General features: G+C 62.3%; 51 protein-coding genes, 1 tRNA gene and 1 pseudogene (1 of these 53 running past the window's edge). 21 read left to right on the top strand and 32 right to left on the bottom strand.

Going from position 1 to position 56,770, the window contains the following annotated elements; genetic code table 11:
- Positions 1-433: 433 nt before the first annotated feature.
- Together AAC640_RS00825 and fghA are read left to right on the top strand one after the other, a co-directional pair.
- Positions 434-1,543, top strand: a complete 1,110-nt coding sequence (locus tag AAC640_RS00825) for an S-(hydroxymethyl)glutathione dehydrogenase/class III alcohol dehydrogenase (RefSeq protein WP_340264175.1) — start codon at positions 434-436, stop codon at positions 1,541-1,543.
- The gene (gene fghA / locus AAC640_RS00820) at positions 1,543-2,376 is read left to right on the top strand and encodes an S-formylglutathione hydrolase (RefSeq protein ID WP_340264174.1); all 834 of its coding nucleotides are present in this window, start codon (positions 1,543-1,545) and stop codon (positions 2,374-2,376) included. Before AAC640_RS00825 ends, fghA begins: the two co-directional genes overlap by 1 nt.
- A 354-nt stretch (positions 2,377-2,730) precedes the next feature.
- Here fghA and purU read toward each other — a convergent pair whose 3' ends face one another.
- Together purU and AAC640_RS00810 are read right to left on the bottom strand one after the other, a co-directional pair.
- On the bottom strand, positions 2,731-3,612 hold the full coding sequence (gene purU / locus AAC640_RS00815) for a formyltetrahydrofolate deformylase (protein WP_422794937.1): 882 nt from the start codon (positions 3,610-3,612) through the stop codon (positions 2,731-2,733).
- A 142-nt stretch (positions 3,613-3,754) separates the two neighbouring features.
- Complete coding sequence (locus AAC640_RS00810) at positions 3,755-4,816, bottom strand: SPOR domain-containing protein (RefSeq protein ID WP_340264172.1); 1,062 nt, start codon at positions 4,814-4,816, stop codon at positions 3,755-3,757.
- Between the two features lie 192 nt (positions 4,817-5,008).
- On the opposite strand from AAC640_RS00810, the gene AAC640_RS00805 reads away from it, so the two are divergent.
- Genes AAC640_RS00805 through AAC640_RS00795 form a run of 3 tightly spaced genes read left to right on the top strand, consistent with a single transcriptional unit; the run spans position 5,009 to position 7,569 of the window.
- Positions 5,009-5,731 (top strand): AAA family ATPase, encoded by a 723-nt coding sequence (locus AAC640_RS00805; protein ID WP_340264171.1) that lies wholly within the window; start codon positions 5,009-5,011, stop codon positions 5,729-5,731.
- Positions 5,732-5,747: 16 nt separating this feature from the next.
- Positions 5,748-6,263: a hypothetical protein gene (locus AAC640_RS00800; protein WP_340264170.1), complete on the top strand. Its 516-nt coding sequence runs from the start codon at positions 5,748-5,750 to the stop codon at positions 6,261-6,263.
- A 16-nt stretch (positions 6,264-6,279) separates the two neighbouring features.
- Positions 6,280-7,569, top strand: a complete 1,290-nt coding sequence (locus tag AAC640_RS00795; protein WP_340264169.1) for an SPOR domain-containing protein — start codon at positions 6,280-6,282, stop codon at positions 7,567-7,569.
- A gap of 379 nt (positions 7,570-7,948) precedes the next feature.
- On the opposite strand, the gene AAC640_RS00790 is transcribed toward AAC640_RS00795, so the two are convergent.
- The 3 genes from AAC640_RS00790 to moaA form a co-directional block, all read right to left on the bottom strand.
- A tRNA-Asn gene (locus tag AAC640_RS00790) sits at positions 7,949-8,023 on the bottom strand.
- Between the two features lie 79 nt (positions 8,024-8,102).
- Complete coding sequence (locus AAC640_RS00785) at positions 8,103-8,879, bottom strand: NAD kinase (RefSeq protein WP_340264168.1); 777 nt, start codon at positions 8,877-8,879, stop codon at positions 8,103-8,105.
- Positions 8,876-9,889 (bottom strand): GTP 3',8-cyclase MoaA, encoded by a 1,014-nt coding sequence (gene moaA / locus AAC640_RS00780; protein WP_422794946.1) that lies wholly within the window; start codon positions 9,887-9,889, stop codon positions 8,876-8,878. The genes AAC640_RS00785 and moaA overlap by 4 nt, the downstream gene beginning before the upstream one ends.
- Before the next feature lie 118 nt (positions 9,890-10,007).
- On the opposite strand from moaA, the gene AAC640_RS00775 reads away from it, so the two are divergent.
- Positions 10,008-12,023 carry a putative bifunctional diguanylate cyclase/phosphodiesterase gene (locus AAC640_RS00775; protein ID WP_340264166.1) on the top strand — a complete coding sequence of 672 codons (2,016 nt, stop codon included), beginning with the start codon at positions 10,008-10,010 and terminating at the stop codon, positions 12,021-12,023.
- A 19-nt stretch (positions 12,024-12,042) separates the two neighbouring features.
- Here AAC640_RS00775 and mfd read toward each other — a convergent pair whose 3' ends face one another.
- Positions 12,043-15,504, bottom strand: coding sequence for a transcription-repair coupling factor (mfd, locus tag AAC640_RS00770; protein WP_340264165.1), 3,462 nt, complete (start codon positions 15,502-15,504; stop codon positions 12,043-12,045).
- A 45-nt stretch (positions 15,505-15,549) separates the two neighbouring features.
- A complete protein-coding gene (locus AAC640_RS00765; protein ID WP_340264164.1) occupies positions 15,550-15,819 on the bottom strand; it encodes an FAD assembly factor SdhE in 270 nt (89 codons plus the stop codon).
- Between the two features lie 85 nt (positions 15,820-15,904).
- On the opposite strand from AAC640_RS00765, the gene recG reads away from it, so the two are divergent.
- Positions 15,905-17,968, top strand: coding sequence for an ATP-dependent DNA helicase RecG (gene recG, locus AAC640_RS00760; RefSeq protein ID WP_340264163.1), 2,064 nt, complete (start codon positions 15,905-15,907; stop codon positions 17,966-17,968).
- 251 nt (positions 17,969-18,219) lie between these two features.
- Here the strand turns inward: recG and AAC640_RS00755 are convergent, their stop codons facing one another.
- Together AAC640_RS00755 and tyrS are read right to left on the bottom strand one after the other, a co-directional pair.
- Positions 18,220-18,573, bottom strand: a complete 354-nt coding sequence (locus AAC640_RS00755) for a PilZ domain-containing protein (RefSeq protein ID WP_340264162.1) — start codon at positions 18,571-18,573, stop codon at positions 18,220-18,222.
- Positions 18,574-18,648: 75 nt separating this feature from the next.
- On the bottom strand, positions 18,649-19,866 hold the full coding sequence (gene tyrS, locus AAC640_RS00750; RefSeq protein WP_340264161.1) for a tyrosine--tRNA ligase: 1,218 nt from the start codon (positions 19,864-19,866) through the stop codon (positions 18,649-18,651).
- 132 nt (positions 19,867-19,998) lie between these two features.
- On the opposite strand from tyrS, the gene AAC640_RS00745 reads away from it, so the two are divergent.
- On the top strand, positions 19,999-21,096 hold the full coding sequence (locus AAC640_RS00745) for an anhydro-N-acetylmuramic acid kinase (RefSeq protein WP_340264855.1): 1,098 nt from the start codon (positions 19,999-20,001) through the stop codon (positions 21,094-21,096).
- 24 nt (positions 21,097-21,120) lie between these two features.
- Here the strand turns inward: AAC640_RS00745 and AAC640_RS00740 are convergent.
- Positions 21,121-21,302 (bottom strand): annotated as a pseudogene (locus AAC640_RS00740) (DUF1003 domain-containing protein); the annotation flags it as partial.
- 95 nt (positions 21,303-21,397) lie between these two features.
- Entirely contained in the window at positions 21,398-22,573 is a 1,176-nt protein-coding gene (locus tag AAC640_RS00735) for a vWA domain-containing protein (protein ID WP_340264160.1), read from the bottom strand.
- Positions 22,574-22,715: 142 nt separating this feature from the next.
- On the opposite strand from AAC640_RS00735, the gene AAC640_RS00730 reads away from it, so the two are divergent.
- Complete coding sequence (locus tag AAC640_RS00730) at positions 22,716-24,080, top strand: methyl-accepting chemotaxis protein (RefSeq protein WP_340264159.1); 1,365 nt, start codon at positions 22,716-22,718, stop codon at positions 24,078-24,080.
- Between the two features lie 13 nt (positions 24,081-24,093).
- Here AAC640_RS00730 and AAC640_RS00725 read toward each other — a convergent pair whose 3' ends face one another.
- The 7 genes from AAC640_RS00725 to AAC640_RS00695 all read right to left on the bottom strand — a co-directional run bounded on the left by AAC640_RS00725 (position 24,094) and on the right by AAC640_RS00695 (position 31,824).
- Positions 24,094-25,113: a hypothetical protein gene (locus AAC640_RS00725; protein ID WP_340264158.1), complete on the bottom strand. Its 1,020-nt coding sequence runs from the start codon at positions 25,111-25,113 to the stop codon at positions 24,094-24,096.
- Between the two features lie 95 nt (positions 25,114-25,208).
- Complete coding sequence (locus tag AAC640_RS00720; RefSeq protein WP_340264157.1) at positions 25,209-25,622, bottom strand: GFA family protein; 414 nt, start codon at positions 25,620-25,622, stop codon at positions 25,209-25,211.
- A gap of 10 nt (positions 25,623-25,632) precedes the next feature.
- Positions 25,633-26,478, bottom strand: coding sequence for an AAA family ATPase (locus AAC640_RS00715; RefSeq protein WP_340264155.1), 846 nt, complete (start codon positions 26,476-26,478; stop codon positions 25,633-25,635).
- A 71-nt stretch (positions 26,479-26,549) separates the two neighbouring features.
- Positions 26,550-27,230, bottom strand: a complete 681-nt coding sequence (locus AAC640_RS00710; RefSeq protein WP_340264154.1) for a DUF6975 family protein — start codon at positions 27,228-27,230, stop codon at positions 26,550-26,552.
- Between the two features lie 141 nt (positions 27,231-27,371).
- The gene (gene rpoD / locus AAC640_RS00705; protein ID WP_340264153.1) at positions 27,372-29,417 is read right to left on the bottom strand and encodes an RNA polymerase sigma factor RpoD; all 2,046 of its coding nucleotides are present in this window, start codon (positions 29,415-29,417) and stop codon (positions 27,372-27,374) included.
- A gap of 37 nt (positions 29,418-29,454) precedes the next feature.
- On the bottom strand, positions 29,455-31,359 hold the full coding sequence (dnaG, locus tag AAC640_RS00700) for a DNA primase (RefSeq protein WP_340264152.1): 1,905 nt from the start codon (positions 31,357-31,359) through the stop codon (positions 29,455-29,457).
- 12 nt (positions 31,360-31,371) lie between these two features.
- Entirely contained in the window at positions 31,372-31,824 is a 453-nt protein-coding gene (locus AAC640_RS00695; RefSeq protein ID WP_340264151.1) for a GatB/YqeY domain-containing protein, read from the bottom strand.
- Between the two features lie 156 nt (positions 31,825-31,980).
- Between AAC640_RS00695 and carA the strand changes: the two genes are divergently transcribed.
- From carA to AAC640_RS00665, 6 genes are all read left to right on the top strand, one after another.
- Positions 31,981-33,141: a glutamine-hydrolyzing carbamoyl-phosphate synthase small subunit gene (gene carA, locus AAC640_RS00690; protein WP_340264150.1), complete on the top strand. Its 1,161-nt coding sequence runs from the start codon at positions 31,981-31,983 to the stop codon at positions 33,139-33,141.
- Entirely contained in the window at positions 33,138-33,506 is a 369-nt protein-coding gene (locus tag AAC640_RS00685; RefSeq protein ID WP_340264149.1) for a ribonuclease E inhibitor RraB, read from the top strand. Before carA ends, AAC640_RS00685 begins: the two co-directional genes overlap by 4 nt.
- Positions 33,506-33,925, top strand: coding sequence for a hypothetical protein (locus tag AAC640_RS00680; RefSeq protein WP_340264148.1), 420 nt, complete (start codon positions 33,506-33,508; stop codon positions 33,923-33,925). Before AAC640_RS00685 ends, AAC640_RS00680 begins: the two co-directional genes overlap by 1 nt.
- Positions 33,918-37,247: a carbamoyl-phosphate synthase large subunit gene (gene carB, locus AAC640_RS00675; protein WP_340264147.1), complete on the top strand. Its 3,330-nt coding sequence runs from the start codon at positions 33,918-33,920 to the stop codon at positions 37,245-37,247. Before AAC640_RS00680 ends, carB begins: the two co-directional genes overlap by 8 nt.
- Before the next feature lie 81 nt (positions 37,248-37,328).
- Positions 37,329-37,805 carry a transcription elongation factor GreA gene (greA, locus tag AAC640_RS00670; protein ID WP_340264146.1) on the top strand — a complete coding sequence of 159 codons (477 nt, stop codon included), beginning with the start codon at positions 37,329-37,331 and terminating at the stop codon, positions 37,803-37,805.
- Between the two features lie 28 nt (positions 37,806-37,833).
- The gene (locus AAC640_RS00665) at positions 37,834-38,472 is read left to right on the top strand and encodes a rhomboid family intramembrane serine protease (RefSeq protein WP_340264854.1); all 639 of its coding nucleotides are present in this window, start codon (positions 37,834-37,836) and stop codon (positions 38,470-38,472) included.
- A gap of 4 nt (positions 38,473-38,476) precedes the next feature.
- Here the strand turns inward: AAC640_RS00665 and AAC640_RS00660 are convergent, their stop codons facing one another.
- The 5 genes from AAC640_RS00660 to AAC640_RS00640 all read right to left on the bottom strand — a co-directional run bounded on the left by AAC640_RS00660 (position 38,477) and on the right by AAC640_RS00640 (position 40,730).
- The gene (locus AAC640_RS00660; RefSeq protein ID WP_340264145.1) at positions 38,477-38,701 is read right to left on the bottom strand and encodes a DUF4170 domain-containing protein; all 225 of its coding nucleotides are present in this window, start codon (positions 38,699-38,701) and stop codon (positions 38,477-38,479) included.
- 101 nt (positions 38,702-38,802) lie between these two features.
- Entirely contained in the window at positions 38,803-39,390 is a 588-nt protein-coding gene (locus AAC640_RS00655) for a hypothetical protein (RefSeq protein WP_340264144.1), read from the bottom strand.
- Positions 39,383-39,706, bottom strand: a complete 324-nt coding sequence (locus tag AAC640_RS00650) for a hypothetical protein (protein ID WP_340264143.1) — start codon at positions 39,704-39,706, stop codon at positions 39,383-39,385. The genes AAC640_RS00655 and AAC640_RS00650 overlap by 8 nt, the downstream gene beginning before the upstream one ends.
- The gene (locus AAC640_RS00645) at positions 39,703-40,092 is read right to left on the bottom strand and encodes a hypothetical protein (protein WP_340264142.1); all 390 of its coding nucleotides are present in this window, start codon (positions 40,090-40,092) and stop codon (positions 39,703-39,705) included. Before AAC640_RS00645 ends, AAC640_RS00650 begins: the two co-directional genes overlap by 4 nt.
- 50 nt (positions 40,093-40,142) lie before the next feature.
- Complete coding sequence (locus tag AAC640_RS00640) at positions 40,143-40,730, bottom strand: hypothetical protein (RefSeq protein ID WP_340264141.1); 588 nt, start codon at positions 40,728-40,730, stop codon at positions 40,143-40,145.
- A gap of 209 nt (positions 40,731-40,939) precedes the next feature.
- On the opposite strand from AAC640_RS00640, the gene eno reads away from it, so the two are divergent.
- From eno to AAC640_RS00620, 4 genes are all read left to right on the top strand, one after another.
- On the top strand, positions 40,940-42,214 hold the full coding sequence (eno, locus tag AAC640_RS00635; RefSeq protein WP_340264140.1) for a phosphopyruvate hydratase: 1,275 nt from the start codon (positions 40,940-40,942) through the stop codon (positions 42,212-42,214).
- Positions 42,215-42,291: 77 nt separating this feature from the next.
- Positions 42,292-42,603, top strand: coding sequence for an FtsB family cell division protein (locus tag AAC640_RS00630; RefSeq protein WP_340264139.1), 312 nt, complete (start codon positions 42,292-42,294; stop codon positions 42,601-42,603).
- 120 nt (positions 42,604-42,723) lie between these two features.
- The gene (gene pdhA / locus AAC640_RS00625; RefSeq protein WP_340264138.1) at positions 42,724-43,797 is read left to right on the top strand and encodes a pyruvate dehydrogenase (acetyl-transferring) E1 component subunit alpha; all 1,074 of its coding nucleotides are present in this window, start codon (positions 42,724-42,726) and stop codon (positions 43,795-43,797) included.
- Positions 43,797-45,179 (top strand): pyruvate dehydrogenase complex E1 component subunit beta, encoded by a 1,383-nt coding sequence (locus AAC640_RS00620; RefSeq protein WP_340264137.1) that lies wholly within the window; start codon positions 43,797-43,799, stop codon positions 45,177-45,179. The genes pdhA and AAC640_RS00620 overlap by 1 nt, the downstream gene beginning before the upstream one ends.
- Before the next feature lie 50 nt (positions 45,180-45,229).
- Here AAC640_RS00620 and AAC640_RS00615 read toward each other — a convergent pair whose 3' ends face one another.
- Genes AAC640_RS00615 through AAC640_RS00605 form a run of 3 tightly spaced genes read right to left on the bottom strand, consistent with a single transcriptional unit; the run spans position 45,230 to position 48,541 of the window.
- A complete protein-coding gene (locus AAC640_RS00615) occupies positions 45,230-45,916 on the bottom strand; it encodes a hypothetical protein (RefSeq protein ID WP_340264136.1) in 687 nt (228 codons plus the stop codon).
- A 10-nt stretch (positions 45,917-45,926) separates the two neighbouring features.
- Positions 45,927-46,529, bottom strand: a complete 603-nt coding sequence (locus tag AAC640_RS00610; RefSeq protein WP_340264135.1) for a TadE/TadG family type IV pilus assembly protein — start codon at positions 46,527-46,529, stop codon at positions 45,927-45,929.
- Positions 46,530-46,543: 14 nt separating this feature from the next.
- Positions 46,544-48,541 carry a pilus assembly protein gene (locus tag AAC640_RS00605; RefSeq protein ID WP_340264134.1) on the bottom strand — a complete coding sequence of 666 codons (1,998 nt, stop codon included), beginning with the start codon at positions 48,539-48,541 and terminating at the stop codon, positions 46,544-46,546.
- A gap of 232 nt (positions 48,542-48,773) precedes the next feature.
- On the opposite strand from AAC640_RS00605, the gene AAC640_RS00600 reads away from it, so the two are divergent.
- Both AAC640_RS00600 and AAC640_RS00595 read left to right on the top strand, forming a co-directional pair.
- Positions 48,774-49,310 carry a hypothetical protein gene (locus AAC640_RS00600; RefSeq protein WP_340264133.1) on the top strand — a complete coding sequence of 179 codons (537 nt, stop codon included), beginning with the start codon at positions 48,774-48,776 and terminating at the stop codon, positions 49,308-49,310.
- 13 nt (positions 49,311-49,323) lie between these two features.
- Complete coding sequence (locus tag AAC640_RS00595) at positions 49,324-49,788, top strand: EF-hand domain-containing protein (protein ID WP_340264131.1); 465 nt, start codon at positions 49,324-49,326, stop codon at positions 49,786-49,788.
- A gap of 4 nt (positions 49,789-49,792) precedes the next feature.
- Here the strand turns inward: AAC640_RS00595 and trmFO are convergent, their stop codons facing one another.
- The 6 genes from trmFO to ilvN all read right to left on the bottom strand — a co-directional run.
- Positions 49,793-51,139 (bottom strand): methylenetetrahydrofolate--tRNA-(uracil(54)-C(5))-methyltransferase (FADH(2)-oxidizing) TrmFO, encoded by a 1,347-nt coding sequence (gene trmFO, locus AAC640_RS00590; protein WP_340264130.1) that lies wholly within the window; start codon positions 51,137-51,139, stop codon positions 49,793-49,795.
- An 82-nt stretch (positions 51,140-51,221) separates the two neighbouring features.
- Entirely contained in the window at positions 51,222-52,895 is a 1,674-nt protein-coding gene (gene leuA, locus AAC640_RS00585) for a 2-isopropylmalate synthase (protein ID WP_340264853.1), read from the bottom strand.
- Positions 52,896-53,249: 354 nt separating this feature from the next.
- A complete protein-coding gene (locus AAC640_RS00580; protein WP_340264129.1) occupies positions 53,250-54,068 on the bottom strand; it encodes a DUF2711 family protein in 819 nt (272 codons plus the stop codon).
- A 312-nt stretch (positions 54,069-54,380) separates the two neighbouring features.
- The gene (locus AAC640_RS00575; protein ID WP_340264128.1) at positions 54,381-55,007 is read right to left on the bottom strand and encodes a YceI family protein; all 627 of its coding nucleotides are present in this window, start codon (positions 55,005-55,007) and stop codon (positions 54,381-54,383) included.
- Between the two features lie 114 nt (positions 55,008-55,121).
- Positions 55,122-56,141 carry a ketol-acid reductoisomerase gene (gene ilvC, locus AAC640_RS00570; protein WP_340264127.1) on the bottom strand — a complete coding sequence of 340 codons (1,020 nt, stop codon included), beginning with the start codon at positions 56,139-56,141 and terminating at the stop codon, positions 55,122-55,124.
- Between the two features lie 151 nt (positions 56,142-56,292).
- A protein-coding gene (ilvN, locus tag AAC640_RS00565; RefSeq protein WP_340264126.1) for an acetolactate synthase small subunit crosses the window boundary here: on the bottom strand, positions 56,293-56,770 show its 3' portion. 38 nt of this gene lie beyond the right edge of the window; the window shows 478 of its 516 coding nt (coding positions 39-516); its start codon lies off the right edge, out of view; its stop codon occupies positions 56,293-56,295.

Raw genomic sequence — 56,770 nt, 5'->3', positions numbered from 1 at the left:
CTGGGCTGTTCATCATTGGCCTGTGGCACGGTTATGGGAGCCATGGTGAGCTTCAAGACCGGGTGTGCGCGGCTCGCCGCTCCAAAATGGCATTTTATCGCAGCAGAGCTGTTCCTTTTTGGGCACGGCTGGTTTATTATGGACCTAAGGCGGCGGAGATCGTCTTTGTTGGGAAGGATGTCAGTATGTCGCGGATCGACGTTTTTGGCGATCGCATATGTGTAGCCACCAGCCTTTTGATCGTGGGCTGGTTCATCTACAACGTAGCCTTCTAGGCCGCGTTCGAGCCTTTTGCCTCTCGGAAGATTGCTTCTGAGCCAATTCTTCTTTCGGTATAGCTGCGTTTGGCATTCGCCAATATAAGAGCTATTCGCACAACAGGCGCAGTTTCCGACTGTCGCACTCTGGTCTGCCGAAGGAAGGATCTCTCCCCTTGAAAACGCGTGCTGCCGTCGCTTTCGAAGCGAAGAAGCCCCTCGAAATCATCGAACTTGACCTTGATGGTCCCAAGGCGGGTGAAGTGCTGGTCGAAATCATGGCGACCGGCATCTGCCACACCGATGCTTACACGCTCGATGGCTATGATAGCGAAGGTATCTTTCCCTCGATACTGGGACATGAAGGCGCCGGCATCGTGCGCGAGGTCGGCGCAGGCGTCACATCCGTGAAGCCGGGAGACCATGTGATCCCGCTCTACACGCCCGAATGTCGCCAGTGCAAAAGTTGCCTTTCGGGCAAGACAAACCTGTGCACCGCTATTCGCGCTACGCAGGGACAGGGATTGATGCCTGATGGCACGACCCGCTTTTCCTACAAGGGACAGCCCATCTACCATTATATGGGCTGTTCTACCTTCTCCAATTTCACCGTCCTGCCCGAAATCGCGGTGGCGAAGATCCGGAAGGACGCGCCGTTCGAGAAGAGTTGCTATGTGGGCTGCGGCGTCACCACAGGGGTAGGGGCTGTGGTCAAGACGGCGAAGGTCACGCCGGGGTCAAACGTCATTGTTTTTGGCCTTGGGGGCATCGGTCTCAACGTCATTCAGGGCGCGAAGATGGTCGGCGCGGACATGATCGTGGGCGTCGACATCAACGACAGCAAGGAAGAATGGGGTCGTCGGTTCGGCATGACCCACTTCGTGAACCCGGCCAAGGTGGAAGGCGACATCGTCCAGCATCTGGTCCGGTTGACCGATGGGGGTGCGGATTACACTTTTGACTGCACCGGGAATACCGGCGTGATGCGCACAGCCCTTGAAGCCTGTCACCGCGGCTGGGGCGAAAGCATCATCATTGGAGTCGCCGAGGCTGGCAAGGAAATCAGCACTCGCCCATTCCAGTTGGTCACCGGCCGTGTATGGAAGGGCAGTGCCTTCGGTGGCGCGAAGGGCCGGACCGACGTGCCCAAGATCGTCGACTGGTACATGAATGGCAAAATTCAGATCGACCCGATGATCACCCATGTTCTTAGCCTTGAGGAAATCAACAAGGGCTTCGAACTCATGCATGCAGGGGAAAGCATCCGCAGCGTCGTGGTCTTTTGATGGACACAGTCTCTGAAAATCGCGCTTTCGGTGGAACCCAGGGTGTATACGTCCACGAGTCGGCGCAGACGGGGACGGAGATGACCTTCTCCGTGTTCGTACCCCCAAATAAGGCAGGGGCGAAGTTGTCCGTGGTCTGGTATCTGTCGGGCCTCACCTGCACCTGCGCCAATGTCACCGAGAAAGGCGATTTTCGCGCGGCCTGCGCTGAACTCGGCCTCATCTTCGTCGCGCCAGACACGTCCCCGCGTGGCGAAGGGGTGGCGGATGATCCGGACGGTGCATGGGACTTTGGCCTCGGCGCCGGCTTCTACGTCGACGCGACCCAATCCCCTTTCGCCCGTCACTACCGGATGTGGAGCTATGTCACGGAAGAACTGCCGGCGCTGATTGCCGATCATTTCCCGGCCGATATGGCGCGCCAGTCGATCATGGGGCACAGCATGGGCGGCCACGGCGCGCTGACAATCGGGCTGCGCTTTCCTGACCGCTTCAAGGCGGTATCTGCTTTTGCCCCGATCGTTGCGCCGTCCGAGGTGCCGTGGGGGCAGAAGGCTTTGGCGGGTTATCTGGGGGATGATCGCCAAGCGTGGCGCCAGCATGACGCCGTCGCATTGATCGAAGATGGTGCCAGGCTGCCTGACCTGCTCGTGGATCAAGGTGCGGCCGACGGCTTTCTGCAAGAACAACTTCGTCCCGAACGGCTGGCGGACGTCTGCAAGGCAACGGGCCAAAAGCTGACGCTGCGGATGCAGCCGGGTTATGATCACAGCTATTATTTCATATCCACCTTCATGCCGGATCATCTGCAGTGGCACGCCGCCCGGCTTTGACCTTCCTTGGCCAAGCGCAGGTCCGCAGCTCTAAAGCAAAGCTTTCTTTTCAATCTCAACACGATCCGTAGATAAGGTCGCGAGCCGCGAGGCTCCGCGGCTTTTGAAGGATGACAGCTTGCTCCGCGTAACCAACGGCTAAAGCGCACGACCCGACGCGACGACGCAAGGTTTCGTGTTCCTCCGCTTAAGGAGAAGACGATGACCCGCAATTCCAGCCGCCCGCTCCGCCAGCGCTCTTCAGACAGCCGCGAGCACATTTACCTCCCTCATTCCTCCTGGTCGCGCGCGCCCGCCGCCGGCACTACGGCGCCTTTGGCTCCGGAGGATTTCTGGCGGCGCCTCGGACTCTGATCAGCGGAAAACGACGGTCTTTCCGCCGTTCAGCAGCACCCGGCGGTCGGCGATCCAGCCTACCGCGCGGGCCAGGACCTGCGCTTCGATGTCGCGGCCGATCCGGATCATGTCCTCAGCCGTGGCGCGATGATCGACTCGCTCGACCGCCTGCTCGATGATAGGCCCTTCATCCAGGTCAGCGGTTACGAAGTGCGCCGTCGCGCCGATCAGCTTGACGCCACGCTCATGCGCCCGGTGATAGGGGCGGGCGCCCTTGAAGCCGGGCAGAAAGCTGTGATGAATATTCACGCAGCGTCCCTCCAGCCACTCAACGAGATTTCCCGACAGAACCTGCATGTAGCGGGCGAGGATGAGATAGTCCGACCGCGTGCGCTCGAATATCTCGATCAGGGCACTTTCCTGCGTTGCCTTGTCGCCATTGGGCGGCAATTCGTGATAGGGGATGCCGTGCCATTCGGTGATGCGGCGCATGTCGGGATGGTTGGACACAACCCCCATGATGTCGATCCCCAGCGTGCCTGTCTGCCAGCGGTGCAGCAGATCTGCCAAGCAATGTGACCCCTTGGACACAGCTATCAGCATCCGTGGCTTTTCCGCTGCGAGTGTAAGGCGCCAGTCCATGGCGAAACGCGTGCCGACGTGACCGAATTCTGCCCGCAACTGGTCGGTGTCGACCATATGCTCGTCGGTCGCCTCGAAAGCGACGCGCATGAAGAAGCGGCCCGCTTCCCGGTCGGCATATTGCTGGCTGTCTGTGATGAAACCGCCGCGTTCGGCCAGAAACTGGCTGACGGCAGCAACAATGCCGACGCGGTCGCCGCATACGAGCGTCAACACCCAGGATGGGACGACCGGATTGTTCAAAACACCCCTCCGCATAAAGCCGGAAAAGCCGTTGCCCTATGCGCCAGGCATGATCAAGCCGTTAACTGCCTTGCTCGAGCGGCGCGCTGGTCATCGCAAAAATTCCGATAGCATTGCCCGTATCGCGCCAGTGCCAAGGGGGCTGGCCGTGACGGAGCTACATCTTGCGCGGGATGCAGGCAGCTCCGGCCGCCTTGATCGCGCTGCAAAGGCGGGCGGCGTCAGCGTTGTTCGCCACAGGACCGACTTGCAGCCGGGTCATCGCGCCGCCCTTTACCAGGAACAACTGGTAGCCAGAAAGCCCGGTCACCTTGCCGCTCAGCTGGCTCCAGAGCGCGCGGGCCCGGCCTTCCTCGCTGAATGCGCCTAATTGCACGCGCCATCCTCCCTGTGACGACGGGTGAGGCACGGCCGGCTTGGCGCCGGCAGTCTTTGGAGCGAGAGGCTTGGGCTCCGGCTTCTCGACCTCAGATTTGGCTTCCGGCTTGGGCTTCGCCGCGGGGTTGACGACAGCGACTTTCGGGGGCGCAGGCCGTGCGGGCGAGTTCTTGTCTGCAACCGACGCCTTTACCTTCGGCACCGCTGCCGGATCCGATCGCGCGTTGCGCATCGGCGGTCCCTTGTCCGCGCGGCCGTCTCCATCGTCCAAAGCAATGGCCTTCTGGCCCATCTCCCGTGCCATGGTAATGCCCTGCTCGCGCTGGTCATTGGGAATATATTTGTCCATCTGCTTGAGGCTGGCTGTCGCCTGCGCCAGTCCCGCGTCGGAGGCACGCGTCATTAACGCGTAGGCACGAACCCAGTTTTTGGGCGCGATATCCCCGTTAAACAGGGCCGTGCCGACTATATATTGCGCCCGCGGCTCGCCCCGCGTTGCGGAGCGCTGCAGATAGGGCAAAGAACCAGCCCGATCGCCCTGTTGGAACAGCAGCAACCCCAAATTGTCCTCGGCACGAACATGGCCCTGCGCGGCGGCCTTGCGATACCAGATGATCGCAGCGGGGATGTCCGCCTTCACGCCCCGGCCCAGCTTGAACGCCTGGCCCATGTTGAATTGGGCGTCCGGATCGCCCGCCTCCGCGAGCGGCCGCCATTGCGCTACCGCCTTGTCATAGTCGCCCTGTTGCCAGGCATCGACACCGGTCTTCACATCGGCCAACGCCGGTTGCGCGATCGAAAGGACCGCGCCTGCAGCCAGAACGCCCCAGATCTGCTTCATTGCATATGCTCCCAAGGACAGCTTTGCGGCAGCTATGATTGAACAAGGTTAACGCCAACTTAGCATTACCGAAGGCGAAGTAGATAGTCCCTCACAACCAGGGCATCACCACAAGGTCGCAGCTCCATTAACCAATTCTTAGGCGGCGGCATGGCAATTCATTATGGAATTGGATTTTCTGGGGGAAATTGCGTGCGCATACTCGCATTGGCATCGCAGAAGGGCGGGTCCGGCAAGACCACCCTGTCGGGACATCTCGCCGTGCAAGCGCAGATGGCGGGCGCCGGGCCGGTCGTGCTGATCGACATCGATCCGCAGGGCTCGCTCGCTGACTGGTGGAACGAGCGAGAGGCTGAATATCCCGCCTTCGCCCAGACGACGGTGGCGCGCCTCGCCGCAGACCTGGAAATTCTGCGCCAACAGGGCTTCAAGCTCGCCGTCATCGACACGCCGCCGGCGATTACCATGGCGATCCAGAGCGTCATCTCCGTGGCCGAACTGATCGTCGTGCCGACTCGTCCCAGCCCGCATGATCTGCGCGCTGTCGGGGCAACCGTGGACCTGTGCGAACGGGCCGGGAAGCCGCTGATCTTCGTCGTGAACGCCGCGACCCCCAAGGCGCGCATCACCTCCGAAGCCGCTGTCGCGCTGTCGCAGCATGGTACGGTGGCACCGGTCACGCTGCATCATCGCACAGACTTCGCGGCCTCCATGATTGATGGCCGCACGGTCATGGAGGTCGACCCCAAAGGCCGCTCCGCCAATGAAGTGACGCAGCTCTGGTCCTATATCTCTGATCGCCTGGAAAAGAATTTCCGGCGGACCGTGTTCTCCGTGCCCCACGGCACCGCCGGTACAGCGGTGGCCGGCCGTCCTGCAAGCGGCGGCTTCGGTCGCCGGGTCGTTGGCCAGTAAGGCGGAGGGAAAGATCATGGCCGAACCCAAACCTCTTGCCTCGCTGACGTCCGGCCTGCTCGCCCGCAAAGGCGCTGCCCAGCCGGCCATGCGCCGTCCCGTCATGGGATTTGGTCGTCCAGCGGGCAATGCACTGCTTCAGGATGATCTGGGCTGGAACGACATGGGCTTTGATGTGACGGAGCCTGAACCCGTGCCGGCCGAGCCGCGCGCGGTTGTCGGCTTGACGCCGATGACGATGCCGCCCGCCGCGGCTCCGGTTCCGCCTGTGGTCGTGGAGCGTGAGGACCTGGCCGAGCGCCTATCGGACGTCGTCAAGACGGTCGCCCCCGTTACTCGGGCAATCAAGGGTCGCAAGGCTGCGTTCACGCTCCGCATCGATGCGGAGCGCCATTTAAAGCTGCGCCTGGCCTGCGCTGTTGCGGGCCGCTCAGCTCAGCAGATGGTCACGCAGGCGCTCGACGCGCTGCTTGATGGCCTGCCGGAAATCGAAAGGCTGGCGCAGCAATTGCCGCGCGCCGTTGAAGAATAAGGGAAGGGAAACAGACATGAAGCGCTCGGCTTTCGCCAAGGCGGCGGTTTCGTCACTGATCGTGAGCATGACGCTGGCCGCCTGCACCAGCACATCTGTCCGGCCCTCCAGCATCGCAGAGGCGGGGCGTTCGGCGGACGCTACTGAAAAGGCGCTGGCTGTTGGCGATGGCGCGCGCGCAGTCATCTCGGCCGAAGCAGCGGTTCAGACCGCGCCTCAGGACGCGACCGCCCGGCAACTGCTGGGCCGCGCCTATATCGCGAGCGGACGGTTCATCTCTGCCGAAACGGCGTTGACTGATGCCATGACGCTGCGCAATCGCGACGCCCGTACCATCGTAAGCCTCGCCCTCGTAAAGGTGGCGCTGGGCAAGAATGATGCGGCTAGGGAGCTTCTCGCGGCGAATGCGGACGTTGTGCCGGCCGGCGATTATGGCCTCGCCATGGCGATGGCCGGCGACCCCGCCGAAGGTGTGCGTATCCTGTCCGAAGCTATTCATGATCAGTCCGCAACCGCGCGTACGCGGCAGAACCTGGCCTATGCCTATGCGCTCGCCGGGCGCTGGAAGGACGCCCGCTTGCTGGCGGGGCTCGATCTTGATCCGCTAGTTGCCAATCAGCGCATCTCGCAATGGGCCCAGACCGCTGCGCCGGCGATGGCGACAGAGCGCGTGGCCGTGCTCATGGGCGTGACGATGAACCCGGCCGATGGGGGGCAACCCACGGCGTTGGCGCTTGCGCCACAGGCTCCGCCCGCCGCGCTGGCAGAGGCCAGCGCGGGCGCTCAGCCGGAGCCGGCAGCCGAAGTCGCCTCGTTGGAAACCCCCGGCGCCGCGCCGGTTGAAACCGAATATGCATCCGCAGCTCAGAACGCACCGGCGCCGACATTCAGCGCGCCGGTGGCACCCCTGCGAGCCGAAGTCATTCGCGACCGCGCGGCGGTTCGCGCCGCCGCGCCTCGGCGCGTCCAGGCGTCCCTGCGCCTGGATGGCCGGGGATCGAGCAATTGGGTGGTCCAGCTCGGTGCCTATGACAATGGTGAGATCGCGAAGGAAAAATATTTTGCCATGGCTCGCCGGAGCAGGCTGCTCGGAAACCTCCCGGTGGTGACCAGCCAGGTCTCCGTCAACGGCACAACCTATGCACGCCTGGCGGTCAGTGGCTTTAGCGGTCGCGCCGAGGCAGTGGCGCTCTGCCATGATTTGCGCGCTCGCCATGGCCAGTGCTTCGTGCGCGAAAATGCGCCGGACGCAACTCCGCAGCGCTGGGCGATGGCCGCAAAACCTCGCCAGTTCGCCTCGCGCTGACGACGGGCTTCCCCACGCCGCGCGTTGGTGCTGCGGCGACAGCGGACTTATCGGCGTGCGATACCCCCTCGCCGATATTTTCAATCCGCGCGGTGCGCTTCGTGCGCTGATCACCCATACCCGATAGACTGCTGGCTGGGCCTCGTCGAAGGCTGACGGTCGATAGAAGCTCTGAACACGACGCAGCAGCCGGCGGGACGGGCGGTCTCGAACAAAGATCCCTCGGTGTGCTGTCTGCGCTTATCAGCGATCGGCCGACCTCCCGGGGTCTCTTATGACCCCGGGACCCGCGCGAAGGGAATGGCTGGGAGGCACAGATCTACCATCGCGTGCGCCCAACCCACCGTCACAGCAATGCTGTTGATTTTCTAAGAAAATTTGGCTCCCCGAGTAGGATTCGAACCTACGGCCATTCGATTAACAGTCGAATGCTCTACCGCTGAGCTATCGGGGAGCAGCCCAGCTCTCGCTGGGCAGGCCGCGCCTATAGCAGCGGGATTCTTTGGATGGCAAGGGCAGAGTGGAAGATTTTTTCAGGCAATGAACTGTTCGGCGGCGATGCGGTCGTCCAGCGTATGTTCCGGGTCGAAAAGCAGCGTCAGCGGTGTCGCCCGGTCGATTTTTACTTCCACCTGCGCCACGTCGCGCACTTCGCGCTGGTCCGCGACCGCGCTGACCGGGCGCTTGACGGGATCAAGCACGGTAAAACGAATTACCGTATTCTCGGGCAGGATCGCGCCGCGCCAGCGTCGCGGCCGAAAGGGGCTGATCGGCGTCAGCGCCACCAGGCTCGAACCCAGCGGGAGGATAGGGCCGTGCGCGGACAGATTATAGGCGGTCGAACCTGCCGGAGTCGCCACCAGGACACCATCGCACACCAGTTCGGTGAGGGCGATGCGGCCATCGACCTGGACTTCGAGCTTCGCCGTCTGGCGGGTTTCGCGCAGCAGCGAAACCTCGTTGATCGCTGGAATCGAAAAATGCTCTCCGTCCACCGTTTCGACGGTCATGCGCAGCGGGTTCACCTTATAGTGTTTCGCAGTCTCGATCCGCTGGTCCAGGCGTTCCAGCCGCCATTCGTTCATCAGGAAGCCGACAGTGCCCAGGTTCATGCCGAACACGGGCAGGATGCGCCGGCCTTCCAGCATGGAATGAAGCGTCTGGAGCATGAAGCCGTCGCCGCCCAGCGCCACTACGATATCTGCCTGCTCGATCGGCACGAAGTCGTAGGCGGCGCGAAGCCTTTCCTCCGCCGCCTTCGCTGGCTGGGTCGGGGAGGCAAACAGCGCCCGCCGCAGTTCCTCGGTCATCCGCCGGTTACGCTCATATGGCGTCTTACGGCCGGTCGTTCGCCTGCGCCGATACGGAAATCATGCCGCTCGGGTTTCAGCCGCATCGCCTTGTCGATTAGCGGCTGGACCGCCGCCAAACCGCCGCTGCGAAAGGCGCCCTTCAGGTCGACATGGTCCTCATGACCCAGGCACATGTAGATCTTGCCCTCGCATGTCATGCGGATGCGGTTGCAATCTGCGCAGAAGTTGCGGGTGAGGGGCGTGATCAGGCCGAGCCGCGCGTCTAAACCCGCGACACGATAATAGCGCGCGGGGCCGCCGGTGCGATCAGCGACGGTATCGACGCTGTGATGTTCCCTCAAACGCTCCATCACCGACGTCAGCGGCAGGTAGTGATCGGTCCGCGCGTCGCCGGTCTCGCCGAGCGGCATTGTCTCTATGAGCGTCAGGTCGAAGCCCTGGCTGTCGCACCAGCGCAGCATTGAAGGGATTTCATCCTCATTGATGCCTTTCAGCGCAACCATGTTGATCTTGATCTTCAGACCGGCCGTCCGCGCTGCCTCCAGCCCGTCCAGCACCAGTCGGATGTCGCCCCGGCGCGTCACGTGGGCAAAGCGCTCGGGGTTCAGGCTGTCGAGGCTGACATTGATCCGCCGAACCCCGGCGTCGAACAACGCCTGCGCCTGGGGCGCTAGTTGCGTGCCGTTGGTGGTGAGTGTGACCTCGTCAAGGCCCGCGCCCAGATGGCGTCCAATGCGGCGGACGAGGTCAATAATGTCGCGCCGTACCAGCGGTTCCCCGCCGGTCAGCCGAATCTTGGTGATCCCGCGCGCGATGAACAAATCCGCGAGCAGCGCGACCTCCTCCAGCGTCAGAAGTTCGTTGCGGGGCAGGAAGGTCATCCGCTCCGCCATGCAATAGCGGCAGCGCAGGTCACAGCGATCCGTCACCGAAATTCGCAAATAGCTGATCCGGCGACCGAAAGCGTCGGTTAGCGCAGCGTGCTGGGGATCAATGCTGTCCACGATGATTAGCTAGGCCATGCACCCGCACTGCGCAAGCGCCAGCGGTTGCGACATCGTGAACCGCTCGCTAACGGTTGAAGGCTAGGGTACGGCGAAGCGCGACCCCGGGGGAGTATCAGGCGTGAGCGGTGAAACCGCATTAGACGGACAGCGCAGCCTCTTCATCCTTTCTCCAGGAGACCGGGACAGCCTGTCGCAGGTCGTGCGTCAGGTCGGCTGGCGCGCGATTGCTGCCCGCCGTCCGGCCGACGCGGCGCAACGTTTCCTGCATAGCGATGCTCAGATCGCACTTGTCGATATGCGCGGCACTCGGGAGGGCGATACGCGGCTTATCGTATCGCTTGGCCCGGCGGTGGACGCTGGCGGGGGCGCCCTGGTCGCGCTGGTCGATCATCAGGCTCTCACCGCTGTTCCGCTGCTGCTGGAAGCCGGCGCGACCCATTTCATTGCCGCTCCCTTCTCCGACGAGGAGATGCGCGCGACGCTTGCGTCTGCCCAGCGTCTGGTGGACCGGCTTGGGGGAGGGGCAACGCACAGCCGCCGTGCTCAACGCATCCGCCGGGGCGACGCCCTGTTCTGGGAACAGGATGCCAGCGGCCTTATCCGCCTCAGCGACAATCTGGCGCGTCATCTGCAACTCGACCGCCCGACCATTTCGCCCGCTGCGTTCGTGCGCCGACTGCCGCGTTCTGAGCGCCGCTCCGTCATCGCTACCCTGCGCGGCATGATGCGCTCGGGCAGGGCCGAAGCCTTTGCCCACCTTGCTCCCGGAGGGACCGAGGATCGGCTTGTCCATCATTTGCGGCTTGTCGACGGGATCGTCGCGGCCGATGTCGAATGGCTGTCTGGGTCGCACGGGCAGGAAGCTGTCGGACGGGACGACCTGACGGGCGTTCGCTCGCGTCAGGCAGCTCTCGAATGGATCGAGGCGCGCTCGGGCCTCGCTACAACGGTGCTGCTGCTCTCCATCAGCCAGTTCGATCGGATGAACGCCGCTTATGGGCAGGTCGTCGGCGATGCTCTGCTTGGTCGCATCGCGCGACGCATCGAACGTATGACCGACGAAGTCGCGCATGACGCCATGGTTGCGCGAATCGCCGGCACTGAATTTCTGATCGGGCTGACCGCCGAAGCCGCCGCCGCCGATCGCGCCACCTTGCTCGCGCGCCAGCTGATCGGGGCGGTCGGACGGCCTTTCAGCGCCGGGGACCATCTGATCCGACTGACCGCCCGCTGCGGCATCGCGCAGTCCCGCCCCGAAGACGACGCCACGGCCCTGCTCCGTCGCGCCGGAACAGCGCTGGCCGATGCACGGGCTGGAGCCGGTGAGGGGATCCGTATTTTCTCGGCGGAAAAGCGCAGCCGTCAGGTCGACGCCGACCAGCTTGAAACCGACCTGCGCCTTGCGCTCCATCGCGGCGAGATCGGCATTGTCTTTCAACCGCAATATCCCGCCAGCGGCCGAGCGATGGTCGGAGTGGAAGCGCTCGCCCGCTGGAATCATCCCCATTACGGTCCCTTGGGCGCGGGCATGTTGTTCGCCACGGCCGAACGCTCCGATTATATGCTGCCCCTCTCCGCCCATATCCAGGGCGAGGCGCTGCGTCAGGCTGCCGCTTGGCCGGCCGCCCTGTCCCATTTGCGCCTTTCAATCAACGTCACCGCGGATGACATTGCTCAGCCCGGCTTCATGCCGCAGTTCCTGAACCTGGTCGACATCAGCGGCTTCCCCCGATCGCGCCTGACAGTTGAGATTACCGAAAGCGGCCTGATCGAGGATGTCGACAACGCCACCGTGCTCCTCGCGGCACTGCGTGCCGAAGGGCTCGCCGTCGCTGTCGACGATTTTGGCACCGGCTATTCCAGTCTTGCCTATTTGAAGAGCCTGCCGCTCGACTATCTGAAGATCGACAGCGGACTGGCGCAGGACATTGCCGGCACCGCCCGCGACCGCATCATCGTGCGCGGCGTGATCCATATGGCGAAGTCGCTCGGTCTGCGCGTCATCGCCGAAGGGGTGGAAACCGAACAACAGCTGGACCTGCTGACCCGCGAGGGCTGCGATTATTATCAAGGCTTTTTGCGTTCGGCCGGCGTGTCCTCGGCCGAACTGGTTGCCCTGGCGCTGAAGCCCTGAGCCCGTCAGCCGCCGCTGCTCAACCCGCCGCCTTCGCCAGCCCCTTCGACAGTTGCAGCGCGCCGTTGAGCCGCGCCGCCGGATCGGCCCAGGCCCGGTTCAGCACCAGCTTGCTGTCCGGCCGCAGGCGCGCGACGCCATTCAGTCGCTGGATATAGGCGACCAGCCCCTCGGGCCGGGGGAAACGGTCTTCAAAGAAACTGACAAGCGCGCCCTTGGGTCCGACATCGATCTTCGCGATGTTCGCGGCGACGCAATTTTGTTTGATCTCGATGATCTTCAACAGGTTCTGCGTCGCTGACGGCAGCTTCCCGAACCGATCGATCAGTTCGGCGGCAAACGCTTCCAGCCCTTGCCGGTCCTCCACCTCGTTCAGGCGGCGGTAAAGACCCATGCGCAGGTCCAGATCCGGCACATAGTCCTCCGGGATGAGGATAGGCGCATCGACGGTCATCTGCGGCGAGAAGCTGTCCCGCTTTTCGATTCCCGCGCCGCCGGCCTTCGCCTCCAGGATCGCGTCTTCCAGCATCGACTGGTAGAGTTCGAAGCCCACTTCCCTGATGTGGCCCGACTGTTCGTCGCCTACCAGATTGCCAGCACCGCGAATGTCCAGGTCGTGGCTCGCCAGCTGGAACCCGGCACCCAGCGTATCCAGATCGGACAGCACCTTCAGCCGCTTTTCCGCAGTATCGGTAATGACCCGGTTGGCAGGCGTCGTCAAATAGGCATAGGCCCGCGTCTTCGACCGGCCCACCCTTCCGCGCAACTGGTAGAGCTGTGCCAGCCCAAAGCGGTCGGCGCGGTGGATGATGAGGGTGTTGGCAGACGGAATGTCCAACCCGCTTTCAACGATCGTGGTGGACAGCAGCACATCATAGCGCTTGTCGTAGAATGCGGACATGCGCTCTTCGACCTCGCTCGCCGCCATCTGGCCATGGGCGACGACCGGGCGCACTTCGGGGACCTCGATGCGCAGGAATTCCTCGATCTCGGTCAGGTCGGAAATGCGCGGGACCACGACGAAGCTCTGTCCACCGCGATAATGTTCCCGCAGCAGCGCTTCGCGGATCACCACTCCGTCCCACGGCATGACATAGGTCCGCACCGCCAGACGATCGACTGGCGGTGTCTGTATCACCGACAGCTCACGCAAGCCGGACATCGCCATCTGCAATGTGCGGGGGATCGGCGTTGCCGTCAGCGTCAGCACATGAACATCGGTCTTCAGCGACTTCAGACGTTCCTTGTGCGTCACGCCGAACCGTTGTTCCTCGTCCACGATGACCAGGCCCAGCCGCTTGAACTCGAGCCCCTTCGCCAGCAGCGCATGGGTGCCGACCACGATGTCTACCGTCCCGTCGGCGAGGCCCGCCTTCACCGCCTTCGCTTCCTTGTCCGGCACCAGCCGCGACAGACGGCCGATTTTTACCGGGAAGCCCCGGAAGCGTTCCTCGAAATTCATGTGATGCTGCCGGGCGAGCAGGGTAGTTGGGCAGATCACCACCACCTGCATCCCCGCCAGGGCCGCGACAAAAGCAGCGCGCAAGGCAACCTCTGTCTTGCCAAAGCCGACATCGCCGCACACCAGCCGGTCCATCGGCTTGCCCGCGCCCAGGTCATCGATCACGTCGCCAATGGCGCGGTCCTGATCGTCAGTCTCCTGATAGGGAAAGCGATCGACAAAGGCCGGATATCCGGCGCTGTCGGGCTCTGCTACAGTCGCCGACCGCAGCGCGCGCTCGGCTGCGGTCTTGAGCAGTTCACCCGCAATCTCGCGGATGCGCTCCTTCATCCTGGCCTTGCGCCGCTGCCAAGCCTCGCCGCCCAGCTTGTCCAGGCTTACGCCCTCGCTGTCGGAACCATAGCGGGACAGGACCTCCAGATTTTCGACTGGCACATACAGCTTGTCACCGCCCGCATATTCCAGCGCGACGCAGTCGTGCGCCGCCTTGGCCACCGGGATCTGGGTCAGCCCTTCGTAGCGGCCGATACCATGGTCCATATGGACGACCAGATCGCCCGGCGACAAGGTCGCCAGTTCGGCCAGGAAGGCGTCGGAACTCTTCTTGCGCCTGGCCCGCCGCACCAGACGGTCGCCCAGCATGTCCTGCTCGGTCAGCACCGCCACGTCGGGCGCGGTGAAGCCATGGTCGAGCGGCAGGACGGTCAGCACCGTGCTGCCATTGGCCGCGATGCCCAGCGCTTCCTGCCAGCTGTCCGCCGCCGCGATGCGTTTCAATCCATGATCGACCAACAGGCCCGACAACCGTTCCCGCGCGCCCACCGAATAGCTGGCGATCACCACCTTCTTCTTCGTGCGTTGCAGGAATGCGATATGCTGGCCTACCGCTTCATAGACATTGGCGTTCTGCGCCCGCTCCGGCGCGAAATCGCGCGGGCCGTCGACTTCGAAATCGACGACCGTGGCGCTCTCCGGCTCGTGGAAGGGCGTGGTGGCATGCATCGGCCAATCGCGCGCGATCCCATGCCATTCCTCCGCATCCAGATAGAGTGCCTTGGGCTCCAGCGGGCGGTACGCGCCCGGATCCGACGACTTCGCCTGCAGGCGGTTGGCGTGATAATCGCGGATCGCCTCGAACCGTGCTTCGGTCGCTCCGACGATGCCATGGTCGAGCACGATGATCGCATCATCGCCCAGATGATCGGTCATCGGCACCAGCCGTTCCTCGAACAGCGGCAGCCAATGTTCCATGCCCGCCAGCCGCCGCCCGTCACTCACTGCCTGATAGAGCGGGTCGCCGGTCGCGGTCGCGCCGAAAATCTCGCGATACCGGCTGCGAAACCGCTTGATCGTTTCCTCATCCAGCAGCGCTTCCGACGCTGGCAGCAGGGTGAAACCCTCGACGCTGCCACTGGTGCGCTGATCGGCCGGGTCGAAACGGCGCACCGTTTCGATCTCGTCCCCGAAGAAATCAAGCCGCAACGGCTGTTCCTCGCCACCGGGGAACAGGTCGACGATGCCGCCCCGAATGGCGAACTCGCCCCGGTCGTGCACCGTGTCCGTTCGCACATAGCCGTTGGACTGCAACATCTCCGCCAGCCGTGAAATCGCGATCCGCTCTTTGGGGGCGAGCTTCGCCACCAGCTGCCGCACGCGGAAAGGTGTCAAAGTGCGCTGGGTCAGCGCGTTGATGGTGGTTAGGACAAGCTGCGGCCCCTTGGGCTTCGCCTGCAACGCATGAAGTCCCGCCAGCCGCGCGGAGGCCGTGCGTAGCGACGGACTGGCCCGGTCATAGGGCAGGCAGTCCCAGGCCGGTATCTCGACAATCTCTATCTCCGGCGCGAAATAATGCGCGGTATCCGCCACTGCCCGCATCAACTGCTCGTCCGGCGCGACGAAGATCGCGCGCGCCGCCGCCGCCCGGGCAATGTCCGCCAGCAGCCAGGGCTGGAAGCCCCCCGGCACGCCCGACAGGGTGATCGGGGATGAGGCTTTGAGGATTTTCAGGAGATCGGTCATAGAAGGTTCGTCATTCCCGTGTCGGGGGCAGCGCGGGGCGGCGGGTCACTTCTTTCCGATTTCGACGAAATCCAGGCGGGCGAACTTGTCCCACATCGGCCCTTGCCATTCCTTCGGCACCGGCAATGTGCCGAGCGCCCACGCCATTATGTCCGCGTCCTGTTCATCCATGAAGCGTTCGAACCAGGCGATTTCCGCCTCGCTCCATTCGTCGTGATGGCGGTCGAAAAAGCCCCCAACGGCCAGGTCGGCTTCCTTGATGCCACGATGCCACGCCCGGAACTGCAGGCGGCGGATACGGGGGTCTTCGTTCACAATTTGTTCCTTGCGCGGACATGCTGACGTCGCCGATCGGATGTTTGCGCATCGTCTCGGCTGGGCTAGATGCGGTCAGATAGACATGCGCCCGGATATCCTCAACCCACTCTTCGCCGAAATAGAGGCACTCAAGGGCGTCGGCCCGGCGCTGGCCAGGCCGCTGGAGCGGCTGGGCCTCGCCCGCGCGATCGACGTTGCCTTCCATTTGCCGGTTAGTTTCATCGATCGGCGGATGGCGGATGAGCTGAATTTGTCCGATTCGGGCCGAATCATCGGCATCACGTTGACGCCGACCGATTATCGCGCTTCGGGCAGTGCGCGCGCGCCGTTTCGCGTGATGGCGCAGGATCGCCAAGGCAACAGCGTCGCCCTCGTCTATTTCGGCCGCAACAGCGCCTGGCCGCGCAAGCTGCTGCCGCTGGGCGAACCCAAATTCGTGTCGGGCAAGCTGGAGGCTTATGGCGACAATCTCCAGATCGTGCATCCCGACCATGTCCTCCCGCCCGAGGAAGCCGCCACGATCCCGGCACGCGAGCCCGTCTATGGGCTCTCCGAGGGGCTGACCAACAATCGCCTGCGCGACCTTGTTGGCCAGTCGCTCGCCCGCGCGCCCGATCTTCCCGAATGGATCGAACCCAGCCTTTTCGCGCGCAAGGGCTGGCCGTCCTGGCGCGAGGCGTTGACCCGCGCCCATGCCGATCCGTCCGACCTCGTCGCGCGCGAACGGCTCGCCTATGACGAGATTTTCGCCGGCCAACTCGCGCTCATGCTGGTTCGCCAATCCTCGCGCAAGCGGCGGGGCGTCCCCATCGCCGGCGATGGTCGCCTGCGCGATCTGCTGAAACTACCCTTTGAGCCCACGGGCGCGCAGCGCCGTGCGATCGGGGAAATAGACGGCGACATGGCGCAACCTGTTCCCATGCTCCGGCTGCTGCAAGGCGATGTCGGATCGGGCAAGACGCTCGTCGCGCTCATGGCCCTGCTCAACACGGTGGAAGCTGGTGCGCAGGGGGCTTTGCTGGCGCCTACCGAGATCCTCGCGCGCCAGCATCATGAAACGCTGCGCAAGATGGCATCGGGCCTACCCGTCACCATCGCCATTCTAACCGGTCGGGAAAAGGGCAGGGCGCGCGAATCCACGCTGATGGGCCTCGCCGACGGCAGTATCGACATCCTCGTCGGCACCCACGCCATTTTCCAGGAAGCGGTGCGCTACAGGAATCTTGCCCTGGCCGTGATCGACGAACAGCATCGCTTCGGCGTTGCACAGCGCATGATGCTCGCGGCCAAGGCAGACCGCACGCCGCATCTTCTGGTGATGACCGCAACGCCCATCCCACGCACCCTGACGCTCACCTATTATGGCGAAATGGACGTGTCCCGGCTGGATGAAATGCCGCCCGGCCGCCAGCCGATCCAGACGGTGGTCATGGCGGCGAACCGGCTCGATGAGGTGGTGGAGGCGCTGGCCCGCCATATCGATGGGGGGGGGCAAGCCTATTGGGTCTGCCCGCTGGTCGAGGAAAGCGAGACCAGCGATCTTGCAGCTGCCGAAGCGCGCGCCGAAATGCTCAAAAGCCGGTTTGCCGACCTGGTCGGCCTTGTCCACGGCCGTATGAAGGGGCCGGACAAGGACGCAGCCATGGAAGCCTTCGCCATGGGCCGCACGAAAATTCTCGTTGCTACCACGGTCATCGAAGTCGGCGTCGACGTTCCCAATGCCAACCTCATCATCATAGAGGGCGCCGATCGCTTTGGGCTCGCGCAACTCCACCAGCTCCGCGGCCGGGTGGGCCGCGGCCAGAACCACAGCGTCTGTATTCTTTTGCGCGGCGGCGCACTGTCGGAAACCTCCCGGGCCCGTCTGGCGCTGATGCGGGAAACCAACGATGGCTTTCGCATCGCCGAGGAAGACCTGCGCCTGCGCGGTGCCGGCGAAATCCTGGGCACCCGTCAGTCCGGCGAAGCACAGCTCAAGCTCGCCACCCCTGAGCATCTTTCCGCACTGCTCGAATGCGCACGGGACGATGCCCATCTCCTTATTGACCGCGACGGCGGTCTGCACGACGCGCGCGGTCAGGCCGCACGCACCTGTCTTTACCTCTTTGAACGTGATGCCGCGGTAGGGCTGCTCCGCAGCGGTTGAGTCCGGATGATCCCGCCCGTCGGCAAATTTCCGCGATGGGCTGATGCTGCGGCAGCAAAATCATCCCACATTCTTATCGTTGCCAGTTCATGCAATGGGACTTCAGCCTGCACCCCATCACCGCGATGGCGGCCTCCGACCTGCGCCGCGAAGTGCGCGAGGCGATGATGAAATTCCTGCGGATGCGATGCCGCAGGCGCTCGTTCGTTCGCGCCAACGCATCGATGCAGGAGAGGGTTTCGAAAAGGTCTTTACCAGGCCGTCTGGCGCGGCGGGATGAGCGCGAGCATCGCGTCATAGATGCGCGCTTCGATCGGCACGCGAAACTCCACGCCGATGCGGCTGTCTTCGGCCCAGCGGACCTCGGCCTGCACATCCTTGGCAATGGGCAGCCACACCGACACCCGCTCGCCGATCAAAAGCTCCGCCTCGGTGCGGCACATCAATCCCAGTGCGGAAATGTTGATGATGCGCACGCCATGGGACTGGCCACGTGCGCTGAGGTGACTGACGAAATCGACTAAAATGCGAGGAGCACGTCGCTGATTGACGGAGGGTTCCCGCGACTTGGCGACATGGGCGAGGCTGGCAAGAACCGAAGGCATGGACCAAGACTAAAGCTTCGATCCTGCAATCTTCCCTAACGAACAGCGTTAATTCACCGTTAGGCTTTAACAATTTCAGGCAGTTACTAATCCATGTTTCTTTGCGCCGAAGCTTAGCTTGTCGCCAGGCTTCAATGTCAGGGCGGGATCGCTCACCACTTCACCATTCACGCGGATCGCACCTTCCGCCAGCTTGCGCCGCACTTCCTTGTTGGACGAGGCAAAGCCAAGAGCGGTCGTGCCCTGCACGACATTCAGCCCTTCTGTCCCCAGGCTGATCGTCGGCAGATTGGCGTCCGAAGCGCCTTCCTCAAAGGTCCTGCGCGCCGTTTCCGCCGCCAGTGCAGCCGCCTCGGCGCCCCGGCACAGCGCCGTCGCCTCATTGGCCAGGATCTTCTTGGCTTCGTTGATCTCCGCGCCCTGCAGCGCGGCCAGCCGTTTGACTTCGTCCATCGGCAGGTCGGTAAACAGTCGCAGTCGATTCGCCACATCAACGTCGGCACTATTCCGCCAGAACTGCCAGTAGTCGTAGCTAGACAGCTGATCCTCGTTCAACCACACCGCGCCGCCCACGGTCTTGCCCATCTTGGTGCCGTCCGCGTTGGTCAGCAGCGGCGTGGTGAGACCGAACACGTGCGTTCCATCGGCGCGGCGGGCAAGCTCCACCCCGTTGACGATATTGCCCCACTGGTCCGACCCGCCCATCTGCAATCGGCAGCCCGAACGCCGCGACAGTTCCAGGAAATCATAGGCCTGAAAGATCATGTAGTTGAATTCGAGGAAGCTCAATGACTGCTCCCGGTCCAGCCGCAGCTTCACTGAATCGAAACTCAGCATCCGGTTGACCGAAAAATGCTGGCCGATGTCGCGCAGGAAAGGGATATATTCCAGCCGGTCGAGCCACTCCGCATTGTCCAGCATGATGGCATCGGTCGGCCCGTCGCCGAACGTGAGGAACCGCTCGAACACTCGCTTGATGCTCGCGACATTCTCCGCGATCGTGTCCGGTGCCAGCAGCTTGCGCGCCTCGTCCTTGAAGCTCGGGTCGCCGATCTTGCCGGTGCCTCCGCCCATCAGGACGATTGGCTTGTGCCCTGCCTTCTGCAACTGCCGCAGCATCATGATCGACACCAAATGGCCGACATGCAGCGACGGGGCGGTAGGATCGAAACCGATATAACCGGGCACGATCTGCTCGTCGGCGAGGGCGTCGAGCCCTTCCGCATCGGTCAGCTGGTGAATGTAGCCCCGCGTTTCGAGCAGGCGAAGCAGGTCGGACTTGTAGCTGGTCATGATGGCGCGCCCTCTAGCATCGCGGAATGGGAACGTCACTCCCCGTCATCCCGACCTTGTCGCGACGCCATTCTTCTTCTTTAACAGGGTAAGGCCTCAACGCGGGACATGGTAGAATAAGAAATGAGCAAAATGCTGGCAATCGGCCTCATGTCAGGCACGTCGCGCGACGGGATCGACGCCGCCTTGATCGAAACCGACGGCGAAGGCCATGCCCGGGCCGTCACTTTCCACGCGATGCCCTATCATGAAGGGTTTCGCGTCCGTCTGGCCGAAGCCTGCCAGCGTGCCATGGCCATGGACAAGCCCGGCTTCGAACCATTGATTCATTCTGTCGAGGAGGAACTGACCGAACTGCATGTCGAGGCCGTTTCCGACCTGCTCGCCCGCAGCGGCCATGTCGCGCAGGACATAGCCGTCATCGGCTTTCATGGCCACACGGTTGCCCATCGTCCCGAGCGACGCTGGACCTGGCAGATTGGCGATGCGCCTGCCCTTGCCGGAGCCTTTGGCATTCGCATCGTTGCCGACCTGCGCAGCGCCGACGTCGTCGCCGGAGGGCAGGGCGCACCGCTGCTTCCCGTCTATCACCGCGCGCTGGCGCATGATCTGGCCAAGCCGGTCGCCATCCTGAACCTGGGCGGGGTGGCCAACATCACCGCGATCGCGCAGGACGGCAGCATCACGGCCTTCGACACCGGCATGGCGAGCGGCCTCATCGACAACTGGATGCGGACGCATAGCGCTCGCGGATTCGATGAAAATGGCGCGACGGCGGCGCAGGGCCGCGTGGATCAGCAGCGCCTTGCCGCCATGCTGGCCGATCCCTGGTTCGACATGCCGCCGCCCAAAAGTATCGATCGCGAAGCCTTCACTATCGACGCGGTCCGCGGGCTAAGCCTCGAAGATGGCGCCGCGACACTCACCGCCTTTACAGCCGCTGCCATCGCCCGGGGGCTCGATCATCTTCCCGGCCACCCCGACCATATTTATGTGGCGGGTGGCGGTCGCCACAACGCCACGCTCATGCAGATGCTGGCCACCCATACGCGCACGCAGGTTCGCCCCGTGGACGAACTCGGCTGGGATGGCGATGCGCTCGAAGCGCAGGGCTTTGCCTATATGGCGGTTCGTCACCTCAAACAGCTGCCGATCAGCTTTCCCGGCACGACCGGCGCTCCCCGGCCCATGACCGGGGGCGTTCTCTTCGAACCGGAAGTTGGGGATTGAATGTCAGGCCGCCTCGCCCGGCCTTTAACGCAGCTTGTCGATCTTGCCGTGCAGATCGGCGATTTTGGTCTCGGACCACAGTTCGTTTCGTAATCTGGCAGCGCTTCCAGCCAGTCCTTGGCGGCCTGCCGATTCTGACTCATCATGTTGATCGGAGCCTGCAACGCCGCCGGTATGGATAGTATCAGATTGAGGAAGATATAGGGAAGGGATCAGCTACGCGATCGGCAATTCGCCCCAAAGCCGCCCTCGTCGATCGGACGAAGATCAAAAATCGGTCATGTAATGGAGGGCGTGCCGGTCACCGTTTTCGCGTCAGCTCCCGCATGGCGTCATCAATCCCCTCGACCGTCAGCGGATACATGCGATCACTCATGATATCGCGGATGATCGTGGTGGACTGGCTATACTCCCAGTAGGCCTGCGTCGCCGGATTGAGCCACACTGCCGCCGGGTAGGTATGCAGCAACCTTCCGAGCCACACCGCGCCGCTTTCGTCGTTCATATGCTCTACCGATCCGCCGGGCTGCAGGATCTCATAGGGGCTCATGGCCGCATCGCCGACGATCACGACCTTATAGTCATGGCCATATTTGTGCAGGATGTCCCAGGTTGGAATACGCTCCGAAAAGCGACGGCGATTGTCCTTCCACACCCCTTCGTAGAGGCAGTTGTGGAAGTAGAAGAATTCCATGTTCTTGAATTCGCTGGTCGCGGCCGAAAACAGTTCCTCGCACAGCGTGATGAACGGGTCCATCGATCCACCCACGTCCAGGAACAGCAACAGCTTGACCGCATTGTGTCGTTCAGGCCGCATGCGGATGTCCAGCCATCCCTGCCGCGCGGTTCCGCGGATCGTACCCTCCAGATCCAGTTCGTCGGCCGCGCCCTCCCGCGCGAAGCGACGGAGCCGGCGCAGCGCGAGCTTGATGTTGCGGGTGCCCAGTTCCTTGCTGCTGTCCAGATTGGCGAACTCGCGCTTTTCCCACACCTTGATGGCGCGCTTGTGCCGGCTCTCCCCCCCGATCCGCACGCCTTCGGGGTTGTAGCCGCCATTGCCGAAGGGCGACGTGCCGCCCGTGCCGATCCATTTGCTGCCGCCTTCGTGGCGTCCCTTCTGTTCCTCCAGCCGCTTTTTCAGCGTGGCCATGATCTCGTCCCAGTCCCCGAGCGACTTGATCCTCTCCATCTCCTCGGGGCTGAGATATTTCTCGGCTACCAGTTTCAGCCAGTCTTCCGGTATCGCCGCCTCGATGCTTTCAGAGCCCAGCACGCCTCGAAATACGCGGGCGAACACCTGGTCGAACCGGTCCAGCAGCCCCTCGTCCTTCACATAGGTGGCGCGCGCCAGATAATAGAAATCCTCCGGCCGCTGCCCGATCACCTCGCGATCAAGCGCTTCCAGCAACAGCAAATGCTCCTTGATGCTGGCCGGAATGCCGGCCGCGCGAAGGGCGTCGAGAAAGTTGAGCATCATGATGCGCCCTTGTCCGACAGCCGTCGCAAGGATGCAAGTTGCCTGACCCCCGTTGGCGGAATGTTAAGTGTTGCATTGCATCGTTAATTTGGCAGTATTCATGCGCAGCGCTGGGGGCGAACAACCATTGGAAAACGAGCATTTGTTGACTGACCTAGGCGAGCGGTCGGGAGACATCGCGTTGCAATGCAGCGAAACGGCTGGATATCTGGGGGAGCTGACTCGGCGTATCCGCGCCGATTCCGCTCGTCTGGGCGAGCTGCGATCCAACATGGAGACGCTCGCCGCCAGCCAGAATGAAAGCGTTGTTGCCGCTCAGGAGCTCAGCCTCACCGCCCGCCGCGCCGGACGCATCATCGCTGAAGGGCATGAAGCGATCACCCTCTCACTCGAGCAGGTGGCCAGCCTTGTGGCCCATGTCACAGGCCTTGAAGGCCATCTCCGCAGTTTCCTCGACGTGATCGAAACGGTCGGCGGCATTTCCGATCAGCTCGGCGCGATCGCTCGTCAGACCCGTCTGCTGGGCGTCAACGCCGCCATCGAAGCGGCGCGCGGCGGAGAGGCGACCCAGGGCTTCGCCGTCGTCGCCGATGAAATTCGCCGGCTTGCAGGGCAAGCGGGCGACTCCGCCGCCTCGGTCGGGCAGAAGCTCGGCCAATTGGACCGAGATGCGCGCCAGTTGATCAGCGGGGTCGAAGCAAATATCGTCCGCGGTCATGACGTCAGCGCGCATATCGACACGCTGCGAACTTCCATGGCGGAAATCGCTTCACTGGTGACGCAGTTCGGTGACCGCTCCCATGCCATCGTCACCTGCACCGATGAAGCCGACGCGGACGTCGGTGCATTGCGGCAGGGTCTCACGATCTTCAGCGAGGCGGCCGTCGAAAGCGCGAGCCGGGTCGAAACCGCCCGCGCTCAGCTGGAGCAGTTGGAGGGCATGGCGAACGACATGCTCAACACAGCTGCCCATAGCGGCCACCGCACCCGCAACAGCCGCTATCTTGCTCTGGCGGAAGAAGGGGCGGATGAAGTCACCGCACTGATCGGCGAGGCGCTCGACAGCGGCGCGCTCAGCATGGCCGACCTGTTCGACACCCACTATCGCCCCATAGCGGGATCGGACCCGGTCCAGTATGAAAATGGCTTCACCTCTTTCGCCGACCGGATGATCCGGCCGCTGCTCGATCGCCGTACCGGGCAGGACCGGTCGATCGTCGGTTGCTGCCTGATCGACATGAACGGCTACCTCCCAACCCATATCAGCGCGCGCAGCGAGCCTCAGAGACCCGGATCGGCTCGCTGGAACATGGAACATGCGCGCAACCGCCAAATCTTCATGGACAGCCAGACCCGTCGCGCGCTCGATGGAGAGGGGGACTTCTTCCTCTTCACCTACCGGCAGGATCTGGGCGAAGGTCGCTACCGCGCGCTACGCAGCGTATTCGTGCCGCTGCTGTTCGCTGGCCGGCGCTGGGGTCTGTATGAGGTCGGCTATCTGATCTGACGGCCGCCTCTGATCAGCGAGCCGTCGCGCCTCCCGCCCGCGTGGTGACCTCGCCATTGGCGGCATATACCGCCGTCGCCCGCGCCTGCGCCGTTTGCGGGTCCTTCCCGTCCAGTATCTCCGCGATCTGCGGAGCGCCCGGCACCTTTTCGTACGTGCCGAACAATTCCGTCTGACCGATCGCGTGGATGGAAAGTTGATAGCCATGGCCCGCCGCTGACGGATCGAACGCCAAAATAGTCCCCGCGTCATCGACCGGCACGATCACCGCGCTGCCCTGGACGCCGGGCTGCTGCAGCACGTCATAGCTTCCGCTCGTGGCCAGCACCCGATCCCGGATACAGAGTGGACCATCGCCGTCGCGTGGCAGCGTCGCAGTGCTAGTCACAGGGGCAGGGGCACCCGTATCGTCCGCGCCCTGGCGGGGGCAAGCCGCGAATTGGGCAGGTCTGGTGGTCCGTATGTCCCGCGGTTGATCGAATCGCAGGTTGTTGAGCATGCCATCCAGTCCCGCCAGCACATCCTGCCGCCGCTCAGCCGGCCCGGTCACGCGCAGCTTGACGATCCAACGTCCTGCATGGACGAAGGCGGCGGCGGTGGTCAGCGCACCATCCGCCGCATCGTCATAGACGGCACGAATGGCGCTCTTCGGCCGCCCGGCAAGCGCCACGGCCTCATAGCTCGTGCGCCGGGTCTTTGCGCCAAAACGTTCCATGACGGCTTTGTCGGTCATATAGGCAGCAATCGAAGCGTCGGCATAGCTCGGCAGATATACGTACAGCGTCGCCTGTATCACGCCATCGTCGGACAGATATTGGGCATAATTGTCGACACTTTTGCCGCCGTTGGACGCTTCGCCGCTCTTTGACAGGGAAAGGCCGGCAACCGTCTGTGGCAAGCTGATCCCGGCGGCGTCCGCGCGTATTGCGCTTTCCAGAGGCGTCCAGGCGCCCGAGGCCTCAGCTGCGCGCGCCAGAACAGGCGTCCCGAGCGCGAGGACGACCGACATTACAGACAACGCGCGATTGAGCATTGGCATCCTTCCCCGACTTCACACCGTCTTTGCGCGGCTTGAATGTTCGTTGAGGAAAGTGGAGCGGAAATGCAGGCAGAGCGCAAGCGTCCAATTCAGGCCACAGGCGGAATCTGCGCCGGATAGTGTGGCAGATCGGGATCAAAATGCGCCCAATCTGGCGCAGCCTCGGTCCAGATTATGGCCTGTGGCCCCAAAATGGCCGGGTCATCAAGCGCACCCGCCCGAATAAACGTCAGATGCGGACGCGATTCGGCAATGCTGAAGAGCGGTGTTCCGCACTCGGGGCAAAAGCCCCTTCGCATGCGATTGCCGCTATCTGCGACATTATCATGCCATTTTACCGCGCCGCTGGTGGTGACCTTGTCGGACGGGAAGCAGACATTCACGGTGCCCGACCCACCGCCCAGATATTGGCAGAGCCGGCACCAGCACATCCGGGCCGCCATCGGCTCCGCCTCGATGCTGATCCGGACCGCGCCGCAAAGGCATCCTGCCTGATGGCTCATCGATGGACGCCTAGCGTCCCTGCCGCCGGGCCATGAAGGCCAGCCGCTCGAACATCATGATATCCTGCTCATTCTTCAGCAGCGCGCCGTGCAGCGGTGGGATTGCCTTGGTCGGGTCGCGATCCTGCAATATCTCAAGCGGCATGTCCTCATTCAGGATCAGCTTCAGCCAATCGAGCAGTTCGCTGGTCGAAGGCTTCTTCTTGAGCCCCGGCACGTCGCGGATCTCATAGAATATCTCCAGCGCGCGGCTGACCAGGATCTTCCGAATGCCGGGGAAATGCACGTCGATTATGGCCTGCATAGTCTCACGGTCCGGGAATTTGATATAGTGGAAGAAGCAGCGGCGCAGGAAGGCGTCGGGCAGTTCCTTCTCATTGTTGGACGTGATGACGACCACCGGCCGCTCCTGGGCTGCGACCGTTTCGCCCGTCTCATAGACATGGAAGGCCATGCGATCGAGTTCTTGCAACAGGTCGTTGGGAAATTCGATGTCGGCCTTGTCGATCTCGTCGATCAGCAGGACGGGCAGGGTGGGGGAGGTGAAGGCCTCCCAAAGCTTGCCCCTGCGGATATAGTTCGAAATCTCATGGACGCGCGGGTCGCCCAACTGTCCGTCCCGCAACCGGGCGACGGCATCATATTCATAAAGCCCCTGATGGGCCTTGGTCGTGGATTTGACGTTCCATTCGATCAACGGCGCGTTGAGGGCCTTGGCGATTTCCTGCGCCAGCACGGTTTTGCCGGTGCCCGGTTCGCCCTTCACCAGCAGCGGGCGGCGGAGCAGCACGGCCGCGTTTACCGCGACCTTCAGGTCGTCGGTGGCAACATAATCTTGCGTACCTTCAAAGCGCATGTGGTCCGTCCGCTTCCTTTTGCTGTCGTGGCAGTAAGGAAAGCGGATCATGCCCGCAATGCGTTTATGCTCTACCGTGCGAGGCGACGGATCTCGGCGCGGGCCTGCAGCAGGTCCCAAAGCCCCCGATGCTGGTTCAACAGCTGCCGGGCGCCGAACTGCATCGCGCGATCGGTCGCATCATCTCCGCCGATCGCGTGCGCGACAGCCAGCGTCGTTTTCCACTCGGGCAGGTCGCAGCCATGGGGTTCGGTGCCGACGCGAATTGCAGCAACGTCGAGGGCGTGGCGAACGGCGCGCCAGTCAAGCACGAGAGCGATGGCCGCGCCCATGGCGCAGCCGCGTCGGTCCGACTGGGCAAGCATGTCGAGGGCATGGCGCTGCTGGCTTACGGTCGTCTCGCAGTCGCTCTGTCCTGCCGTGCTGGGCGCCGGACCGAGCGCCACGGTCACCTGGGTCAGATAGGCGCGTTCTCGTGCGAAGGCGTCGGCGGCGCGGACCAGCCAATCGCGCGCGGCATTGTCGGCGGATCGAGTCGCCGCATGGTCGACCACGCCCGGATGACGGCCATGAAGCACGCAGAGATAATGGGCCGCGTCGGCAAGGTCGGGCAACGTCAGCACCGCATCGCGGCCGATCCCGGCGCGCGCGCTGCTCGCGTGATCATGGTTGGCGGTCCCGTCTGCGGTGACGAGCGTCTCCAGGATCCGGGATATGTCGCCCGCTGACTGGCGTGCTGCTGCTTCGTTCATCTTAACCCCTGGATGGCCTCCGCAAGCGCCGATTGCGGTCGTCTCCGCGACTTTAAGGGCAGGCGGTAAAAGAGGGGTTTACGCCCAGAAAAAAGGCGGCCCGCAAGCCGCCCTTTTGCATGGAAACGGCCCGCCGCCCGGCTATTGATCCAGGAAGCTGCGCATCTTGCGGCTGCGGCTCGGGTGCTTGAGCTTGCGCAGCGCCTTCGCCTCGATCTGACGGATGCGTTCGCGGGTCACGCTGAACTGCTGGCCCACTTCCTCCAGAGTGTGGTCGGTGTTCATGCCGATGCCGAAACGCATGCGCAGCACGCGTTCCTCGCGCGGCGTCAGGGACGCCAGGACGCGAGTCACTGTTTCCTTGAGGTTTGCCTGAATCGCGGCATCCACCGGGATGATCGCATTCTTGTCCTCGATGAAATCGCCCAGGTGCGAATCTTCCTCGTCGCCGATCGGCGTTTCAAGGCTGATCGGCTCCTTGGCGATCTTCATCACCTTGCGGACCTTTTCCAGCGGCATGGACAGGCGCTCGGCCATTTCCTCCGGGGTCGGTTCGCGGCCTTGTTCGTGCAGGAACTGGCGGCTGGTGCGTACCAGCTTGTTGATCGTCTCGATCATGTGGACCGGAATACGGATGGTCCGGGCCTGATCCGCGATCGAACGGGTGATCGCTTGCCGGATCCACCAGGTCGCATAGGTGCTGAACTTGTAGCCGCGGCGATATTCGAATTTATCCACCGCCTTCATCAGGCCGATATTGCCTTCCTGAATGAGATCAAGGAATTGCAGGCCACGGTTCGTATATTTTTTAGCGATGGAAATGACGAGCCGCAGGTTGGCCTCCACCATCTCCTTCTTTGCGATGCGCGCCTCGCGCTCGCCCTTCTGCACCATGTTCACGATGCGGCGGAATTCAGACAGGGACATGCCGGTCGCCTGCGCGATTTCGCTCACTTCGTTGCGGATGCGATCGACCGCGCGCGCTTCGGCTGCGGCGAAGGCCGACCATTTCTTGTCCAGGCCGCTGACCTTGTCGAGCCAGCCATCGTCCAGTTCATGATTCACGTAGCGGTCGAGGAAATCCTTGCGGCTCACCTTGTGCCGCTCGGCCAGTCGCAGCATCTGCCCACCCAACGCTGTCAGGCGCCGATTATAGGCATAGAGCTGGTCGACCAGATATTCGATTTTCTGCTGGTGGAACTGGACGCTTTCGACCTCGGCGGTCAGCTGCTCGCGCAGATCCTGATACTGGTCTTCCTGACTCTGGCTCAGGCTGTCGCCGCTTCCCATCGCGGCCATGCGGGCTTCCTGCGCCTTGGAAAAAGCGCGAAAAATCTCCGTGATGGTCGCGAACTTCTCAAGCGCCATGGGCTTGAGCGTCTCTTCCATCTGCGCGAGCGAGAGGGTGTTGTCCTCCTCATCCTCTTCCTCGACGCGACGAGTGCGGCGCTCGGTCAGATCATCCTCATCCTCATTGGAATCGGCAGGCTCTTCCTCAGGCTCCTCCTCATCCTTGAAGCTCGGGCCCGCGGTCTTCTCGCTGATCTCGCCGTCATCATCCTCGGCACCCTCTTCCAGATTTTCCGGGGCAGGGTCCTTGGACAGCATCGCGTCGAGATCCAGGATCTCACGCAGCTGCATCTCGCCATTATTGAGCGCGGTTGACCATTCGATGATCGCGTTGAAGGTCGTGGGGCTTTCGCACAGCCCCAGGATCATGGTGTCCCGGCCAGCCTCGATTCGCTTGGCGATAGCGATCTCGCCCTCGCGGCTGAGCAGTTCCACCGCGCCCATCTCGCGCAGGTACATGCGCACCGGGTCGTCGGTGCGATCGACCGTCTCCTTCTTCTTCTCGGCTACCGGGCGCGGGGAGCCATCCTCTTCGGCGCCATCTTCGGTGGCATCGTCGTCGCTGTCGTCGCGCTGATCGTCGCCATCCTCGCTGGCCTCCTCATTCTCGACGATGTTGACGCCCATTTCATTCAGGGCAGCCATGATGTCCTCGATCTGCTCGGAGGACATCTGGTCCTGCGGCAGGGCATCGTTCAGCTCGTCATAGGTGATGTAGCCGCGCTTCTTCGCGCGGGCGATCAGCTTCTTGACCGACGCCTCGTTGAGATCGATCAGCGGTGCGTCACCTGTATCCACATCCTCGCCCGGACCCTTGCCTGTCGCCTTGCTCGCCATTTATTCGCCTTGCATTCCATCCCGACGGGATGATCCATCATATACTGTCGTCGGACTGCGCCAGTTCCGCCAGGCGGCTATCATGATCCATCTTCAGCCGATAGACCCGCTGCTGTTCAGCGAAGGTTTCCTCGTTGAGGTCTTCCTTCGCCCGTCTGGTGGCTTCCGCCAGTGCCGCTTCCAACTCCGGTCCTTGCGCCATCACCCGAATGGCCTCCTCCAGGTCGCGCAGTACGCGACTCGTGTCGGCGGTCGTCCTGTGGGGGGTGAATGTGAACGTGTCGGCCCGGAGCATCCCCTTCGCCATATTATACACTTCACCTTGGCCCAATATGGTAAGGAGGCCATCACTTTCAACTGTTTCTTGCGCGAAGGACGCCGCGATCATCGCCTGCAGCAGCGCGGCCATCACTGGGTCCCCTATCCGCAGCGCCGCCAGCGTCTCGCGATGGGCCGCAATCTGGTCGGGATGCCGCAGCAGGCTGGCCAGGATCGCGCGCAGCAGGCGCTGCTCCATGCCGCTGACGCCGATCGCCCGCGCCTCCGTTCCGGCGGGGGGAAGGGGAGGTTTCCAGTTGCCGCGCCGGTCCCGCTGCCAGCCGGCGCGCGGCCCGCTGCCTCGCTGGAAGCTCGTCCGCTCCCCCGTCGCGGATCGGGCGAAGAACAGCGCGTCGTAGCGCTGGCGGAAAAGCTGCACATAATGAGCCCGCACGTCGGGATGGGCGATGGTATCGGTGATTGCCGACAGCCGCTGCTTGAGCGCCGCGCGCTGCTCGGGCGTATCGAGCGGCGCCGCGTTCAGCTCATGCGCCCACAGCCGTTCCGCCAGTGGCTCTGCGGCGTCCAGGACGTCCTCCATGGCGCCCCGCCCTTCCGCCCGGATCAGGTCGTCGGGATCCTGCCCGCCCGGCAGGGTGGCGAAGGCCAGGCTCATGCCCGGGCGCAGCATGGGCAAGGCGCGGGCGGCGGCGCGCATCGCTGCTTTCTGCCCGGCAGCGTCCCCGTCGAAGCACAGGATCGGCACGTCCGCCATCTTCCAGAGCCGCTCGATCTGATGTTCGGTCAGCGCCGTGCCCAGCGGCGCCACCGCCTCCTCGAACCCGGCCTGGGCAAGGGCGATGACATCCATATAGCCTTCGACCACGATCACCCGGCCGCTGTGCCGGCTGGCTGGAGAAGCCCGGTCGATATTATAGAGCGTGCGCCCCTTGTCGAAGAGCGGCGTGTCGGGCGAATTCAGATATTTGGGCTCGCCAGCGCCCAGGATGCGCCCGCCAAAGGCGATCACCCGTCCGCGAATGTCGCGGATCGGCAGCATCAGCCGCCCGCGAAACCGATCATAGCTCTCCCGCTTGCGCTCGGAACCGTTGCCGGCCTCGATCCCTTCGGGATCGATCAGCAACCCGGCCTCGATCAGCAACGGCTCGCCCAAGTCGGCCAGCGCCGTCTTCAACCGGCCGCGCCCATCCGGGGAATAGCCAAACCCGAACGTTCGGCGGGTCGCGTCGCCAATCCCTCGCCGGTGCAGATAATCGCGCGCGCCTGAGCCGTCTACCCCGCCAAGCTGCTCCTCGAAAAAGCGCTGTGCCGACGCCATCACGTCGTGCAGCCCCTTGGCCTGCTCGGCCCGCCTGGCCGCGCGCGGATCGGGGGCGGGAACGTCCATGCCCGCCGACTGTGCCAGTTCCTTCACCGCCTCCATGAAGGGCAGTCCGCGATGATCGGTCATCCACCGGATCGCGTCGCCATGCGCGCCGCAACCGAAGCAGTGATAGAAACCCTTCTCGTCGTTGATCGTGAAGCTGGGCGTCTTTTCATTATGAAAGGGGCAGCAGGCCTTATATTCGCGCCCCGCCTTCTGCACCTTCACCGTCCGCCCGATCAGGGTGGACAGCGACGTCTGCATGCGCAGCTCGTCAAGAAAGGCGGGAGATAGGCTCATAAGCCCCTGGCATCAGGAAAGAACCGCCTTCACCAGTCCGCTCGCCTTGCTCATGTCGATGACCGCTCCGTGGCGCTCCTTCAGCACAGCCATCACCTTGCCCATGTCCTTGACGCTGTCCGCGCCCACTTCGGCCTTGATCGCTTCGATCGCTGCCCTGGTGTCTTCCTCGGAAAGCTGCTGCGGCAGGAAGCTTTCGATCACGCCCAGCTCCGCCTGCTCCTTCGCGGCCAGCTCGTCGCGTCCGCCGCTCTTGAACATCTCAATCGATTCGCGCCGCTGCTTGGCCATTTTCTGCAGCACCTCGACCACGACCGTATCATCATCGGGCACGGCCGAAGCGGTCCGCAGTTCGATGTCGCGATCCTTCAGCTTCGCCAGGATCAAGCGCACCGCAGCCAGCCGTTCCTTGTTCCCGGCCTTCATGGCTTCCACCTGAGCGCTTTTTACCGTGTCGCGAATCATGGCGATGCGAATCCTGTGCTACGGGAAAAAGCCCGATATAATGCGAAAAGAGATTTTTGACAGTGGTTGACCGCGAGGGGCGCAAGGCATAGGTGACCGGCCGTTTAACCCGCTGCAGACGGGCTCCCGCAAAAGCATAAGAAGGACCGTAAGACCATGGCTGACGCCAAGACCCTCATTGTGCCCAAAGGAGCGACAGGGGTATTGGTTTTCGCCGATGGCTCCGCTGTGTTCGGGCGCGGTTTCGGCGCGACCGGCGAAGCAGTCGGCGAACTGTGCTTCAACACGGCAATGACCGGCTATCAGGAGGTGATGACCGACCCCAGCTATGCCGGGCAGATCGTCACCTTCACTTTCCCCCATATCGGCAATGTCGGCACCAATCTGGACGATGTGGAGGCGGAAAACCCCTTCGCACTGGGCTGCGTCGTCCGTCAGGACGTGACTGAGCCCAGCAATTTCCGCAATGTCGAATCCTTCGACCAGTGGATGAAACAGAATGGCCGCATCGGCCTTGCCGGCGTCGACACCCGCGCGCTGACCCGCATGATCCGCCTCAAGGGCGCGCCCAATGTGGTGATCGCCCATGATCCCGAAGGCAGGTTCGACCTTGCAGCGCTCGCCGCCAAGGCTGCGGCGTGGCCGGGCCTTGAAGGCATGGATCTCGCCATCGAAGTCTCGGGTAAGGAACGCCTCTGGAAGGATGGCGTCTGGAAGCTCGGCTTCGGCTATGGCGTTAATGAAGCCACTGAAGAACGCCCCCACGTCGTCGCGATCGACTATGGCGCGAAGAACAATATCTTCCGCAATCTGGTGAAGGCCGGCGCCCGCGTCACCGTGCTGCCCGCCACAGCCACCTTCGATCAGGTGATGGAGCAGCAGCCCGACGGCGTCTTCCTCTCCAACGGCCCCGGCGATCCGGCCGCGACCGGAGAATATGCCGTGCCCGTGATCCGCAAGGTTCTGGAAGCCGACAAGCCCGTCTTCGGCATTTGCCTCGGCCATCAGATGCTGGCGATCGCTGCTGGCGCCAGGACGATCAAGATGCATCAGGGCCATCGCGGCGCCAACCACCCGGTCAAGCGCCTGTCGGACGGTCTAGTCGAGATCACCTCGATGAACCACGGCTTCGCGGTCGACGCCGACACGCTGCCCGCCAATGTGAAGCCGACCCATGTGTCGCTCTTCGACGGCAGCAATTGCGGCATCGAACTGATCGACAGGAAGGCTTTTTCGGTCCAGTATCACCCCGAAGCTTCGCCGGGCCCGCAGGACAGCTTCTACCTGTTCCAGCGCTTCGTCGAGGGGCTTAAGTGAGCCTCAACCTGCCCCCGGTTGACGAAGCCCGCCTCGCGCAGGAGTGGGAGGCGGACAAGGCCGTTCTCGCCAATCTGGCCGAGAATGGCGACAAGCCGCGCATTCCGCGCCCGGTCGATGTCAGCTTCCGCGGGAGCGAGAAGGATTTCGAGCGCGTGCTGACGATCGCCAGCCAGTTCGGCTTTGTCGAACTCGACCGCGAAGAGGATGAGGAGGGCGATCTCTACCTGTTCCTCGAAACCGAGCAGGCGGTCGACGAAGCGTCCATCCGCGCGCTGACGAAGAAGTGCCTCCAGATCGAAATCCTCTGCGGCGTCGAATATGACGGCTGGGGTTGCGAGGCCCGGACAGGGGCGGTGCATTGATGGTCGAAGTGACTGATTTCGAGGATGGAGAATATTTAGGGGTCGTTGATCCACGCGATGAAATGCTTGGTGATTTCGATGGCGCAGATCCGGAACCCATCGGTGTCGCTCGGATGATCGGTTCGGATTTCTGCTGGATGGACCCCGGATTAGAGCAACTACTCATTAGTGAAATGATCTCCTACGGTTGGCTAATCGAAAACGCCGATAGGAGCATTGGCTTGACGGACAGCGGTCGCTCGTTTGTCAAAGCACGCCTTGAGAGACAGCCCGCTTGGAGCGATTATTTTATCAGGCCGGATGCTCCGCCTCTTCCTCCGATGAGCGCTCGATTGGAGATTGCTTATCGAGCTTCAGTGCAACGTTATCCCGACAACCGCTCATGGCAGCGGGTTAAGGAAGAAATTCTAGATGCCTAAAAGAACCGACATCTCCTCCATCCTCATCATCGGCGCTGGCCCGATCATCATCGGCCAGGCTTGCGAGTTCGACTATTCAGGCACGCAGGCGGTGAAGGCGCTCAAGGAAGAGGGCTATCGCATCATCCTGGTGAATTCCAACCCGGCCACCATCATGACCGACCCGGAATTTGCCGACGCGACCTATGTCGAGCCGATCACGCCCGAAATTGTGGCGAAGATCATCGAAAAGGAACGCCCCGACGCGGTGCTGCCGACCATGGGAGGCCAGACCGCGCTGAACACCGCGCTTGCCCTATTCAATGACGGCACGCTGGAGAAATATGGCGTCAAGATGATCGGTGCCGACGCCGAAGCCATCGACAAGGCCGAGGACCGCCTGAAGTTCCGCGACGCGATGGACAAGATCGGTCTGGAATCCGCCCGCTCGCGCATCGCGCACACGATGGAAGAGGCGATGGAGGCGCTGGAATTCACTGGCTTGCCGTCCATCATCCGCCCCAGCTTCACGCTCGGCGGCACGGGCGGTGGCGTTGCCTATAACAAGGAAGAGTTCAAGCGGATCGTCGGCGAAGGGCTCGACGCTTCGCCCACTACCGAAGTGCTGATCGAGGAATCCCTCCTCGGCTGGAAAGAATATGAGATGGAGGTCGTGCGGGACCGCAACGACAACGCCATCATCATCTGCTCGATCGAAAATGTCGATCCGATGGGCGTCCACACCGGCGACTCCATCACCGTCGCGCCCGCGCTGACGCTGACCGACAAGGAATATCAGATCATGCGCAACGCCAGCATCGCGGTGCTGCGTGAAATCGGCGTGGAAACAGGCGGTTCGAACGTGCAGTTCGCGGTCAATCCGAAGGACGGCCGTCTGATCGTCATCGAAATGAACCCGCGCGTGTCGCGCTCCTCGGCCCTGGCGTCGAAGGCGACCGGCTTCCCGATCGCCAAGGTCGCGGCGAAGCTCGCCGTCGGCTACACGCTCGACGAGATCGAGAACGATATCACCGGCGCGACCCCGGCGAGCTTCGAGCCGACCATCGACTATGTCGTGACCAAGATCCCGCGCTTCGCCTTCGAAAAGTTCAAGGGGAGCGAACCGCTGCTCGGCACCGCGATGAAGTCGGTGGGCGAGGTGATGGCGATCGGCCGCAACATCCATGAATCGATGCAGAAGGCGCTGCGCGGCCTCGAAACCGGCCTGTGCGGCTTCAACGAAGTCGAACATCTGGTCGGTGCGCCCAAGGATGACATCATCGCGGCGCTGGCGCAGCCGACGCCGGATCGCCTGCTGGTTGCCGCGCAGGCGCTTCGCGAAGGCCTCACCGTCGCGGAAATCCACAGCATCGCCAAGTTCGACCCCTGGTTCCTGGAGCGGATCAAGGAAATCGTCGATGCCGAAGCGGAAATCCTCGGCAACGGCCTGCCCCAGGACGCGGACGGCATGCGCCGCCTCAAGTCGATGGGTTTTTCCGACCAGCGTCTTGCCAATCTGGCGCTTCGGTCGGCCAATTTGCGTGACGGCGGCATCGCGCGCGGATCGGGCCTGATCCACGAAACGGTCAAGGCGATGACGGGCGCCGTGACCGAAGCCGAAGTGCGCAAGCTGCGGCACAAGCTGGGCGTCCGCCCCGTCTTCAAGCGCATCGACACCTGCGCCGCCGAGTTCGAGGCGAAGACGCCGTACATGTATTCGACCTACGAGGCCCCGCTCTTTGGCGAACCGGAAAATGAGGCGCAGCCCAGCGACCGCAACAAGGTCGTGATCCTGGGGGGCGGCCCCAACCGGATCGGGCAGGGGATCGAGTTCGACTATTGCTGCGTCCACGCCTGCTTCGCGCTCAGCGAAGTCGGCTATGAGACGATCATGATCAACTGCAACCCGGAAACCGTGTCGACCGATTATGACACGTCCGACCGCCTCTATTTCGAGCCGCTGACCGCCGAGGACGTGCTGGAGATACTGAGCGTCGAAATGTCGAACGGGACGCTGGCCGGGGTCATCGTCCAGTTCGGCGGCCAGACGCCGCTCAAGCTTGCTCAGGCGCTGGAGGATGCCGGCATCCCGATCCTCGGTACGTCGCCCGACGCCATCGACCTTGCCGAAGACCGTGAGCGCTTCGCCGCGTTGGTCGACAAGGTGAAGCTCCGTCAGCCCGCCAACGGCATCGCCCGCAGCCGGGAGGAGGCGATCGCGGTAGCCAATCGCATCGGCTATCCGGTGCTCATGCGCCCGTCCTATGTCCTTGGCGGCCGCGCCATGGAGATTGTCGACGGTCAGGCACAGCTGGAGGAATATATCGCCACCGCCGTCCAGGTATCGGGCGACTCGCCCGTGCTGATCGACCAATATCTGCGCGACGCGGTCGAGGTAGACGTGGATGCGCTCTGCGACGGCGATGATGTCGTGGTTGCGGGCGTGCTCCAGCATATCGAGGAAGCGGGCGTGCATTCGGGCGATAGCGCCTGCTCGCTGCCGCCATACAGCCTGTCGAAAGAGGTGATCGCGGAAATCGAGCGTCAGACCGACATCCTTGCCCGCGCGCTCAGCGTCAGGGGCCTCATGAACATCCAGTTCGCGGTAAAGGACAGCATTGTTTACCTTATTGAGGTCAATCCCCGCGCCAGCCGCACCGTCCCCTTCGTCGCCAAGGCGATCGGCACCCCCATCGCCAAGATCGCCAGCCGGGTCATGGCCGGGGAGAAGCTCCGCAACCTTCCAAAAATCGACCGCAATTCTATGACTCATATTGCAGTTAAGGAAGCCGTCTTCCCCTTCGCTCGCTTCCCCGGCGTCGATCCGGTCCTCTCGCCGGAGATGAAGAGCACTGGCGAAGTCATGGGCATAGACAGTAATTTCGCCACGGCCTTCGCCAAATCTCAGCTGGGCGCCGGAACCGTCCTCCCCACCGGCGGGACGGCCTTCATATCCGTCAAGGACAGCGACAAACCGGTGGTCCTGCCGGCGGTGCGCAAGCTGACCGCCATGGGCTTTTCCATCCTCGCGACCGGCGGCACCGCACGCTATCTCGAAGAAAGCGGCATCGCGGTCGAAACGGTCAACAAGGTCGCGCAGGGGCGCCCGCACATCGTTGACCGGATCACCGATGGCGGCGTCGACCTGATCGTCAATACGACCGAAGGGTGGCAGTCGCTCAAGGACAGCAAGGCCATCCGCACCAGCGCCTTGCGCGCCAAGGTGGCGAGCTTCACCACGGCCGCCGCCAGCGTCGCGGCAGCGGACGCGATCGAGGCTCTACGTGGTCACGCCCTTGAAGTGCGATCGCTACAGTCTTATTATCCTAGGCCGCAAGCCTGACCCCCTGCATCAGGAACCATGCTGCGGGCAGCCCCACGGTCGGGGCGGCCAAAGGGAAGTTTTGACAAAGGATCTGCGATAATGGCGACCGTGGAAAAGATGCCGATGCTGCAGGTGGGCTATGACAAGCTGACCGCGCAACTCCGCGAACTCAAGGCCGAAAGGCCGCAGATCGTGGACGCCATCGAAGAAGCCAGGGCGCATGGCGATCTTTCGGAAAATGCGGAATATCACGCGGCCAAGGAACGCCAGGGGCAGGTTGAGGCGACCATAGCTGACCTGGAAGACAAGCTGTCGCGCGCGCAAGTCATCGATCCGGCTACCTTATCGGGCGACAAGGTTATTTTCGGCGCCACCGTCACCTTGCTGGACGAAGGCGACAAGCCGGTCAAATATCAGATCGTGGGCCAAGCCGAGGCCGATGCAAAGATCGGGATGATCAGCTATAACAGCCCGCTGGGTCGCGCGCTGATTGGCCGGCAGGTGGGCGAGGAAATCGAGGTGTCCGTCCCGTCCGGCGACAAATTCTACCTGGTCGACAAGATCGAATTCCTCTGAAACGCCGGTGAAACTGCCTGCTGGGCACATGACCAACGCGATCGCGGCCATAACCTTTGCCGCGTTCTTGTTGCTGTTTCTGACGGGCCAGGTCGATAATGCGGCAATCGTGGCTGGCTTCATACCCGCACGGATTGGCGAGCCTGACTTGTTGGCCGGAATGGTGGCGGTGCCCGCTTGGCTGACGCCGCTCAGCTGTACCCTCATTCATGCCGGTTGGCTTCATATCGGGTTCAATCTGTTGATGCTGGTCTTTTGCGGTCGGCAGGTCGAACAGGTGCTACAGAAGGGTGCTCTATTCACGCTCTATTTAGCCGGTGCGTATGGCGCGGCTGCCGCGCAATGGGCGCTCAGCCCGTCGTCGACCGGGCCGATGGTGGGCGCCAGTGGCGCCATCTCGGCGGTCGTGGCGACCTATTCCCTGCTTTACGGCCAACGGTCGGTTCGCCGGATTGGACCCTTTTCTGCGCATTTTCTGCGCATCCTGTGGCTGGCGATCGGCTGGATCGTGCTACAGTTGATGATCGGCGTGGCCACTGCGAAGGGCTTTAGCGATTTGGGGCAGATCGCCATCGCGGCGCACATCGGCGGGTTCGTCGTAGGGTTGGTGCTCACGCGTCCTCTGCTGCGGTGGCGTTTCCGCAAGTCACCGCAGATATCGGGCTGACCGGTCAGTGCCTCTCGGGAAGGTCGGGCTCCAGCAGGCGATGCAGATGAACGATCACGTAGCGCATTTCGGCATCGTCGACCGTGCGTTGGGCCGCGCCTCGCCAGGCATTTTCAGCTGACGCATAATCGGGAAAGACCCCGACAATCTCGATCGAACCCAGATCTTCGAATTCGAGTGTTTGCGGGTCCTTGACGCGACCGCCCATCACCAGGTGGAGTTTGCTCATGATATCTCGGTTCTCCGGAGGAAGGAGCGACAGGTTAGCAACGCGGTCGCTTGCCTCCAAGGGGAACTGACCTGGGTCAGATGCTTTCGCGGCCGAAGCGATTACCTTTTCGGCAACCGCGATTTCAGAGCATCGCCGACGGAATCGATCTTCGCGGCGACGAGCGAGACCAGATCATCGGCAATGCGGGACGCAGTGCCGCTGATATCGGCCGATGTTGCCGCCTCTCGCGCGGAGGTTACGGCATGGCTGGCCCCCTCCTTCGCCTGGTGGAGCACCTCGCCGGCATTGGCCTTTACGCTCTCGGCACCGTCGGCGGCGGCTGCCCGCGCCGCCAGCGCGGCTTCGACGACGCGCGCTCCAGCCGTTGTTGCAATCCCGGGCAGGGCCCTCAGCGCGGCCCGGCTCTTGGGAAACATCCAGGCGATCAGCGCGCCCGCTGCAACGGCTCCGGCGACGGCGGTAACTGGGTGTTGCTGGACAATCTCATTGGCCCGAGTCGCGACGCGCTGGGTGCGGTCGCGTACCTCTCCGTAAGCGTCGCTTGCCCGATCCCTGCTTGTCTGTATCAGATCACCCGCGCTTTCCCGTGCCTTGCCGGTGGTGTCCCGGAACCTGTCTGATGCGGTTCCGGCGATGTCGTTTGCGGCTTCCCGCACGCGAGTGATCTGGGCACGGATGTCAGCCATCATCATTCTCCGATATTTCTGGGGTGCGATTGCGAATCCGAACGTATGCACGTCGAAAAAGTGCCGATACAGGCCGTCGGAAAAGGTAGAGGAGCAAAGCCGCACCAGCCGCGCCATAAGCAATTGGGCGCTCGTTGACGCTGGCAGCCAATTGGGCGCCGCCATTCTTCAAACCGGCGGTCGCTTTCTGCTTGATGTCCTGCTTCAGCCTGGCGGGGGCTATGCGGGCCTTGGCCGCCGCGACGCTGGATCGGAAGGCGGCCTTCTTCCGTTCCGCGTCCACAACCGCTTGGGCATAGCTTTCCTGCTGGGTCATGAAAGAATGGCCTTCCTCATTTTCGTGATCCGCCCCTTCGCGACCAGCAGGAGGATCAGGGCGACGAGTAGCGATGCACCGAACACGGCGCAGGCCGCCCAGCCAGCACCCAGATGAGGCGCGAGTGCGATCGTCAGCCCGACAAGGAACGCGACGAGCCCGGCGAAGACAAGCAGGACTCCGGCCGCGCCGAAGATAACGGCGTCTCGCACCGCCGTGCCTGCGATCCCAGCGCGCAGCTTCTGCCGTTTGATTTCCGCATCCGCATAGGCGCGCCCATCGGTATAGAGCCGGGCGAACACGTCCCTGACACTTCCCGTTTGTTCGGGCTCGGACTCGCCCTGAGGATCAGCGGGTTCTGCTCTGATGGTGGTATCTTCAGTCAAAATCCCCTCCCCCCGAGCGGGGCCCGCCTCACTATCAAGGTGAAGACCATTCAGGCCTTGTCATCCGAACCCTTGGCAAGGCGCATAAGGACAAAGCCGACGACCGCTGCTGCGCCGATCGCGACCGCAGGGCTCTTGCGAACAAAGTCGCGGGCTTCGGCCATCAATTGGTCAACGTCCTTGCTGTCCAGCGTATCGGCGGCACCTGCGACCGTTTGGGCGGCTTGGCGGGCATAATCGCCATATTGCGGGCCAAGCTTCGCATCGACGGTGCCGGCGGTTTCGCTGATCAGTTTAGCCAGGCTCTGCATTGCCGATCCGGTCTTGTCCTTAGCCGCGTCGGCCGCAGACTTTGCGGTCTTGGCGGCTTGCTCCTTGAGTGGATCGATATGGGTTTTCCAGTCCACCGAGTTGAATTTGTCCGCTGCTGTCTTGGCGGCTTTTTCCACTTGCGCCCTAAGGGGAGCGATCTGTGCCGAGAGACCATGCATCCCTGCGCCGTTGGGGGCATCCGGCGCGGTAGAGGCGGATGATACGGGAGTAGCAGGCGACGCCTTTACGGGCTTCGTCTTCGCTTGTTTGTCTGTGGATTCCTTCTTCGCTCGCTTGACGGGCGGGGTTTCCGGGGTGTCGGCCATCGTCCTATGTCTCCTCATCAGGTGGGTCGCCAAGCGGGGCAGACGGTTGTCGTCCTAATGCTTCGCGGTGGACCACAGTTCCGTTGCCGTTACCATTTTGAGCATCGGCATTTTTGACAGGCATGCAAGCCCCCGCATTGCCATTCCTGCACGTGCTGGCTAAGCGGTGCGCGCCTCAGGCGTATCGCGCTATTTCCAGGGAGTCACCCATGACCGCCATTCTAGACATTCACGCTCGGCAGATCCTCGACAGCCGGGGCAATCCCACCGTCGAAGTCGACGTCATGCTGGAGGATGGCAGCTTCGGACGCGCAGCAGTGCCGTCGGGTGCTTCCACCGGCGCCTATGAGGCGGTTGAAAAGCGCGATGGGGACAAGAGCAAGTATCTCGGGAAGGGTGTGCTTGCGGCTGTTGCCGCCGTCAATGACGAAATCGCCGAGCAACTGATCGGGATCGACGCGGAGGACCAGGCCGACGTGGACGCGGCGATGATCGCCCTCGACGGGACGGAGAACAAGGGGCGTCTGGGAGCCAATGCCATCCTTGGCGTCAGCCTGGCGACCGCGAAAGCCGCCGCCGATGCGCGCGGCCTGCCGCTCTATCGCTATGTCGGCGGCGTGTCGGCGCATGTGCTGCCCGTGCCGATGATGAACATCATCAACGGCGGCGAACATGCCGACAACCCGATCGACTTCCAGGAATTCATGATCATGCCGGTGGGGGCAGAGAGCCTGGCCGACGCCGTCCGGGTGGGGGCGGAAATCTTTCACACGCTCAAGAAGGGCCTTCATGACAAGGGCCTCGCCACGGCGGTGGGCGACGAAGGGGGGTTCGCGCCCAACCTCTCGTCGACCACTGACGCACTCGACTTCATTCTCGCCTCGATCGAAAAGGCGGGGTACAAGCCGGGTGACGATGTCATGCTGGCGCTGGACTGCGCCTCGACCGAATTCTTCAAGAACGGCAAATATGAGATGGTTGGCGAGGGCAAGAGCCTGACCTCCACCGAGATGGCCGATTATCTGGCCGACCTGGTTGCGCGTTATCCGATCAAGTCGATCGAGGACGGCATGGCCGAGGATGATTTCGAAGGCTGGAAGATCCTGACCGACAAGATCGGCGGCAAGTGCCAGCTGGTTGGCGACGATCTGTTCGTCACCAATCCCAAGCGCCTGGAAATGGGCATCGGCAAGGGGCTGGCCAACTCGCTGCTGGTGAAGGTGAATCAGATCGGTTCGCTGACCGAAACCCTGGCCGCCGTCGATATGGCGCACCGGGCCCGCTACACTGCCGTCATGTCGCATCGGTCGGGGGAAACGGAGGATGCGACCATAGCCGACCTCGCGGTGGCGACCAATTGTGGGCAGATCAAGACTGGGTCGCTGGCCCGTTCCGACCGGCTTGCCAAATATAATCAGCTGATCCGCATCGAAGAGGAATTGGGCGACGTTGCTGTTTATGCGGGACGTTCGATCTTCCGCTGACACGTCAATTTCGCAGTCGGCCGCAAGTTAATCAGATTTCGCTTGCGGCTGACGCGGCCCTGTGATTCAACCGACCCATGGCGCACATCGCGAAGCTCCGCACGTTGTTGTTTTCGGCTTTCGGCCCGGCGATAGCGGTGCTTCTTCTTCTGTTCTTTGCCGGCTATGTCGTGCTTGGCTCCAATGGCGTGCTGGCTTGGGGCGACTATACGCGTCAGTTGCATCGCGCGCAGGCAGAATTGAAGCAGGTCGAGGCGCAGCGTAACCAGCTCCGCAATCGGGTGGACCTGCTCAACCCGCGCCGCGTCGATCCGGACCTCAGTGACGAACTGATCCGGCGGCAGTTGGGCGTCCTTCATCATGACGAAGTCATTGTTCCGCTGAACTGAAGCGGTGTTCCATGAGTGATTGCGCCGGCTTTGGCGGGCGGTGCGACGTTGCATCGAGGCGCCTTCTGTCGCTATACGTGGACTTCCTTCCATCCAAGCCCACGCAAAAGGATAAAAGCCTTGGCGAAATCAACGACGCCGCGCCCTTCACGCGCAAAGGCGAAGGCCCCCAGTTCCGCTGGCGCGGACCACAACCAGCCTCGCCCCGAAGCTCCCACGGATTACAAGGCGTCGAAGGAGGAATTGCTGCAATTCTATCGGCAGATGGTGCTGATCCGCCGGTTCGAGGAAAAGGCCGGCCAACTCTACGGCCTTGGCCTGATCGGCGGCTTCTGCCACCTTTATATCGGTCAGGAAGCAGTGGCCGTCGGGATCCAGTCCGCGCTTCAGCCCGGTAAGGACAGTGTCATCACCGGCTATCGCGATCACGGCCATATGCTTGCCTATGGCATCGATCCCAATGTGATCATGGCGGAATTGACCGGGCGCGACGCCGGCATTTCCAAGGGCAAAGGTGGGTCGATGCATATGTTCAGCGTCGAACATAAGTTCTACGGTGGTCACGGCATCGTCGGCGCTCAGGTTTCGCTGGGGGCAGGGCTTGGCTTCGCCCATAAATATAATGACGATGGTGGCGTGTGCGTCGTCTATTTCGGCGATGGCGCGGCCAACCAGGGGCAGGTGTACGAAAGCTTCAACATGGCCGAGCTATGGAAGCTCCCGATTATTTTCGTCATCGAGAATAATCAGTATGCGATGGGTACGAGCGTTAATCGTTCGTCCGCCGAAGATCAGCTGTACCGGCGCGGTGAAAGCTTCCGCATCCCAGGCATTCAGGTGAACGGCATGGACGTGCTGGCCGTGCGCGGCGCCGCGGAAGAGGCTTTGAAGTGGGTAAAGGCGGGTAATGGTCCGATCCTGCTGGAGATGAAAACCTATCGCTATCGGGGGCATTCCATGTCCGACCCGGCGAAATACCGGTCGCGCGAGGAAGTGCAGGCGATGCGCGAGAAGTCCGACGCAATCGAGGGCGTGAAGACATATCTCACCGAACTGGGTGTCACCGAAGACGAGCTCAAGAAGATCGACCAGGACATCCGCAAGATCGTGAGCGACGCCGCCGACTTCGCCGAATCCTCTCCCGAGCCGGACATGTCTGAACTCTACACCGACGTGCTGGCGGAGCAATATTGATGGGTATCGAAATCAAGATGCCGGCGCTTTCCCCGACGATGGAGGAAGGAACGCTGGCCAAATGGCTTGTGAAGGAAGGCGACGAAGTGCGATCGGGTGACATTATTGCCGAAATCGAAACGGACAAGGCGACGATGGAATTCGAAGCAGTTGATGAAGGCAAGATCGGATCGATCATGATCCCGGAGGGCACGGAAGGCGTCAAGGTCGGCACCGTGATTGCGACGATGGCTGGCGACGGCGAGATGGCGCCCGCAGCCCCCAAGCGCGACGAGAGCGAGTCACCGGCCAGGCCGGAAGCGGCGCCTCATCCGGTAAAGGCGCAAAGCGGCACGACGAAGCCTGCGACCGAGGCTAGGCCGTTGGCGCAGGACCCGGACCTTCCCGTCGGCACGGAGAGGGTCAAGACCACCGTTCGTGAAGCACTGCGCGACGCGATGGCGGAAGAAATGCGCAGGGATGAGCGCGTTTTCATCATGGGCGAGGAAGTCGCAGAATATCAGGGCGCATACAAGGTCACCCAGGGTTTGCTGGATGAGTTCGGGGCAAAGCGCGTCATCGACACTCCGATCACCGAATATGGCTTTGCCGGTATCGGCGCGGGCGCGGCCATGGGCGGCTTGCGTCCCGTCGTTGAGTTCATGACGTTCAACTTTGCGATGCAGGCGATCGACCACATCATCAACTCGGCTGCCAAGACCAACTATATGTCGGGTGGCCAGATGCGTTGCCCGATCGTTTTCCGCGGCCCCAATGGCGCGGCCAGCCGTGTCGCGGCCCAGCACAGCCAGAATTACGGCCCATGGTATGCTTCCGTCCCGGGGCTGATCGTCATTGCGCCCTATGATGCCGCCGATGCCAAGGGGCTGCTGAAGGCAGCCATCCGGTCCGAAGATCCAGTCGTGTTTCTGGAGAACGAACTGGTTTATGGCCGCAGCTTCGATGTTCCCAAGGTGGAAGACTATGTCCTGCCGATCGGCAAGGCGCGGATCGTCCGTCCGGGTGCCGACATGACCCTGGTCAGCTATTCGATCGGCGTTGGGATCGCGCTTGAGGCGGCCGAGGCGCTGGCGGCCGAGGGGATCGAGGCCGAGGTCATCGACCTCCGTACCCTCCGCCCGCTCGACACCGCGACAGTGCTCAACAGCCTCAAGAAGACCAATCGTCTGGTCGTGGTGGAAGAAGGCTGGCCGGTCTGCTCGATCGCGTCGGAAATCTCCGCTGTCGTCATGGAGCAGGGCTTCGATGACCTGGACGCCCCGGTGCTGCGCGTCACGAATGAAGACGTGCCGCTCCCTTACGCGGCAAATCTCGAGAAGCTCGCGCTGGTGGACGCGTCCCGCGTGGTCGCGGCTGCGAAGAAGGTCTGTTATCGTTCGTAAATCGGTGGCCCTGGGATAGCTGAAAGTTCGACGGCTTCCGCCGCACGCTCTTACGTCGAGGTGCAAGTTGAAGGCGTGACATTTTCTGTATTGTATAGCTGAGTAATGTCTCGGCTGTCCCGGACATTGAACGCCGACAGTTCGGTAATGTCCCGAAGAGGTAGCGAGATAAGCGGCATCAGCCGCTTATACGTATAGTGAACTTCCACCACCATCACAGCCGTTCCTGCAGCGGCAGTGATTTCCTGGCCAGTTGGCCCCATGCCGGCGAAGCCCGTTCCTGTCGCACCAGTGCCTTCCGGCCCGTAGGCAGAATGATAGGCATCACCACCAAAACACCGCTGCCACTTGATAGTTTGACCCCCGTCGGCATTCCGTTGCAGACTGGACAATACGATCTTGCCATTCTGCCCCAAGTTAAGATTTTCCGCCTGCAAGTCCGCGCCGATGAATACGTCGTTTATTTCCGCTTCGCTGACCGGCTTGTTGTTGATCGCGCTTTGAGCCCCCATCCTCGACGCATTGTCAGAAACCATGACCGAAAGTTCGCCCACCCGCTTCACTGTCAAAGCATAATTGATCAGTTCCAGTCCTGAAGTCGCAAGCAGGAGGAGCAGGGGGAAGGCCACTGCGAATTCGGTCAGGGCAATGCCGCTATCGCATTGCAGAAGGTCGCGCGTCGTCCTGGTGTTTCGGCGACACCGCTGCTTGAGCCCGCGAAACAGGAAATCGGTCATCGTTCAATCCTCACGAGCATCTGCCGATCAAGGGTTCAGCCTGCTTGTCGAAGGGCTGATTACGCAGGATGGTGCGTGCCGTCATGTCGACCTGCGGGCTCCATCCCAAGAGGTAGGCCATTGGGAAGATTCGGTCATATTGGAGCGTTACAGAATATATGGTGACATCCTTGGCACCACCCTGACCGGCCACTCCGGAATCGGCGTCGCGAAAGCCGTTGCGGTTCGCATCGTCGAAACTTTCGTTATTGTTGCAAATGCCGTCGCCATTGGAGTCAATGAACGCTTCTGCTCGGGACTGCGCGCGGCCATAAGATTTGAAGGCCAGCCGATCGAAGCTCAGCCTTCCCCCGCCGACCAATCGCTTGACTGCCGCTTCTACCGACGCGTCCAACAGCGCGCGATTTGCATCGGTTGCGGTCTCAAGAGCGGAAGCGCGACCGGCAGCTTGAACCTCTCCGGTTAGGATGGCGCGCGCGTAGAAATAATAACCGGTGTCGAACAGAAACATCAACATCAGCACGAGGATGGGCGCGACGAAGGCAAACTCCACCAAGGTGGCTCCGCGCGCGTCGGCCCCTAGGAGCCGTATCCGCCGTGAGAGGCTGGTCACGTTGCAGTTCCCCTTCATCGGGTTAACCGCAGTGAAGCGATTTGCGATGCGATTTGGCTGAAGGCAGCGTTGAGTTCGGCAGCGTTGTTCGCCTGGTAGGCGCGGCCTGGTGATCCGCAGTCGGTGAGCAGTTGCGTCAGCGTAGTGCCGAAGGCGATCACCCAGACGGTAATGTTCTTCTGGTCTTTCGCGACGGAGCAGAGTTCAAGGAGCCGGCTTTCGGTGAGACCGTCTTGTGTTGCGTTGGCAGGAATTCCGCTGGTCGGCGTTCGCCTCCGTGCCGTCACCGATACTCCCCACGCGTCATAAGCCGTATTGCGCGTTTCCGTGTCGCCGTCGGTCATGAAGATGATGTGCCGTGCCACCTTGCCGGTTGCTTCGGCCGCTTGGTTTTCAGCGGCGAAGATGCCGTCGCGGGACATCAGGCGTAGCCCCCACAACATGCCGATGTCATGGTAAGTGTAGCCAACCGGGGCCAGGCTATTGAGATAGGTAGTGAGTGCGGCCGACGTGATCGTGCCCAGCTTGCGTGCTGGTGATGGGCAAGCAACATAGCCAGCAGTGTTGCCGAACGGTGTATAGTAGTTGGTGCTGCTCGTTATAGGATTGTAGATCCAACCCGTGGTGGCCGTGGCGCTGTTGGCGCCGCGCGCATAAACGAGGCCCGGCAAATAGGGCTTCCATTGCGTGTCGGGATCGGCTGAGTTTGGGACTAGGTCTACGTCCATATCATAACGGGGGATGTTCGTTCCCTCATCCGTCCGCCGCGTTTTGCGCTCTTCGATACAGGCGTTCGTCGAATTCCACGTTATCGTGCGGTTGGCGTAGTTATTCGCTACTTGCGCGCTGAAACTTCCACCTGCCATCAGCCCATTGGAGGCGGTCCCTTTCAGCGCAGCAACAGAATAGGGGAAGGATCCATAATTCCAATTGTAGACCGTAGAGGTCGTCGTTGTCGTTGTCTGCTGTCCGGCATCGGGATTGTTCGTCACAGTCTGTGTGACAGTCTGGACAAAATTATTGTAAGTCGTAGCGGTGATGGTGCAACCGGAACTATTCGTCGAAGCTGAATAGGTCGTCCCATTCCGCGTACGTGTCTGCGAGCGCGTCCGGGGAGACGCGGTGGCAGAGGGGCTATAAGCAGACCAGGCACTGTAGACGTCGGTATAGTTGGAATTTGCAGGAGCCACGCAGTTTTCGGCTTGGCCAGGAAAGGTCGAGGTCGTGAAGTTCCCGCTAGTTGTCACTGTGTTCGTGGATGTGAGAGTCGCGGGTTGAGTCGTTGTGGTTGTTGTGGTTGTTGTGGTGGGCGTTCCCGGCGTTCTTGAGTCGTAAACAGGGTTATCCTGTATCCATTCCCGCTTCAGCAACATCCCGACATTAACCGTGGAGGAATAGGGCACGAAGCCATAGCGAATGGTGCTGCCAGCAGGCTTCACAGCTTCCAACTGATTGTAAAAGTTTGTTACGGCGCTCCGAAGGCCCGCAATCTTGGTAGTGCTGCCGCCAGAATCCGGGTCTAGCATCGACCCCGTCGTATCGAGCACGAACATCACGTCGGTATTGGGCAGTTGAAGGTCAGCGGTGCAGTCGGCCGTCACCGTCTTGTCCGGCATCTGGAATAACGACATCAAAGTCATCGGCACCACGACCGACGCATTGCCGGTCACCGCTCCGGCCGAATTTGCAGAATAGGTGATGGTCGCTAACCTCGTGCCATATTTGTTGGCCGGAAAGTTAATCGTGAAGAAACGATTGGCTGTATCCTGCGTGCTGCCTGCGCCCGTGGTCCAGGTGAGCCCCGTCATCGCGCGCCGGCCGGCGAGCGCGCCAGCGTCACAGGCCTGTTGCAGGCGCGTCTTTGTGAGATATAGGCGGCTCATGTCCACCCCACCGCCGATCAGCGCCGCCAACGGGAAAATGGCCGCCGCCACAATGGCCAGCGTGTTCCCCGCCTGATTATGATACAATCGCATCAATATAAACAGCGCGTGCCTGATCTTGTCGCCCATCGTACCACCTATGCTCATCCTGACCTCGATTGCAGGACAATCCGCGCCCATGACGAGGGCGATTATTGGCGTAATACGAGCGCTATTGTTAAAAAGCGGATAATCTATAGCTGTGGATATAGAACTCATGTCTGATGGCTTGGCCGGCGGTTCGCCGCTTTCATCCCTTCTGAGCGCTTATGCCGGCCAGTCTGCGCTCCGGCACCGGCTTCTCTGGATGTTGGACGCTCGTATGGCCGACATCGTCCGCAGGGTATCCGAACCGATGGTCGGACAGATCCGCCTCGCGTGGTGGCGGGAGGCGCTTGCCGACCCCTCAGGGGTGAAGGGTAGGGGGGAGCCGCTCGTCGACGCGATGCGCCAGGCGGAGGTCGCGCCGCCTTTCGGGCTCGCGGCCTGGGTTGACGGGTGGGATGCTTTGATCGGGGAGCCGGATCTGAAAGCCTATGCGTCAGGCAGGGGGGGCGGCTTGTTCCAGGCGCTCGCGGGTGATGAAGATGTGCCGGAATGGCTGTTGGAGACAGGCGCCGTGTGGGCGCTGTGGGATTTGTCCGGCCATGCGCGCGACTCTGCGCTCGCAGATCAAGCGATCGAAGAGGCGCGGCGACGGCTGCTCGACACGAGGCCGCGATGGCCCGCTGCATGGCGGCCGATGCGCATGGCCTATGCATTGGCGCGTCATGACGTTATGCGCGGACGCCGGGCGCCCCGGAGCCTGACGCCACGCCTTTATCTGCGTGTTTTGCGGCTGGGGTTGACGACGGGGTGAAAGGGGACTGACGGTGAAACCTATCCTTGCCGGTGCAGCGGCGGCGATGCTCATGGTGATGGCCGGGCTGTTCTGGTGGCAGGGACGGGCAACGAGCGAGCCCGTTCCTCCCGCTATCGTGGCGCCGCCACCCCCGCCGGCACTCGAAAGCCTACCCGAGGGCGATCCCGATGCGGTCGGAAAGGCGCTGCCCATGCCCGGCGAGGCGGATCCACAGAGTCGGGAGCAGAAACGCTTCGCCCGATATGACCGCAATCGCGACGGCGTCATCACCCGCGTCGAGATGCTGGGCAGCCGCGTCAAGGCGTTCAAGGCGCTGGACAAGGACAAGGATAATCTCCTGTCCTTTGAAGAATGGGCGGTCGCAACATCCGACCGCTTCGGGAAGGCTGACGGCAATGGGGACGGAAAGCTGACCCCGGCCGAGTTCGCCACGACCGCGCCGAAGCGGGCGGCGACGCCGCGTTGCAAATGCTGATCGGTCAGGCCGGTTGCGGTTCACCCAACCATTGACCTAGCGCTGCACGGGCGCGTGATGTCATCGCTTCCTTCCGCTGCTTCTTCCTGACGTCGTCCAGCGGCGGGAAGAGGCCAAAGTTGACGTTCATCGGCTGATAGTCTGCGGTGGAGACATTACCGACGATATGGCCGAGCAGCGCGCCGAGCGCGGTTTCCGGCGGTGGCGACGCCAGAGCCTGCCCGGTCAGTTCCGCCGCTGCAAAGCGTCCGGCGAGCAGCCCGACGGCGGCGCTTTCCACATAGCCTTCGCAGCCCGTCATCTGCCCGGCGAAGCGGATATGCGGCGCGCTCTTAAGCCGCAGCGTGGGATCGAGCAGCTTGGGACTCTGGATGAAGGTATTTCGATGCAGACCGCCGAGCCGCGCGAATTCCGCCTTCTCCAGGCCCGGGATGGTGCGGAACAGTTCGACCTGCGCGCCATGCTTGAGCTTGGTCTGGAAGCCGACCATGTTCCAGAGCGTGCCCGACGCATTGTCCTGCCGTAATTGCACGACGGCGTAGGGCCAGCGTCCGGTTCGCGGGTCGTCGAGGCCCATCGGCTTCATCGGGCCGTGGCGCAGCGTTTCGGGTCCGCGCGACGCCATTACTTCGATCGGCATGCAGCCTTCGAAATAGGGCGTGTTCTTTTCCCATTCCTTGAACTCGGTCTTTTCGCCGTCGAGCAGGCCCTGGACGAAAGCCTGATACTGATCCCGGTTCATGGGGCAGTTGATATAGTCCTTGCCGTCGCCGCCGCCGGGCCCGATCTTGTCCCAGCGGTTGGCCATCCAGCATTTGTCCATGTCGATGCTGTCGAAATGAACGACGGGCGCGATGGCATCGAAGAAGGCGAGGTGATCCATGCCCGCCGCCTGGCCGATGCTGGCGGCGAGCGTCGGTGCGGTGAGGGGGCCGGTCGCGACGATGGTCATCCCATGCTGTGGCAGGATGTCGATCCGTTCGCGGACGATTTCGACATTGGGATGGCTGGACAGGGCGCGGGTTACGCCTTCGGAAAAGAGGTGGCGATCGACGGCCAGGGCAGAGCCGGCGGGCACCTTCGCCGGTTCGGCCTGCGCCATGATGAGCGAGCCGAGCCGGCGCATTTCCTGATGGAGCAGGCCGACGGCATTCTTGTCCGCATCATCGGAGCGGAAGCTGTTCGAACAGACCAGTTCGGCTAGCCCGTCAGTCTGGTGAGCAGGGGTCGTGTCGCCCGCCGCTCCGCGCATTTCGGAGAGGCGGACCTTGACCCCGGCCTGCGCCAGCTGCCAGGTGGCTTCGGAGCCGGCGAGGCCGCCGCCGATGATGTGAACCTGATGCTGCGTCACTGGGTCATGATACCGAAAGCAAGAATGAAGTGGTGAAAAGACAGCGATTTTCGCACATTATCATTTCGATGTCGTAACGATATCAGGCGTGCGCGCTGACGGCGTTGGCGGCCGAGAGGACGGCCTGGACCGAGGCGGTGGCCACGTCCGTGTCGGTGCCGATGCCGAAGATGGTGCGGCCGTCGGGCGTGCGACATTCGACATAGGCTGCCGCGGCGACGTCCGTGCCCGCGCCGATCGCATGTTCGCTATAGTCCGCGATCTCGAGATCGACGCCCAGATCCTCGCGCAGGGCCGCGAGCACCGAGGAAAGCAGGCCATTGCCGCGCCCCGAGATGCTGCGTTCGCCCCCCTTGTGCGCGATCTTGCCCGTGAAAACGCGATCGCCCGCATGGCCGCCTTCATTATAGTCGATGAGGCGGTAGGCCTGGTTGCCGGACAGCCGGTAATGATCCTCGAACGCGGCCCAGATGTCGGCGGCGTTGAGTTCGCGGCTGGTTTCATCGGCCAGCGCCTGGACGACGCGGGAGAAATCGGCCTGCATGCGCTTGGGCAGCTTCAACCCCTTGTCCTGCTGCAGCACCCAGGCGACGCCGCCCTTGCCGGACTGGGAATTGACGCGGATCACGGCTTCGTAATCGCGGCCCAGATCCTTGGGATCGATCGGCAGATAGGGCACATTCCAGATGAGGTCGTTGCGCGCGTCCTGCGCGGCGAAACCCTTTTTGATCGCGTCCTGATGCGAGCCGGAAAAGGCGGTGAAGACCAGTTCCCCGGCGTATGGATGGCGGGGATGGACCGGCAGCTGGTTGCAATATTCGACCGTCTGGATGACTTCGTCGATGTCGGAAAAGTCCAGGCCCGGATTAATGCCCTGCGTGTACATGTTGAGCGCGACCGTTACCAGATCGCAGTTGCCGGTCCGTTCGCCATTGCCGAACAGGCAGCCTTCGACACGGTCGGCGCCGGCCATCAGGCCCAGCTCCGCCGCCGCGACGCCGGTGCCCCGGTCATTATGCGGGTGCAGCGAGATGACGACACTGTCGCGCCGGGAGATGTTGCGGCACATCCATTCGATCTGGTCAGCATAGATGTTGGGGGTCGCCGCCTCTACTGTGGCGGGCAGGTTCAGGATCAGCGGCCGTTCCGGCGTGGGCTGGAGAATGTCCATAACCGCTTCGCAACATTCGAGGCTGAAATCCAGCTCGGCGGTCGAGAATGTCTCCGGCGAATATTCGAAATGCCAGTCGGTGTCCGGCTGCTTCGCCGCATTGTCGCGCAGCAGCCTGGCGGCGTTGATCGCGATGTCCCTGATCTGCGGGCGGTCCATCTGGAACACGATGTTGCGCCAGGCGGGCGACACGGCGTTATAGACGTGGACGATGGCCTTTTTCGCGCCGCGCAGGGATTCGAAAGTGGTGGCGATCAGGTCTTCGCGGGCTTGCGTCAGCACTTGCGGGAACACATCGTCCGGAATCGCGCCGTCGCGCACGAGGCCGGATATGAAGTCGAACTCCGTCGCGCCGGCGCTGGGGAAGCCGACCTCGATTTCCTTGATGCCCACCTTGATCAGCAGATCAAAGAAGCGGCGCTTCTTTTCCGCGTTCATCGGATCGATCAGCGATTGGTTGCCGTCGCGCATGTCGGTCGACAGCCAGCGCGGCGGAGAGGTGATGACCGCGCTCGGCCACTGGCGGTTGGGCAGATCCACCTGCGGGAAGGGGCGGTATTTCTGCGAAGGATCGGTCAGCATCATGACGAAAAAGCTTCTCTGCATTCGAGCGGGCGCAATTCTACACGGTAAAGCCCTGCCCGTGATAACGATTATCTGCTTGATTGTGCCCTTAGGCGTATTGCCGCGTCATTCAAGCGAAGAGCAGCACAAAAGCACGCCTAAGGGCGTGTAAGTCGTAGCAGGGAAGGAAGCGCGCGCTGCATGATGGGTTCGCCTTAACCCTTTTTGGGGTCGCCCGTCCAGTGTTTGTTGAATGAGGGGCGGGCTTGCGGTTTAGATGCAAGCTTTCGTTGTGACGGACTTGGGGTGGGAAGCGGACCGGCGGCTTTTAGCCAACCGGTTTGGAAAGCGGACATGTGCTAGTCGCTTCGCGAGCTATTCCACAAGCGGGATGCAGGGCTGTCTAAACCAAGATGATTCCGTTTCTTCGGAGCACCAAAACCCCTCGAACAAACTGCCGATCTTTAGGCCTTGGAACGCCTCTGCTTTCCCAAGAAGCAGTGTGTAGAAGCTATCCCAGTGGACCCATGCTAGAAGTGAGTGATCGGGAGCAATCAGGCGTTTCACGCCATATTGTGGAAGGTCAGCCATGCCGTCCCACAAATCGCCTTGTTCCAACAAGCTAGTGTCGACCAGGCGTTCATCATCGCCAAATTCATCTCCCACGATCAGCCGGCTAAAACCAGCTCGTCTAAACACTGCGGCGAGGTTGGCTTGCATCAGCGGTTCGAAACGCCCCTCGTTCGGCGGAAATATGCCATGCTGAGAGCAGTAAATGGTGAGACGCTCTGATTTGGCGGCGTCCGCAAAGCCATGCTTGAGGCCGCCGATGCTCGTTCTCAAAGCCTGATCCAAATCGCAGTGGTTAGCGAAATCAGCCTGCTGACAGATCGTTCGCCAGCCGATCTGCCGTCCATATCGCTTTGCCGCACTATCGACCCCTTCGAAACCAATCTCCTTACCAACGCGTCGATTAGCCGCCTCTTCGTCCGCCCACTCCAACAAACCAAGTGCAGCAGGAGCCGCCGAGCCTGAAAGGACAAGCGTTCCGTGTTCGCAGGTCTTCGGGTCGAGCCCTTTTACGGTGAAAAATGGATGGAGGGCGACAAAGCCGTGTGTGTATGCGCCGCTAAACCAAGGTAGGATGGGCGTATCGTCGGGCGGGCCAAACTTATCTCGATCGATCATATCCATGCCCCGTTCTAATCGCATACCGTTACGATGTCAGCTTTCGGGCTAGGACAACTCTACGATGAACGGCACAAAATGGTCGTTTCCGGTCATTCCCCTTCGTCGTGCCGGGCTTGACCCGGCATCCCGCCTACCGTTCCCACACGAACACAGAAAAAGCTGGACCCCGGATCAAGTCCGGGGTCCCGTTAATGCGGGAGCCCGTTCTTGGTCGTTTGGGCACATCCCCCGAACGCATTCACATCAAACGTAAGCCCTCACGGGAAAGTGTGACCCCGGGTCAGCCCCATGGTCACGATACAGGGCGCAACCGGCTTATTTCTGGAACGCCGCGACGATCTTGAGTTCGATGGTGTCACCGACCATCGGCACGCCATAGCCCATGCCGAAATCGCTGCGCTTGATCGCGGTGGTGGCGATGAAGCCGACATTTTCCTTGCCGCCGGCCATCGCCGGAGCCTTGCCGGCGCCGTAGAATTCAGCGTCGAGCGTGACGGGTTTCGTGATGCCCTTGATCGTCAGATTGCCGCTGATCTCCGCGGTGGTCGGGCTATCCACTTTCACGGCGGTGGACACGAAACTGGCCTTGGGGAATTTGGCCGCGTCGAAGAAATCGGGCTTCAGGATATGTTCGTCGAGGGCAGCGATGCCGGTCTTGAGGTTCGCGACGGGCACGTCGACGGCCACTTTGGCCGCAGCGGGGCTTTTGGGGTCGAGCGTCAGGGTGCCGCTGGGCCCGGCGATGATGCCCATATTGTTGGTGAAACCCATATGGTCATAGGCGAAGAGGATCTGCGTGTGGTTGGGATCGATCTGGTAGGTGCCGGCCGTGACGCGTGCCGGGTCCTTTGCGCCTGGCGCCGTCATCGGCATCTGGGCGATGACGACGGTGCCACCGGCGAGCGCGGCAAAAGCCGCAGCGGAAATCAGCAACTTGCGCATGGACGAAGGTCTCCGGAAAACAATTAAGGGACGCCGCGACCATATGCGACGTCCCTTGATTGTTCCAGAGGCGTTACCGGAAACAGTTGTTTGCCGGAAACGACCCGTTGAGGGTCAGTTCTTGTCCTTGTCGACCAGCTTGTTCGCGCCGATCCAGGGCATCATGGCGCGCAGCCTGGCGCCCGTTTCCTCGATCGGGTGGCGCTGCGCCGCGATGCGGCTGGCCTTGAGTTCCGGCTGGCCGGCGCGGTTGTCGAGGACGAAGTCCTTGACGAAGCGGCCCGACTGGATGTCGGCCAATACGCGCTTCATTTCCTTCTTGGTTTCTTCGGTGATGATGCGCGGGCCGGTCTTGATGTCGCCATATTCGGCGGTGTTGCTGATCGAATAGCGCATGTTGGCGATGCCGCCTTCATACATCAGGTCGACGATCAGCTTGAGTTCGTGGAGGCATTCGAAATAGGCCATTTCCGGCGCGTAACCGGCTTCGACCAGGGTTTCGAAACCGGCCTGGACCAGCGCGGTGGCGCCGCCGCACAGCACGGCCTGTTCACCGAACAGGTCGGTTTCGCATTCCTCGCGGAAATTGGTTTCGATGATGCCCGAGCGGCCGCCGCCGACGCCCGAGGCGTAGGACAGGGCGATGTCATGGGCGTTGCCGGTCGAATCCTGATAGACGGCGATCAGGCAGGGCACGCCGCCGCCCTTCACATATTCGCCGCGCACGGTGTGGCCGGGACCCTTGGGCGCGATCATGATCACGTCCACGTCCTTGCGCGGTTCGATCAGGCCGAAATGGATGTTGAGGCCGTGCGCGAAGGCCAGCGCGGCGCCGGGCTTCAGATTGGCGTGAATGTCGTTGTTGTAGATTTCGGCCTGATGCTCGTCGGGCGCAAGGATCATGAGCACATCGGCCCAGGCGGCGGCGTCGGCGTTGGAGAGCACCTTGAAACCGGCGCCTTCGGCCTTCTTCGCGCTGGCAGAACCGGCGCGCAGGGCGATGGCGACTTCGGCGACGCCGCTGTCCCGCAGGTTCTGGGCGTGGGCATGGCCCTGGCTGCCATAACCCAGGATGGCGACCTTCTTGCCCTTGATCAGGCCGATGTCCGCGTCGCGGTCGTAATATACCTTCATTTGACGTTCCTTCTTTCAGTCCGGTGGGCGCCCTGCGGCGCCTTGAGATTGCGGTGAGGGGAACCACCTGCGCATGGGAGAGGGGTGTGCCCTCACCCTCCCATGCTTCGCATGGGTCCCTCCCTCTCCCGCTGGGGGAGAGGGGATTTCTTCAGTTCTGCTCCTTGCCGCGGATCAGGCCAACGACGCCGGTGCGGCCGACTTCGACCAGGCCGATCTGGCGCATCAGGCCGACGAAATTGTCGATCTTGTCCGTGGTTCCGGTGATTTCGAAGATGAAGCTTTCGATCGTCGTGTCGACCACCTTGGCGCGGAAGACGTCGGCAAGGCGCAGCGCCTCGATCCGGTCCTCGCCCGTTCCGGCGACCTTGACCAGCGCCAGTTCGCGTTCGACGAACGGGCCGTTTTCGGTAAGGTCGGTGACCTTGTGGACCGGGACCAGGCGGTCGAGCTGTGCCATGATCTGGTCAATCACCTTGGGCGGGCCGCTGGTGACGATGGTGATGCGGCTGATCGCATGATCGGGGGTGATGTCCGCCACGGTCAGGCTGTCGATGTTATAGCCGCGCGCCGTGAACAGGCCGGCGATGCGCGCGAGGATGCCCGCTTCGTTCGTGACCATCAGCGAC

This window comes from Sphingobium mellinum (assembly GCF_037860795.1).
GTDB classification, from domain to species: domain Bacteria; phylum Pseudomonadota; class Alphaproteobacteria; order Sphingomonadales; family Sphingomonadaceae; genus Sphingobium; species Sphingobium mellinum.
The sequence above is the reverse complement of the archived record's forward strand: the minus strand, read 5'-3'. Positions and strand labels throughout refer to the sequence as shown.

What these genes read in the sequence shown, in the direction of transcription:
- fghA (WP_340264174.1), top strand. Translation starts at nt 1,543, where the DNA reads ATGGACACAGTCTCTGAAAATCGCGCTTTCGGTGGAACCCAGGGTGTA.
- purU (WP_422794937.1), bottom strand. Translation starts at nt 3,612, where the DNA reads ATGCGGAGGGGTGTTTTGAACAATCCGGTCGTCCCATCCTGGGTGTTG.
- AAC640_RS00810 (WP_340264172.1), bottom strand. Translation starts at nt 4,816, where the DNA reads ATGAAGCAGATCTGGGGCGTTCTGGCTGCAGGCGCGGTCCTTTCGATC.
- AAC640_RS00800 (WP_340264170.1), top strand. Translation starts at nt 5,748, where the DNA reads ATGGCCGAACCCAAACCTCTTGCCTCGCTGACGTCCGGCCTGCTCGCC.
- AAC640_RS00795 (WP_340264169.1), top strand. Translation starts at nt 6,280, where the DNA reads ATGAAGCGCTCGGCTTTCGCCAAGGCGGCGGTTTCGTCACTGATCGTG.
- AAC640_RS00785 (WP_340264168.1), bottom strand. Translation starts at nt 8,879, where the DNA reads ATGACCGAGGAACTGCGGCGGGCGCTGTTTGCCTCCCCGACCCAGCCA.
- mfd (WP_340264165.1), bottom strand. Translation starts at nt 15,504, where the DNA reads ATGACCGATCTCCTGAAAATCCTCAAAGCCTCATCCCCGATCACCCTG.
- recG (WP_340264163.1), top strand. Translation starts at nt 15,905, where the DNA reads ATGCGCCCGGATATCCTCAACCCACTCTTCGCCGAAATAGAGGCACTC.
- AAC640_RS00755 (WP_340264162.1), bottom strand. Translation starts at nt 18,573, where the DNA reads ATGCCTTCGGTTCTTGCCAGCCTCGCCCATGTCGCCAAGTCGCGGGAA.
- tyrS (WP_340264161.1), bottom strand. Translation starts at nt 19,866, where the DNA reads ATGACCAGCTACAAGTCCGACCTGCTTCGCCTGCTCGAAACGCGGGGC.
- AAC640_RS00745 (WP_340264855.1), top strand. Translation starts at nt 19,999, where the DNA reads ATGCTGGCAATCGGCCTCATGTCAGGCACGTCGCGCGACGGGATCGAC.
- AAC640_RS00735 (WP_340264160.1), bottom strand. Translation starts at nt 22,573, where the DNA reads ATGATGCTCAACTTTCTCGACGCCCTTCGCGCGGCCGGCATTCCGGCC.
- AAC640_RS00725 (WP_340264158.1), bottom strand. Translation starts at nt 25,113, where the DNA reads ATGCTCAATCGCGCGTTGTCTGTAATGTCGGTCGTCCTCGCGCTCGGG.
- AAC640_RS00720 (WP_340264157.1), bottom strand. Translation starts at nt 25,622, where the DNA reads ATGAGCCATCAGGCAGGATGCCTTTGCGGCGCGGTCCGGATCAGCATC.
- AAC640_RS00715 (WP_340264155.1), bottom strand. Translation starts at nt 26,478, where the DNA reads ATGCGCTTTGAAGGTACGCAAGATTATGTTGCCACCGACGACCTGAAG.
- AAC640_RS00710 (WP_340264154.1), bottom strand. Translation starts at nt 27,230, where the DNA reads ATGAACGAAGCAGCAGCACGCCAGTCAGCGGGCGACATATCCCGGATC.
- rpoD (WP_340264153.1), bottom strand. Translation starts at nt 29,417, where the DNA reads ATGGCGAGCAAGGCGACAGGCAAGGGTCCGGGCGAGGATGTGGATACA.
- dnaG (WP_340264152.1), bottom strand. Translation starts at nt 31,359, where the DNA reads ATGAGCCTATCTCCCGCCTTTCTTGACGAGCTGCGCATGCAGACGTCG.
- AAC640_RS00695 (WP_340264151.1), bottom strand. Translation starts at nt 31,824, where the DNA reads ATGATTCGCGACACGGTAAAAAGCGCTCAGGTGGAAGCCATGAAGGCC.
- carA (WP_340264150.1), top strand. Translation starts at nt 31,981, where the DNA reads ATGGCTGACGCCAAGACCCTCATTGTGCCCAAAGGAGCGACAGGGGTA.
- AAC640_RS00680 (WP_340264148.1), top strand. Translation starts at nt 33,506, where the DNA reads ATGGTCGAAGTGACTGATTTCGAGGATGGAGAATATTTAGGGGTCGTT.
- carB (WP_340264147.1), top strand. Translation starts at nt 33,918, where the DNA reads ATGCCTAAAAGAACCGACATCTCCTCCATCCTCATCATCGGCGCTGGC.
- greA (WP_340264146.1), top strand. Translation starts at nt 37,329, where the DNA reads ATGGCGACCGTGGAAAAGATGCCGATGCTGCAGGTGGGCTATGACAAG.
- AAC640_RS00665 (WP_340264854.1), top strand. Translation starts at nt 37,834, where the DNA reads ATGACCAACGCGATCGCGGCCATAACCTTTGCCGCGTTCTTGTTGCTG.
- AAC640_RS00660 (WP_340264145.1), bottom strand. Translation starts at nt 38,701, where the DNA reads ATGAGCAAACTCCACCTGGTGATGGGCGGTCGCGTCAAGGACCCGCAA.
- AAC640_RS00655 (WP_340264144.1), bottom strand. Translation starts at nt 39,390, where the DNA reads ATGGCTGACATCCGTGCCCAGATCACTCGCGTGCGGGAAGCCGCAAAC.
- AAC640_RS00650 (WP_340264143.1), bottom strand. Translation starts at nt 39,706, where the DNA reads ATGACCCAGCAGGAAAGCTATGCCCAAGCGGTTGTGGACGCGGAACGG.
- AAC640_RS00640 (WP_340264141.1), bottom strand. Translation starts at nt 40,730, where the DNA reads ATGGCCGACACCCCGGAAACCCCGCCCGTCAAGCGAGCGAAGAAGGAA.
- eno (WP_340264140.1), top strand. Translation starts at nt 40,940, where the DNA reads ATGACCGCCATTCTAGACATTCACGCTCGGCAGATCCTCGACAGCCGG.
- AAC640_RS00630 (WP_340264139.1), top strand. Translation starts at nt 42,292, where the DNA reads ATGGCGCACATCGCGAAGCTCCGCACGTTGTTGTTTTCGGCTTTCGGC.
- AAC640_RS00620 (WP_340264137.1), top strand. Translation starts at nt 43,797, where the DNA reads ATGGGTATCGAAATCAAGATGCCGGCGCTTTCCCCGACGATGGAGGAA.
- AAC640_RS00615 (WP_340264136.1), bottom strand. Translation starts at nt 45,916, where the DNA reads ATGACCGATTTCCTGTTTCGCGGGCTCAAGCAGCGGTGTCGCCGAAAC.
- AAC640_RS00605 (WP_340264134.1), bottom strand. Translation starts at nt 48,541, where the DNA reads ATGGGCGACAAGATCAGGCACGCGCTGTTTATATTGATGCGATTGTAT.
- AAC640_RS00600 (WP_340264133.1), top strand. Translation starts at nt 48,774, where the DNA reads ATGGCCGACATCGTCCGCAGGGTATCCGAACCGATGGTCGGACAGATC.
- leuA (WP_340264853.1), bottom strand. Translation starts at nt 52,895, where the DNA reads ATGATGCTGACCGATCCTTCGCAGAAATACCGCCCCTTCCCGCAGGTG.
- AAC640_RS00580 (WP_340264129.1), bottom strand. Translation starts at nt 54,068, where the DNA reads ATGGATATGATCGATCGAGATAAGTTTGGCCCGCCCGACGATACGCCC.
- AAC640_RS00575 (WP_340264128.1), bottom strand. Translation starts at nt 55,007, where the DNA reads ATGCGCAAGTTGCTGATTTCCGCTGCGGCTTTTGCCGCGCTCGCCGGT.
- ilvC (WP_340264127.1), bottom strand. Translation starts at nt 56,141, where the DNA reads ATGAAGGTATATTACGACCGCGACGCGGACATCGGCCTGATCAAGGGC.